Origin of the sequence: Streptomyces sp. cf386, from assembly GCF_900103585.1 — a bacterium.
In the GTDB taxonomy this organism is placed as follows: domain Bacteria; phylum Actinomycetota; class Actinomycetes; order Streptomycetales; family Streptomycetaceae; genus Streptomyces.
Map to the genome: position 1 here is coordinate 1 of NZ_FNHV01000032.1, position 57671 is coordinate 57671.

Sequence of the window (57671 nt, forward strand, 5' to 3'; positions counted from 1 at the left end):
ACTCCCACCCACTTGATGGGGTAAGGCTCCCAGTAGACGACTGGGTTGATAGGCCGGATCTGGAAGCACAGTAATGTGTGGAGGTGACCGGTACTAATAGGCCGAGGGCTTGTCCTCAGTTGCTCGCGTCCACTGTGTTGGTTCTGAAACCACGAACGGCCCCGCTGTAGTCACAGCAGCGGTGTGGCTTTGTTTGACAGTTTCATAGTGTTTCGGTGGTTATAGCGTGAGGGAAACGCCCGGTTACATTCCGAACCCGGAAGCTAAGCCTTACAGCGCCGATGGTACTGCAGGGGGGACCCTGTGGGAGAGTAGGACGCCGCCGAACTCCTTTTAATAGGGTTGGACCCGGAACTTTGGTTCCGGGTCCAACCCTTTTTTGTTGTGCGTCACCTGAAGTTCACGTTGCGCAACCAACATCCCTCGTATGGGTACTGCTGCAATGCTCAGGGCCGCCGGCGTCGGAGTCGGTGACGAGGTTGTCGTACCGGCCTTCGGGAACGTCGAAGTCGCCGAAGCCGTGATCCTGGCCGGGGCTCTACCGGTGTTCGCCGACATAGACCCGCTGACCTATTGCCTGGACGCGGGCGCCGTCGAGGCGGCTGTCACCCCGCGGACGGCGGCCGTCGTCGCCGTACACCGCTTCGGTCGGTCGGCCGATATCGCACGGTTGCACGAGATCGGGCAGCGTCATGGGCTGTTGGTGTTGGAACAGGGTGAGTCCGAGGCTCCGTACGACGAGATCGCTCAGCGCCGACAGCGGGCCTCGTATCTGGACGCGAAGTTGAAGGGCGTACTCACGCCCGATGGTGGTGACGGGCACACCTACCAGCAATACGTCGTGCGCGTGCCGGGGAACGGGCGGCCGGATCGCGACGCTTTTGCTCGGGCCGTGCGGGCCAGGGGTGTTGAGTGCCGGGTGCCGGTGAAGACACCTGTGCATCGGCTGCCTGAATTCCGGCGGTGTGTGGCCCTGCCGGAGACCGAGCGGGCCGCTGATGAAACGTTGGCTCTGCCTGTTGACGCCGCTCTGACCAAGCGGGACATGCAGCGGATCGTGTCCGCCTGCAACGCGCTCGGAGGACTGCTCCAGCCCGCCTTCTGAGCTGGTTTTGGAGCGCGGGTGTGTTCGGGGTATGATCTATTCCGTTGCCGCGAGGGAAACTTCGCAAAGGGCAGCAGGCCCCTATAGCTCAGTCGGTAGAGCGTCTCCATGGTAAGGAGAAGGTCAACGGTTCGATTCCGTTTGGGGGCTCCACGCAGAAAGGCCCCGCCCAGATGGGCGGGGCCTTTCTCATGCCCTTCTGCCGATTCCGCCCTCAGTCCTTGTGGATGCCCGGGACGCGCATGGCCAGGATCGCCATGTCGTCCGATGGTGCGTCCGAGGCGAAGCGTTCGACGGCGCGCATGATGCGGGCCGCCACCGCGCCGGCCGTCAGGCCCGTGCAGGTGGTGAGGACGTCGGTGAGGCCGTCGTCGCCCAGCATGCGGCTGCCTTCGCGGCGTTCGGTCACGCCGTCCGTGACGCACAGGAGGACGTCGCCCGGGTCGAGGGTGACCGTCTGCTCGTAGAGCTCCAAGTCGTCCATGACACCGAGGAGCGGCTGAGGCTCGGCGGCCGGTTCGACCGTGCCGTCCTGGCGCAGGCGGAGCGGGAGCGGGTGGCCGGCGCAGACCACCTTCAGTTCGGCGCTGCCGTCCTCCTGTGGCCTCAACTCGCCGTAGAGGAGCGTCAGGAAGCGGCTGCGGGCGCCCTCGTCGAGGATCGCCGAGTTCAGGCGCTCCAGTACCGCCGGGCCGCTGAGGCCCTCGCGGGCCAGGAGCCGGAGTGCGTGCCGGGCGAGGCCCGTCACCGCTGCCGCGTTCGGGCCCGTACCGCAGACGTCGCCGATGGCGAAGCCGTAGGCGCCGTCGCTGATCGGGAAGAGGTCGTAGAAGTCGCCGCCGACCTCGTTGCCTTCGCCGGCCGCGCGGTAGATGACCTCGACCTCGACGCCGTCGATCTCGGGGAGCTCGGGCGGCAGGAGGCTGCGCTGGAGGGACTGGCTGATGGCTGTGCGCTCGGAATAGAGGCGGGCGTTGTCCAGGGCCAGGGCGGCCCTTCGGGAGAGGTCTTCCGCCAACTCCAGGATTTCCTGGCGGAAGTGTTCGTCGGTCGGCTTGCCGAGCGTCAACATGCCGATGACTCGATTGCGGGCCACCAGCGGCAGTACGACCGTCTCGCCGCCCACGGCGGATGCCGTGGCGAGGGTGGGGCCGATGCCCGCGCTGATGCGGCCGATCGGCTCGCCCAGGCCCAGGCTGCGCATGGAGGTGCGCAGGGCCGCCTGGTGGGCCGACTGGGCGGGAGCCGACCAGACGCGGGCGCCGGGGGTGGGGACCGGGTCCGGCGGCGCGATCTTCGACAGCAACGACTTGATGCCGTCGATGAGTTCCTCGTCCTCGTGCAGGACGTAGGACAGATACGGCTCCGAGGCCTGGTCGGCGATCGTGTAGACCGCGCACCAAGTCGCCAGGGTCGGGACCGTCATCTGGGCCATCAGAGCCAGGGTCTGGTCGCGGTCCAGGGTGCCGGCGAGCAGGTCGGATGCCTCGACGAGGAAGCTGAGCGAGCCTCGGCGCAGTCGCTCCAGTTCACCCAGACGAGCCGACTCCACGGCCAGCGCGATGCGGTCGGCGGCGAACTGGAGGCGCAGCGCCTCTTCGTTGGAGTATCTGTTGGGCGCCTCGGCGGCGACACCGAGGGAGCCGGTGAGGCGGCCCTCGACCTTCAGGGGGACGGTGACGACCGAGCGCATGCCGGTGCCGCTCAGCAGGGGCACGGCGCCGGGGACCATGGTGAGGTCCTCGTGGACCGACGGCATGCGGGCCGAGCCGTAGCGGCCGGGGCCCGCTTCGACGGGCACGCGCGCGAAGCGCTGGCGTGCGGAGGGCAGGCCGGTGGAGGCGCGGACCTCCAACTCGGTTTCGTCGTCGGTCGCCAGGAGCAGGAACGCGGAGTCGCCGTCGAGCATGTCGCGGGCGCGCTCCACCGTGCGCTGGAGGAGGCCGTCGAGGTCGTCCGGGGCCGGGGAACCGATGAACACCTCGAAGGGGTCGGTGCTCTGGGCCTCGCCGGTCGTGGTGGTGTCGGAGGCCGGGACGCGCAACGGCGTCTGCAGGACGGCGCGTTCGTGGTCGCGGACCAGGAGGCAGACCGTGGACGGTTCGCCGCCCGTGTCGCGGACGCGCAGGTGCGAGGCGTACACCGGTGTGACGCGGCCGTTGGCGCCCCTGATGCCGTAACTGCCCTCCCAGCGGGAGAGCTGGAGCGCCTCCGCGATGCCGGTGCTGGTGCCCGGTGTGTGCGGCCAGGCCGCGAGGTCGGTCAGGGGCTTGCCGGTGACCTGCTCGGCCGCATAGCCGAAGAGGTCCTCCGCGTCCTCGTTCCAGGACGAGACGGCGCCCTTGCGGTCGATCTGGACCACGGCGACACGGACGCGGCCGTCGGCGAGGGGGAGGAGGTCGGAGGGCAGGGACGGGCCTGCGGCGCGGGTGCCCACCGGGCGTTCGGGAAGATCGAGTTGGAACCAGACCTGTTTGTGGGTCGGCGTGTACTCGACGCCCCAGCGGCCGGCCAGGGCCGCGCACAGCTGGAGGCCGCGGCCGCCCTCGCGGTCGGGACTGCCCATGTTGACGGGCGAGCCCTGGAGGGGGATCTCGCGCTCCGGATACCGGTCGGCCACCTCGATCCGTACACCGTCGTCACTGCGCAGACACAGGACGTCCGCGGATGTGCCCGCGTGCACGACGGCGTTGGTCACCAATTCACTGGTGAGGACTACGGCGTCGTCGACGATGTCGGCGAAGCCCCACCCCTGGAGTGTGTCGCGGACGAAGGAGCGGGCGCTCGCGACCGATCGCCCGACGGGATCGAAGCTGGCTGCCGCGCGCGCGGTGATCACAGAACTCCTCGTCCGGTTGTCGACGTGCAGGGCTTCGTGGCCGACAGGGTCGCGCCGCTGGTGCGGCACCTGCGTGCCCGTCGGCCGGTCCGGGGATGGTCCCCCCGGGATCAGTCCGGTGGTCATGTCCGGCTGCCCCTCCGATGCCCGCTCGTGCTCCTCCTGCCACCGCCCAGGCCGGACGGGACCGGCGAGGCTGGACAGCCGCATGCAAGGTTACTTACCTTCGCCGTCCGTGCGGATGCCGGTCTGCAGTGTTTCCGTCCGGAGGGTGTGCGGACGATGTGCGAAGCTGCCGAACTGTTATGGCCGGGTTCAGCCGGGGTGAAACACTGGGCAAGCTTCTTGTGAAGGTCCGGGCAGGCTGAGTGTCATTCGCGTACCGCGGGCAGCAGCACGTGGTGTGGCCTGGTATATCCGGCAGGAATACCCAGCAGTAACGGGTACGCGCAGAAGTACGAGCCAAGCACAGCAGTAACGGTCGACCCCTGCGGGAGGGACACAGTGGAGTCTGGCGCAGCGACGCGGGGCACTAAGACGCGCGCGAAAGGCGGACAGTCCCTGAGGAACGAGCGCAAGACACGTGGCGGGACCACCGCGGTGGATACGGCTGCCCTGAACCGGCTGCTGGCGGCGCTGGTGTCGATGCGTGACGGGAACTTCCGGAAACGGCTCACGGTGTCCGGCGACGGCGTGATGTCCGAGATCGCCGCGGTCTTCAACGAGGTGGCCGACCGCAATCTCCACCTGACGGGTGAGCTGGCGCGGGTGCGGCGCATGGTCGGGCGTGAGGGCAAGCTCACCGAGCGGCTGGAGACGGGCGCCTGTGAGGGCTCCTGGGCGGCCGCCGTCGACAACTCCAACGCCCTGGTCGACGACCTCGTACGGCCCGTCTCCGAGGTCGGCCGGGTGCTGTCCGCGGTGGCCGAGGGTGATCTGTCGCCGCGGATGGAGCTGCGGACGCAGGCGTCGGACGGGACCGGGCATCCCCTGCGGGGTGAGTTCCTCAAGGTCGGACGGACTGTAAACAACCTTGTCGATCAGTTGTCCACGTTCACCGACGAGGTCACGCGTGTGGCCAGCGAGGTGGGCACCGAGGGCAAGCTCGGCGGGCAGGCACGCGTGCGTGGCATGTCGGGTTCGTGGAAGGACCTCACGGATTCCGTCAACACGATGGCGTACCGCCTGACGGCCCAGGTGCGGGACATCGCGCTGGTGACCACGGCGGTCGCCAAGGGTGACTTGTCCCGGAAGGTCACGGTTCATGTGGCCGGCGAGATGCTGGAGCTGAAGAACACCGTCAACACGATGGTGGACCAGCTGTCGTCCTTCTCCTCCGAGGTGACCCGAGTCGCCCGTGAGGTGGGCACCGAGGGTGAGCTCGGCGGGCAGGCGCAGGTGCCGGGTGTGGCCGGTGTGTGGAAGGACCTCACCGATTCGGTGAACCTCATGGCCGGCAACCTGACCGCCCAGGTGCGCGGAATCGCCCAGGTGACGACCGCGGTGGCCAACGGTGATCTGTCGCAGAAGGTGACCGTGTCGGCGCGCGGCGAGGTCGCCCAGCTCGCGGACACGATCAACCAGATGACCGAGACGCTGCGGATCTTCGCGGACGAGGTCACACGCGTGGCCAACGAGGTCGGCGCCGAAGGGCGGCTGGGCGGTCAGGCGAACGTGCCGGGTGCGGCGGGGACGTGGAAGGACCTCACGGATTCCGTCAACACCGTGTTCCGGAACCTGACCATTCAGGTGCGGGACATCGCGGCGGTGACGACGGCGGTGGCCAACGGTGACCTGTCGCAGAAGGTCACCGTCGATGTGGCCGGCGAGATGCTCGAGTTGAAGAACACCGTCAACGGCATGGTCGACCAGCTGTCGTCCTTCGGTGCCGAGGTCACGCGTGTGGCGCGTGAGGTCGGTGTCGAGGGTGAGCTCGGCGGACAGGCGCAGGTGCCGGGAGCCGCGGGGACGTGGAAGGACCTGACGGACTCCGTCAACACGGCGTTCCGGAACCTCACCGGACAGGTGAGGAACATCGCCCAGGTGACGACGGCGGTGGCCAACGGTGACCTGTCGCAGAAGGTCACCGTGGACGTCTCCGGTGAGATGCTCCAGCTGAAGAACACCGTGAACACGATGGTGGACCAGCTGTCGTCCTTCGCCGACCAGGTCACGCGCATGGCCCGGGACGTGGGTACGGAGGGCCGACTGGGCGGTCAGGCCGTCGTACCGGGCGTGGCCGGTACGTGGAAGGAACTCACCGATTCCGTCAACGGAATGGCAGGAAACCTTACGGCCCAGGTGCGCAACATCGCGCAGGTCACCACTGCGGTGGCTCGCGGTGACCTGTCGCAGAAGATCGACGTCGATGCGCGCGGCGAGATCCTGGAGCTGAAGAACACCATCAACACGATGGTCGACCAGCTCTCCGGCTTCGCAGACCAGGTGACCCGGGTGGCCCGCGAGGTGGGCACCGAGGGCCGCCTCGGCGGTCAGGCGCAGGTGCCCGGCGTGGCCGGTGTGTGGCGGGACCTGACCGACTCCGTGAACGGAATGGCAGGAAACCTTACGGCCCAGGTGCGCAACATCGCGCAGGTCGCCACCGCGGTGGCTCGCGGTGACCTGTCGCAGAAGATCACCGTGGATGCGCGCGGCGAGATCCTGGAGCTGAAGAACACGCTCAACACGATGGTGGACCAGCTGTCGTCGTTCGCGGAGGAGGTCACCAGGGTCGCCCGCGAGGTGGGTACGGAGGGTCAGCTCGGCGGACAGGCCGAGGTGCAGGGTGTCTCCGGCACTTGGAAGGACCTCACCCAGTCCGTGAACTTCATGGCGAACAACCTGACCATCCAGGTGCGTCAGATCGCCGAGGTCACCACCGCGGTCGCCAAGGGCGACCTGTCCAAGAAGATCACCGTCGATGCGAAGGGCGAGATCCTCGAGCTCGTCACGACCGTCAACACGATGGTCGACCAGCTGTCCAGCTTCGCCGAGCAGGTGACCCGGGTGGCCCGCGAGGTGGGCACCGAGGGCATCCTGGGCGGCCAGGCGCACGTGCCCGGCATCACGGGCATCTGGAAGGACCTCAGCGGCAACGTCAACCTGATGGCCAAGAACCTGACCATGCAGGTGCGCAACATCTCCCAGGTTGCCGCGGCCGTCGCCAACGGCGACCTGACCCGGACGGTGACCATCGAGGCGCGCGGCGAGGTCGCGCAGCTCGCCGACACCTTCAACACCATGGTGAAGACGCTGAGTTCGTTCGCCGACCAGGTCACCAAGGTGGCCCGTGAGGTGGGCACGGACGGGATCCTCGGTGGTCAGGCGCATGTGCCGGGTGTGGCCGGTACGTGGAAGGACCTCACCGAGTCCGTGAACCAGATGGCGTCCAACCTGACCGGTCAGGTCCGCAACATCGCCATGGTCACCACGGCCATCGCCAAGGGTGACCTGACCAAGAAGATCGACATTGATGCTCGCGGCGAGATCCTCGAGCTCAAGACGACGATCAACACGATGGTCGACCAGCTGTCCAGCTTCGCCGAGGAGGTCACCCGAGTCGCCCGCGAGGTGGGTACGGAGGGCCAGCTCGGCGGTCAGGCACGCGTGCGTGACGTGGACGGCACCTGGCGCGACCTCACCGAGTCCGTGAACGAGATGGCCGGGAACCTCACCCGGCAGGTGCGTGCCATCGCGCGCGTGGCGACCGCGGTGACCCGCGGTGACCTGAACCTGAAGATCGACGTGGACGCGTCCGGCGAGATCCAGGAACTGCAGGACTACATCAACAAGATGATCGCCAACCTGCGCGACACCACGATCGCCAACAAGGAGCAGGACTGGCTCAAGGGCAACCTCGCCCGCATCTCCGCGCTGATGCAGGGCCGCCGCGACATGCAGGACGTGGCCTCGCTGATCATGAGCGAACTGACGCCGGTGGTGACCGCGCAGCACGGCGCATTCTTCGTCGCCATGCCGCTCCTCGACGGCAAGGACCTGGCGGCCGAGAACGACGACCAGTACGAGCTGCGGATGCTCGGGTCGTACGGCTACTCGATGGGTTCCATGCCGACGTCCTTCCGGCCGGGTGAGGCGCTCATCGGTACGGCCGCCGAGGAGAAGCGCACGATCCTCGTGGAGAACGCGCCCAGCGGCTATCTGAAGATCTCCTCCGGGCTCGGCGAGGCGCCTCCCGCGCAAGTGATCGTCCTTCCGGTGCTGTTCGAGGGCAAGGTGCTCGGCGTCATCGAACTGGCTTCCTTCACCCCCTTCACGCAGATCCAGAAGGATTTCCTCAACCAGATCGCCGAGATGATCGCGACCAGCGTCAACACCATCTCGGTCAACACCAAGACCGAGGTGCTGCTGAAGCAGTCGCAGAAGCTGACCGAGCAACTGCGTGAGCGCTCGGCCGAGTTGGAGAACCGGCAGAAGGCCCTCCAGGCGTCCAACGCCGAACTGGAGGAGAAGGCCGAGCTGCTGGCCCAGCAGAACCGCGACATCGAGGTGAAGAACACCGAGATCGAGGAGGCGCGGCAGGTCCTGGAGGAGCGTGCCGAGCAACTCGCGGTCTCCATGCGCTACAAGAGCGAGTTCCTCGCCAACATGTCGCACGAGCTGCGTACGCCGCTCAACTCGCTGCTGATCCTGGCCAAGCTGCTCGCCGACAACGCCGAGGGCAACCTCTCCCCGAAGCAGGTTGAGTTCGCCGAGACCATCCACGGCGCCGGCTCCGACCTGCTCCAGCTGATCAACGACATCCTCGACCTGTCCAAGGTCGAGGCGGGCAAGATGGACGTCTCCCCGACGCGTATCGCGCTCGTCCAGCTCGTCGACTACGTGGAGGCCACTTTCCGTCCGCTGACCGCGGAGAAGGGCCTGGACCTGTCCGTAAGGGTCTCACCGGAGCTGCCGGCCACGCTGCACACCGACGAGCAGCGGCTGCTCCAGGTGCTGCGCAACCTGCTGTCCAACGCGGTGAAGTTCACCGACTCCGGCTCGGTCGAGCTGGTCATCCGGCCCGCCGGGATGGACGTACCGCAGAAGATCCGGGAGCAGCTGCTGGAGGCGGGGTCGCTGACCGAGGCGGACGCGCCGCTGATCGCGTTCTCCGTGACCGACACCGGCATCGGGATCGCGGCCAGCAAGATGCGGGTGATCTTCGAGGCCTTCAAGCAGGCGGACGGCACGACCAGCCGCAAGTACGGCGGTACGGGGCTGGGGCTGTCCATCTCGCGGGAGATCGCGCAGCTGCTCGGCGGTGAGATCCATGCGCAGAGCGAGCCGGGACGCGGCTCGACGTTCACGCTGTATTTGCCGCTGCATCCCAGCGAACTGCCCCCGCACGGCTATCAGCAGCAGTTGCCGCCCCTCGACGCGGGTGACCTGGTGGCCTCCGCGGCCGACCTCGCGGAGCTGGCCGACGTGGAGATCGAGACGCCGGCCGAGGTGAGGTCGTACCGCGAGACACAGAACGGCGCAGCCGCGCTCTTCAGGCGCCGCCGCAGGGCGGCGCACGAGCTGGTGCAGCGGCCCGCGCAGCAGGAGCAGTGGTCGGCGACGGAGCAGAACGCCGTGCCGCAGTCGATGCGGGGCGTCCGCTTCGGCGGCGAGAAGGTGCTCATCGTCGACGACGACATCCGCAACGTCTTCGCACTGACCAGCGTCCTGGAGCAGCACGGCCTGTCCGTGCTGTACGCCGAGAACGGCCGTGAGGGCATCGAGGTCCTGGAGCAGCACGACGACGTGGCGGTCGTCCTGATGGACATCATGATGCCCGAGATGGACGGGTACGCGACGACCACGGCGATCCGCAGGATGCCGCAGTTCGCCGGGCTCCCGATCATCGCGCTGACCGCCAAGGCGATGAAGGGCGACCGGGAGAAGGCGATCGAGTCGGGCGCTTCCGATTACGTGACGAAGCCGGTCGATCCCGATCATCTGCTGACGGTGATGGATCAGTGGATGAGGGACCAGTGACAGGAACCAACAGTGTTCACACGGAGTTGCTGACTCAGTGTGCTCGTAGCCGTGTAGAAGTGCGGTATTCGGGGAACCTTCTGGTCTCCTGCTGCGTTTCTGCTACGTGCACAGTGACATCGCGGTGACAGGGTGTGGCGACAGGCGGGGTGCGGCTACCATGACCGGCACGAGGGCGGGCGGCGTAAGGGAGCCGTCCCCTGGGGCGGAGCCCGGTGCACTGCCGGGGCGAGGAGGGCGGGCCATGGTGCAGAAGGCCAAGATCCTCCTGGTCGATGACCGGCCGGAGAATCTGCTGGCGCTGGAGGCGATCCTCTCTGCGCTCGATCAGACCCTGGTGCGGGCATCGTCCGGGGAGGAAGCGCTCAAGGCACTTCTGACGGACGACTTCGCGGTCATTCTGCTGGACGTTCAGATGCCGGGAATGGACGGTTTCGAAACCGCCGCGCACATCAAGCGGCGGGAACGGACCAGGGACATCCCGATCATCTTCCTCACCGCGATCAACCATGGCCCGCACCACACCTTCCGTGGCTACGCGGCGGGCGCGGTGGACTACATCTCCAAGCCGTTCGACCCGTGGGTGCTGCGGGCGAAGGTCTCCGTGTTCGTCGAGCTGTACATGAAGAACTGCCAGCTGCGCGAGCAGGCGGCGCTGCTGCGGCTCCAGTTGGAGGGCGGCGGCAAGACCACGGGCGCCGACTCGAAGGAGCCGGCGGGCCTGCTCGCCGAGCTGTCGGCCCGGCTGGCCGCGGTCGAGGAGCAGGCCGAGGCGCTCTCCAAGCAGCTGGACGACGAGTCGGCGGACGCTGCCGCGGTGGCCACCGCGGCCCATCTCGAACGCAAACTCACCGGACTGCGACGGGCACTGGACGCGCTGGAGCCGGGCACCGGGAGCACATCCTCGGTGTCCTCGCAGAACTGACGTCGCGATGGCGCCGGTTGGCGGGTGAGCGGCGCCGAATCGTCCTGTGTGTGACGGGTCCGTGAACGGGCGTCAGTTCGCCGCCTCCGCAAGTGCGACACGAACGGGTGAAGCAGTGGGCACACGTGTCCACTGCCTTCTCCACCGGTAACCTCACCTCCATGGCCTCACGTTCCTCCGCAGCCAAGAAGCCGCCCGCGAAGAAGGCGGCCGCTTCCGCGAAGGCTCCGGCGAAGAAGGCCGCCGCCAAGAAAGCCCCCGCCAAGAAGGCGCCGGCCAAGAAGGCCGCGGCGAAGAAAGCCGCGCCCGCACCCAAGCCGGCGCCGAACCCGACCGGGGGCATCTACCGGCTCGTGCGTGCCGTCTGGCTCGGGCTCGCCCATGCTGTCGGCGCGGTGTTCCGCGGCATAGGGCAGGGCGCGAAGAACCTCGACCCCGCCCATCGCAAGGACGGCATCGCGCTGTTGCTCCTCGGCCTCGGGCTGATCGTCGCCGCCGGCACCTGGTCCAACCTGCGCGGTCCCGTCGGTGACCTCGTCGAGATCATCGTGACCGGCGCCTTCGGCCGGCTCGACCTGCTCGTGCCGATCCTGCTCGCGGTCATCGCCGTACGGTTCATCCGGCACCCGGAGAAGCCCGAGGCCAACGGTCGTATCGTCATCGGCCTGTCCGCGCTCGTCATCGGCGTGCTCGGCCAGGTCCACCTCGCCGTCGGCTCGCCCGCCCGCAGCGACGGCATGCAGGCCATAAGGGACGCCGGCGGGCTGATCGGCTGGGGTGCGGCGACTCCGCTGACGTACACCATGGGCGAGGTCCTCGCCGTGCCGCTGCTCGTGCTGCTCACGATCTTCGGCCTGCTGGTGGTCACGGCCACGCCCGTCAACGCCATCCCGCAGCGGCTGCGGCAGTTGGGCGTGAAGCTCGGTGTCCTGCCCGACCCCGACGAGGACGACGAGTTCAGCGAGGACGACCAGCGCTACGACGACCAGTGGCGCGAGTCGCTCCCCGCGGCGCGGGGCCGCAAGCGGGGTCCGGCGCGCGAGGCGTACGACCCCGACGGTGCCGAGCAGGAGGCCCTCTCGCGGCGTCGTGGCCGCCCGAGGCGCTCCGCGGTGCCGCAGCCCGAGATGGACCGTCCCATGGACGCTGTGGACGTCGCCGCGGCGGCCGCCGCCGCGCTCGACGGCGCTGTCCTGCACGGGATGCCGCCCTCGCCGATCGTCGCCGACCTCACCCAGGGCGTGACCGTCGGCGACCGCGCGGAGACCACCCCGGTGCCGACGCCGGTCCCGGCCGCGCGGCCCAAGCAGGAGAAGCTCCCCAAGACCGACGTACCGGATCTCACCAAGTCCGAGGTTCCGGATCTCACCAAGTCCGCGCCCGACGAGATGCGCGATCTGCCTCCGCGCGCGGAACAGCTTCAGCTGTCCGGCGACATCACCTACTCGCTGCCGTCGCTCGACCTCCTGGAGCGGGGCGGCCCGGGCAAGTCGCGCAGCGCCGCCAACGACGCCGTCGTCGAGTCGCTCACCACCGTCTTCTCCGAGTTCAAGGTCGACGCCCGCGTCACCGGCTTCACGCGCGGGCCGACGGTCACGCGCTACGAGGTCGAGCTCGGTCCCGCCGTGAAGGTCGAGCGGATCACCGCACTGACCAAGAACATCGCGTACGCCGTCGCCAGCCCGGACGTCCGGATCATCAGCCCGATCCCCGGCAAGTCCGCGGTCGGCATCGAGATCCCGAACACCGACCGCGAGATGGTCAACCTCGGTGACGTACTGCGCCTCGCGGCCGCCGCCGAGGACGACCATCCGATGCTGGTGGCGCTCGGCAAGGACGTCGAGGGCGGCTATGTGATGGCCAACATCGCGAAGATGCCGCATGTGCTGGTTGCCGGTGCGACCGGTTCCGGTAAGTCGTCGTGCATTAACTGCTTGATCACTTCGGTCATGATGCGGGCGACCCCGGAGGACGTCCGGATGGTGCTGGTCGACCCCAAGCGCGTCGAGCTGACCGCGTACGAGGGCATCCCGCACCTGATCACGCCGATCATCACCAACCCGAAGCGGGCCGCCGAGGCGCTCCAGTGGGTCGTACGAGAGATGGATCTTCGGTACGACGACCTGGCGGCGTACGGATACCGGCACATCGACGACTTCAACGAGGCCGTGCGCAACGGAAAGGTGAAGGCGCCCGAAGGCAGCGAGCGGGTGCTGCAGCCCTATCCGTATCTGCTCGTGATCGTCGACGAGCTCGCCGACCTGATGATGGTTGCCCCGCGCGACGTCGAGGACTCGATCGTGCGCATCACGCAGCTCGCGCGCGCGGCCGGCATTCACCTGGTGCTCGCCACGCAGCGGCCGTCGGTCGACGTCGTCACCGGTCTCATCAAGGCGAACGTCCCCTCAAGGCTCGCGTTCGCCACCTCGTCGCTCGCGGACTCGCGCGTCATCCTCGACCAGCCCGGTGCCGAGAAGCTGATCGGCAAGGGCGACGGGCTGTTCCTGCCGATGGGCGCCAACAAGCCCACGCGTATGCAGGGCGCGTTCGTGACCGAGGAGGAGGTCGCGGTCGTCGTCCAGCACTGCAAGGACCAGATGGCGCCCGTCTTCCGGGACGACGTCACCGTGGGTACCAAGCAGAAGAAGGAGATCGACGAGGAGATCGGCGACGACCTCGACCTGCTGTGCCAGGCGGCCGAACTGGTGGTCTCGACGCAGTTCGGGTCGACGTCCATGCTCCAGCGCAAGCTGCGCGTCGGGTTCGCCAAGGCCGGGCGGCTGATGGACCTCATGGAGTCGCGCGGCGTCGTCGGGCCCAGCGAGGGCTCCAAGGCTCGTGACGTTCTTGTGAAACCTGATGAGCTGGACGGAGTGCTTGCAGTGATCCGCGGGGAGGCTTAAGGGGAGTCCGGGGCGGAAACGGGACACGATGGTCGCCTTGCGGACGGGTGGCTGACGGGCCGATGTCCGATCGTGACTCACCCGTAAGGGATCATTGAGCAACCGTTTCCCGTCGACGTACGTCAAGTTGAGCGAAGCGACAACCTCGTAGCCCACCATCAGCGTGTCCGGCCATTCTGATGGCGTATAAAGTCCCACCGCCCGGTTGCCCCACCCTTTCGTACCCCCCCTAGACTGAACCTCCAGCACAGGTGGCTTAAACGCTCGAAAGGCGCCCCCGTGTCCATCGGCAACTCCCCTGAAGACGAGCGTCCGTTCGAAGACGTGTCCGACGAAGCCCGCCCCTCGATCGGCCATGCCCTGCGGCAGGCACGTATCGACGCCGGGTTGACCGTCGACGACGTCAGTAGCGCCACCCGGGTCCGTATCGCCATCGTGCAGGCCATCGAGACGGACAACTTCGCTCCCTGCGGGGGCGACGTGTACGCCCGAGGCCACATCCGGACCCTGGCCAAGGCCGTCCACCTCGATCCGGCCCCGCTTCTCGCCCAGTACGACGCCTCGCACGGCGGACGACCGGCGCCGACGCCGGCTGCCCCGCTGTTCGAGGCGGAGCGCATCCGTCCCGAGCGGCGAGGGCCGAACTGGACCGCGGCCATGGTCGCCGCGATCGTCGCGGTGATCGGGTTCGTCGGGTTCACCGCGTTCAAGGGCGACGACGGGGGCGGCAAGTCGGCGGTGGCCGAGGGCGGCTCGACGCCCACGGCGGACAAGACCTCGCCCACGCCGAAGACCGACAAGCCCAAGGACCCCGATCCGGAGCCGTCGGACAGCGCCATCGCGGCCGTCCCCCAGGACAAGGTGACCGTCAAGGTCAGCGCCGTCGACGGAAGGAGCTGGGTCGGTGTCAAGGACCACAACGGCCGGCTCCTCTTCGATGACCTGCTCAAGCAGGGTGACTCCAAGACCTTCCAGGACAGCGAGGAGATCAACCTCGTCCTCGGTGACGCGGGCGCGATCGACCTCTACGTCAACGGCAAGAAGATCGAGGACGACTGGCAGCCGGGCGCCGTGGAGCGCCTCACGTACACCAAGGGCGACCCGCAGGCCGGATAAGACCGGCTGAAGGGGTGAGCTGGGGACGGGGTTGGCCAAGATCGGCCAACCCCGTCGACGTGGGCTGTCAGTGAGACAAAGTAGTCTTGAGCCCATGCCTGAACGCCGTACCGTCGCACTCGTCACTCTTGGCTGCGCCCGTAACGAGGTGGACTCGGAGGAGCTCGCAGGCCGTTTGGAGGCGGACGGCTGGGATCTCGTGGAGGACGCCGCGGACGCGGATGTCGCCGTGGTCAACACGTGTGGCTTCGTCGACGCCGCCAAGAAGGATTCCGTCGACGCACTCCTGGAGGCCAATGATCTCAAGGGGCATGGGAGAACCCAGGCCGTCGTGGCGGTGGGCTGTATGGCCGAGCGGTACGGCAAGGACCTCGCCGAGGCCCTTCCCGAGGCCGACGGCGTGCTCGGCTTCGACGACTACACGAACATCTCGGACCGCCTGCAGACCATCCTGAACGGCGGCATCCACGCCGCGCACACCCCGCGCGACCGGCGCAAGCTGCTGCCGATCAGTCCGGCCGAGCGGCAGGAGTCGGCGGCCGGTGTCGCGCTGCCCGGGCACGCGCCCGTCGATCTTCCGGAAGGGCTCGCTCCGGCCTCCGGCCCGCGTGCGCCCCTGCGCCGCCGTCTCGACGGCGCCCCGGTCGCCTCGGTGAAGCTCGCCTCCGGCTGCGACCGGCGCTGCTCCTTCTGCGCCATTCCGTCCTTCCGGGGCTCCTTCATCTCACGCCGCCCGAGCGATGTGCTGAACGAGACGCGGTGGCTGGCCGAACAGGGCGTCAAGGAGATCATGCTGGTCTCCGAGAACAACACGTCGTACGGCAAGGACCTGGGCGACATCCGGCTGCTGGAGTCCCTCCTGCCGGAGCTGTCGGAGGTCGACGGCATCGAGCGGGTCCGGGTGAGCTACCTCCAGCCGGCCGAGATGCGGCCCGGGCTGATCGACGTCCTGACCTCGACGCCGAAGGTCATGCCGTACTTCGACCTGTCCTTCCAGCACTCCGCCCCCGACGTGCTGCGCGCGATGCGCCGCTTCGGTGACACCGACCGCTTCCTGGAACTGCTCGACACCATCCGCAGCAAGGCTCCCCAGGCCGGCGTGCGCTCCAACTTCATCGTGGGCTTCCCCGGGGAGACCGAGGCCGACCTGGCCGAACTGGAGCGGTTCCTGAACGGGGCACGGCTGGACGCCATCGGTGTCTTCGGCTACTCCGACGAGGAGGGCACGGAGGCCGCGACGTACGACAACAAGCTCGACGAGGACGTCGTCGCCGAGCGGCTGGCACGTGTCTCCCGGCTGGCCGAGGAACTCGTCTCGCAGCGGGCCGAGGAGCGCGTCGGGGAGACCGTGCACGTGCTCGTCGAGGGCGTGGACGCCGAGGATTCGGCGGAGGGCGCGTACGGCCGTGGCGCGCACCAGGCGCCGGAGACGGACGGCCAGGTGCTGCTCACGAGCGGCGCGGGGCTGGCCATCGGTCGTATGGTCGAGGCGAAGGTGGTCGGCACGGAAGGTGTCGACCTGGTGGCCGAGCCGCTGCAGGGCACGCTCGCGTGTGGTGAGGAGGCCGGCAGATGACCGGAGTTCCGGCGTCCGCAGCGGGCGGTTCCTCCCCGGCGGGTGCGGTGGGCAAGGTGAGCGCGGTGGGTTCGTCCAAGGCCGGCGGTGCGAAGGCCGGTGCCTCCAAGGGCGGTGCCTCGCAGGCGGGCGGCGCCGAATCCGGTGCGTCGGGCGGTGCCAAGTCCGGGCCACGCGGTGGAAAGATCGCGGCTGCGGCCGTCAACCAGGCCAGCGTCTGGAACATCGCCAACCTCCTGACCATGCTCCGGCTGGTCCTCGTGCCCGCGTTCGTCGCGCTGATGCTGGCCGACGGCGGGTACGACCCGGCGTGGCGCTCGCTCGCCTGGGCGGCCTTCGCCATCGCCATGATCACCGACCTGTTCGACGGTCATCTTGCGCGGACGTACAACCTCGTCACCGACTTCGGGAAGATCGCCGACCCCATCGCCGACAAGGCGATCATGGGGGCGGCGCTGATCTGTCTGTCCGCCCTGGGCGATCTGCCGTGGTGGGTGACGGGCATCATCCTCGGCCGGGAACTCGGGGTCACGCTGCTGCGTTTCATCGTCATCCGGTACGGCGTCATCCCGGCGAGCCGGGGCGGCAAGCTCAAGACCCTCACACAGGGCGTGGCCGTCGGGATGTACATCCTGGCACTGACGGGGTGGCTGGCCACCCTGAGGTGGTGGGTGATGGCTGCGGCGGTCGTCCTGACCGTGGTGACCGGGCTCGACTATGTGAGACAAGCCATTGTGCTGCGCAGGCAGGGAATCGCCGAGCGCAAGGCCGCGTTGGAGGAGACGGAAGCGTGAGTTCCCCGGCCACCGACGTGGTGCGACTACTCACAGTGAGGGGCGAGACGCTCGCTGTCGCCGAGTCGCTCACGGGCGGACTGGTTGCGGCGGAAATCACAGCCACCCCTGGGGCATCCAAGGCGTTCCGCGGTTCGGTGACCGCCTACGCCACCGGGCTCAAGCATGAGCTGCTCGGGGTCGACGCCACTCTGCTGGCTCAGCACGGAGCGGTGAATCCGCAGGTAGCGGCCCAGATGGCGGCAGGAGTGCGGAAGGCTCTGGGGGCCGACTGGGGCGTCGCGACGACAGGTGTCGCGGGGCCCGAGTCACAGGACGGACAGCCCGTGGGGACGGTCTTCGTGGCCGTGGACGGGCCGCTCGGACCCGGTTCCGGTTCCGCCGGTGGCGGAAAAGTGGAGGCCCTGCGGTTGAACGGCGCCCGCGAGGAAATTCGTATGGAGAGTGTACGGAGCGTACTCGCGCTGCTCCTGAAGGAGCTTGCGAGCGAACACACTGGGAATGAGCGGGCACAGGATACGGAACAGAACGGGGGGTTTTGATGTTTGCAGCCCTTAGTGAACACGACATCGCTCCCCGCACGGCCGCGGCGCAAGGCGGTACGGTGGGGCGTGAAGGATGCGGCTACGCGGTCCGAGGAGGGAGCCACCGATGATTCTGCTCCGTCGCCTGCTGGGTGACGTGCTGCGTCGGCAGCGCCAGCGCCAGGGCCGTACTCTGCGCGAAGTCTCCTCGTCCGCCCGAGTTTCACTCGGCTATCTCTCCGAGGTGGAGCGGGGGCAGAAGGAGGCTTCCTCCGAGCTGCTCGCCGCGATCTGCGACGCGCTGGACGTACGGATGTCCGAGCTCATGCGGGAAGTGAGCGACGAACTCGCCCTCGCCGAGCTGGCACAGTCTGCCGCGGCCACACCCAGCGAGCCTGTACCCGCGTCGGTCCGTCCGATGCTGGGTTCCGTGTCGGTGACCGGTGTGCCACCGGAACGGGTGACCATCAAGGCGCCTTCCGAGGCGGTCGACGTGGTCGCCGCGTGACGGTGTCGCCGGTGCGCGTGGGCTGACCACGCGCCGAAGGAGTTGTGTGAGGCCCCGGCCGGGGCTTCTCCAGGGAGATCTGGGGAAGTGCGGTCGGGGTTTCGTGCTGTACGGGGTGCGCCGGGTCCGTTTGCCGCTGCGCGGCGCGGAGGCCATCGTGGAGGGTGTGACGGCGCCCTGACGCACTGTGACGACGTTGGCCCGCGCTGCATCCGTGTGCCGTCGGTGCGCCCTCCCGGCGGGTGAGCGGGCGGCCTAGCCTCGGGCTGGAGGTGGGTGGATGGCACGGCCGATAGCGCGCTTGGGGGTGATCCTCGCGTTCGGGGCGCTGTGGTGGTGGGCCGTGCTGCGGCTCGCGCTCGTGCCGGACACGGGGGCCCTGGAGGCGGCCGTCGCAGCCGGAGGGTGGGGGCTGAGCCTGCTGCCGGTGCGCTGTGTGCCGAAGGCGCGGGCCGTCGGCACCGTCGATCCGCGGCGGTGGGCGGACGCCTGGCGGAGGGGGCGGCCTACCAAGGCATCGCCACACCGCCGTTCGGACGCAGGATCTGCCCCGTCGTGAAGGACGAGGCGTCGGACGCCAGGTGCAGCACGGCGTGCGCAATGTCCTCCGGCTCGCCGACCCGGCCCAGCGGCGACATCCGGGCCATGAACGCCTCGGTCTGTGTCTGCGCCGCGGTGTCGTGGCGGTCGGTCATGGGAGTGCGGATCCAGCCCGGGGCGACCGCGTTGACGCGGATGCCGTGCGGGCCCATCTCCGTGGCCAGCGTCTTCGTCAGCTGCACGACGGCCGCCTTGGCCGCGCCGTAGCAGAGCAGGCCGGGGCCGCCGGTGTCGACGGCGCCCGAGGCCATGGTGATGATGCTGCCCCGGACGTGCTGGGCGAGCATCGCGCGGGCGGCCTCCTGGCAGGCGTGCAGCACACCCTTGAAATTGACGTTCAGCACGCGGTCGAGATCCTCGTCGTGGGTCTCCAGGACCGGGCTGCTGTGCATGATCCCGGCGACCGCGGCCATCACGTCGAGGCGCTCGCAGGTGGCGACGGCCTGGCGGAGCTGTTCGCGGTCGGTGACGTCGAGGTGGTGGGCGCGGGCGGTGCCGCCGCTTGCCTTGATCAGGGTCGTCGTGTCGTGCAGGCCCTGCGCGTCACGGTCGGCGCAGTGCACGGTGGCGCCGGCCTCGGCGAGCAGGACGGCCGAGGCACGGCCGATTCCGCTGGCGGCGCCGGTGAGGAATGCGGTGCGTCCGGTGAGGTCGTACGCCTTCACGCCCATGAAGGGACGGTACGAGGGTTTCTGACGGGTCGTCAATTGGTCGTGCGGGGCAGAGTTCTGCGGCGTGCGGTGGTGGCGGGTGCCTTGCTCGGGGCCGGGCCCGCCTGGCAGTCGGGGCACCAGTAGGTGGGGCGCTCGCGGGAACCGTCGCCCTGGTCGGCCGCGCGGATCGAGGTGCCGCAGCGCAGGCAGGGGCGGTCGGCGCGGCCGTACACGAAGAGGTCCTGGCCGCGGCGGCCCGTCGTGCTGCGGACCGGGCGGTCGCGGTTGGCCTCCAGGAGCTTCTTGGCGAGTACGGGCAGTTGGGCGGTGTGCTCGGCGGGGAGTGCGCCGACGGGGAGCCAGGGGGTGGCGCGGAGCAGGAAGCAGAGCTCGCTCTTGTAGACATTGCCGATGCCGGCGAGGTTGCGCTGGTCCAGGAGGGCTTCGCCGAGGGGGCGGGCGGGGTCTGCGAGGAGGTTGGCGAGGGCGCGGTCGGGGTTCCAGTCCGGGCCCAGCAGGTCGGGGCCCAGGTGGCCGACGGCTCGGTCTTCCTCGGTGGTGCGTAGGAGATCGAGGACGGGGAGGCGGTAGCCGATGGCGGTACGGGCGGGACCGGGGGTGGAAGCGGTGGCGGGGGCGGCGGCGAGGATCACGCGGATCTGGTGGGCGGGGCCGCCCGTCCAGCGCTGCTGGTCGGTGTAGACCTTCCAGGAGCCTTCCATGCCGAGGTGCGAGTGGACCGTCAGGCCGCCCTCGACGCGGGTGAGGAGGTGTTTGCCGCGTGGGGTGACGTCCAGGACGGTTCGGCCTGTGAGGTCGACCGTGGCGTACTTCGGTACCCGGAAGTCGGTGCGGGTCAGCGTCCTGCCCGCGAGCGCGGTGTGCAGTCGCCTCGCGGTCTGCCAGACGGTGTCTCCTTCGGGCATGGGTCCAGGGTGGCATGGGTGGAAGGTAGCGGGGCGGGAAGTGGTGTGCGGCCGTGGGGGAGGAAGGAGGGGGTTGAGGCCTGCGGTTCGGGTCAGGCGCGTAGGCGTAGGCCTCGGGGTGTTGCGATGAAGCCCGCTCCTTCCAGGAGGGTGCCTATGGGGGAGGTCAGGGCTGAGGCGCCGTTCACGCGTTCCACCGTGACCGTGCCGAGGGAGCCCGCGCGGGCGGCCGAGGCCAGGGCTTCCGCGGCTGTGTGCAGGCGGGGGTCGTCGGTGGGTTCGTTGTCGGGGGTCGAGGGCCAGGCCAGCAGTGTCTTGCCGCCGCGCTCCATGTAGAGGGTCAGCTCGCCGTCGACGAGCACCACGAGGGAGCCCGCCTTGCGGCCCGGCTTGTGCCCGGCGCCGGTGGGGGGCTCGGGCCAGGCGAGGGCTGCGCCGTACGCGTTCGCCGGGTCGGCGGCGGCGAGGACGACGGCTCGGGTGTCGGCGGCGGGGCGGCCGTGGCGGGGGGCGAAGCCGGGGCCGGATCCGTACGGTGTGCCGCCGTTGTGCCATGCGGGGCTTTGCGGGGTGCGCCGGCCGGTCTGGGGGGCGAGGTCGCGGGGTGAGACGTAGTCGCCGGGGCCGAGGTGGGCGTCCAGGAAGTCGTGGTCGAGGTCGGGGATGTCGTACGTGGGGGCGGTGTCAGGGGTGCCGTACGAGGTCGCGCTCTCAGGGGTGTTGTACGGAGCGGCGCTGTCAGGGGCGTCGTATCTGAAGGGGTTGCCTTGGTCAGGGGCGGATGGGGTGGAGCCATCGGAGGCGCCGAAGTCGCCGGTGGTGCCAAGGCTGTCGGATCGGTACGAGCCGTGGGATCCGTCAGGGCCGGGAGCGCCGTAGGTGTCGGGGGTGCTCGGGCCGGGCAGGGTGTCGCCGCGTTCGCGAGCGTTGGCGACCGCGCGCAGGCGGTCCACCGCGCCGTCCATCGCGAACTGGGCGGCGCCGAGCCCTTCGACGATATAGCCGCGGCGGGCCTGGCCGCTGTCCTCGAAGGCGGACAGGATGCGATACGTCGCTGAGAAGCCGCCCTCGACGCCCTCCGCGCTGACCGCACCCCGGGTCACGACGCCGTGCCGGTCGAGGAGTGTGCGGGCCAGGGCGTGGGCACGCACGGTCGGGTCGGCTTCGTGTGCCGGGAGCAGGGCCCAGCGGCCGGCGACGGTGGGCGGGCCGGTGCGGGAGGCGGGGCGGGCCGCGGCCGTGAGGGAGCCGTAGCGGCCGCGCGGAACGGTGCGCTTGGCGCGGTGGGCCGTGGAGCCCGCGGTGCGGCCGGAGCCCAGCAGGGAGCGCATGGGTGCGAGCGTGTCGTTCGTCAGGCGGCCCGACCAGGCCAGTTCCCAGAGGGCGTCGGCGAGTTGGGGGTCGGTGGCGTCGGGGTGGGTGGTGGCGCGGATCTGGTCGGCGATCTGACGGAAGAACAGGCCGTATCCGCCGGACAGGGCGTCAAGGACTGACTGGTGCAGCGCCGTCGGCTCCAAGGGGTGGGGTTGCGGCAGGAGCAGGGGTGCCGCGTCCGCCATGTAGAGGGAGACCCAGCCGTCCTTGCCGGGGAGCGAGCCGGCTCCGGCCCAGACGACCTCGCCGGCTGAGGTGAGCTCATCGAGCATGGCGGGGGTGTAGTTCGCGACGCGGGATGGCAGGACCAGCTTCTCCAGGGCGGACGCGGGTACGGACGCGCCCTGCAACTGCTCGATGGCGCGCACGAGTCCGTCGACGCCGCGCAGTCCGTGGCCCTTGCCGATGTGCTGCCACTGCGGCAGGAACTGCGCGAGAGCGGTCGGCGGCACCGGCTCCAGTTCATGACGCAAGGCGGCCAGCGACCGGCGGCGCAGGCGGCGCAGGACGGTCGCGTCGCACCACTCCTGGCCGATGCCGGCCGGGTGGAACTCGCCTTGTACGACCCGCCCGCCCGCCGCCAGACGCTGGAGGGCGCCCTCCGTGACCGCCACGCCCAGACCGAAGCGGGCCGCAGCCGTGGTCGAGGTGAACGGGCCGTGGGTGCGGGCGTAGCGCGCGAGGAGATCGCCGAGCGGGTCCTTAACCGGCTCGGTGAAGGCCTCGGGGATACCGACTGGCAGGGCGGTGCCGAGCGCGTCGCGCAGGCGGCCCGCGTCCTCGATCGCCGCCCAGTGGTCGGTGCCGGCGATACGGACCTTGATGGCGCGGCGAGCGCCGGCCAACTCCTGGGCCCAGTGCGGTTCGGCGCCCCGCTCGGCCAACTCGGCGTCGGTGAGCGGGCCGAGCAGACGGAGGATGTCGGCGACGCCTTCGACGTCCTTGATGCGACGGTCCTCGGTGAGCCACTGGAGTTCTCGCTCCAGCTCGGTCAGCACCTCGGCGTCGAGCAGCTCGCGCAGCTCCGCCTGGCCGAGCAGCTCGGCCAGCAGCCGGGAGTCCAGCGACAGGGCGGCGGCGCGGCGCTCGGCGAGCGGGGAGTCTCCCTCGTACAGGAACTGGGCGACGTAGCCGAAGAGGAGAGAGCGCGCGAAGGGGGACGGCTCGGGGGTGGTGACCTCGACAAGGCGCACCTTGCGGGCCTCCAGGTCTCCCATGAGCTCTGTCAGGCCCGGGACGTCGAAGACGTCCTGGAGACACTCGCGGACCGCCTCCAGGACGATCGGGAACGAGCCGAACTCGCTTGCCACCTGGAGCAGTTGCGCGGCGCGCTGACGCTGCTGCCACAGTGGGGTGCGCTTGCCGGGGTTGCGGCGGGGCAGCAGCAGCGCGCGGGCGGCGCACTCGCGGAAGCGGGACGCGAAGAGGGCCGAGCCGCCGACCTGGTCGGTGACGATCTGGTCGACGTCGCCCTTGTCGAAGACGACGTCCGCCGCGCCGACGGGCGCCTGGTCGGCGTCGTACTCCGCGCCGGCCTTCCTCGGTTCCTGGTCCAGGAGGTCCAGGCCCATGAGGTCGGCGTCGGGCAGGCGCAGCACGATGCCGTCGTCGGCGTGCATGACCTGCGCGTCCATGCCGTACCGCTCGGAGAGCTTCGCGCCGAGGGCGAGGGCCCAGGGGGCGTGGACCTGGGCACCGAAGGGGGAGTGCACGACGACGCGCCAGTCGCCGAGTTCGTCGCGGAAGCGCTCGACGACGATCGTGCGGTCGTCCGGGATGTGTCCGCAGGCCTCGCGCTGCTCGTCCAGGTAGGACAGGACGTTGTCGGCCGCCCATGTGTCCAATCCTGCGGCGAGCAGGCGAAGGCGGGCGTCCTCCTTGGGCAGCGAGCCGACCTCGCGCAGGAACGCGCCCACCGCACGGCCCAGTTCCAGCGGGCGGCCCAGCTGGTCGCCCTTCCAGAAGGGGAGGCGGCCCGGTACGCCTGGGGCGGGGGACACCAGGACGCGGTCGCGTGTGATGTCCTCGATGCGCCAGGAGCTGGTGCCGAGCGTGAACACGTCCCCGACGCGGGACTCGTAGACCATCTCCTCGTCGAGCTCGCCGACCCTGCCGCCGCCCTTCTTGGGGTCGGATCCGGCGAGGAAGACACCGAAGAGGCCGCGGTCCGGGATGGTGCCCCCGGAGGTGACCGCGAGGCGCTGTGCGCCGGGGCGGCCGGTGATCGTGCCGGCTACCCGGTCCCAGACCACGCGTGGGCGAAGTTCCGCGAAGGCGTCGGACGGGTAGCGGCCGGCGAGCATGTCGAGGACCGCTGTGAAGGCGGATTCGGGGAGGGAGGCGAAGGGTGCGGCCCGGCGGACCATGGTGAGGAGGTCGTCGAACTGCCAGGTGTCCATCGCCGTCATGGCGACGAGCTGCTGGGCGAGGACGTCGAGAGGGTTGGCCGGGACCTTGAGGGACTCGATGGAGCCGGTGCGCATCCGTTCGGTGACCACGGCTGCCTGGACGAGGTCGCCGCGGTACTTCGGGAACACCACGCCCGTGGAGACCGCGCCGACCTGGTGTCCCGCGCGGCCGACCCGCTGGAGGCCGGAGGCGACCGAGGGCGGGGATTCGACCTGGACCACGAGGTCCACCGCGCCCATGTCGATGCCCAGCTCGAGGCTCGACGTGGCCACCACCGCGGGGAGGCGGCCCGCCTTGAGGTCCTCCTCGACCAGGGCGCGCTGTTCCTTGGAGACCGAGCCGTGGTGGGCGCGGGCGATGACCGGGGGTGCGCCCTGGGCCGCGCCCGAGCCGCCCATGAGTTCGGCCGGGGCGTGGTGCTCGTCCAGGGGTTCGCCGGTGGCCCGTTCGTAGGCGATCTCGTTGAGGCGGTTGCAGAGGCGCTCCGCGAGGCGGCGGGAGTTGGCGAAGACGATGGTGGAGCGGTGGGACTGGACGAGGTCCGCGATGCGCTCTTCGACGTGCGGCCAGATCGAAGGGCGTTCTGCGCCTTCGCCGCCGTCGGCGACAGGGGAGCCGCCGAGCTCGCCGAGGTCCTCGACCGGGACCACGACCGAGAGGTCGAACTCCTTGCCCGACTTCGGCTGGACGATCTCCACCTTGCGGCGGGGCGAGAGGTAGCGGGCGATCTCGTCGACCGGGCGGACGGTGGCCGACAGGCCGATGCGGCGGGCCGGCTTCGGGAGGAGCTCGTCCAGTCGCTCCAGGGTGAGTGCGAGGTGGGCGCCGCGCTTGGTGCCCGCCACGGCGTGGACCTCGTCCAGGATCACCGTCTCGATGCCGGTCAGGGCGTCGCGGGTGGCCGACGTCAGCATCAGGAAGAGGGACTCGGGGGTGGTGATCAGGATGTCCGGGGGGCGCGTGGACAGGGCTCGGCGCTCTGCGGCGGGGGTGTCGCCCGAGCGGATGCCCACCTTTACTTCGGGTTCGGGCAGGCCGAGGCGTACGGATTCCTGGCGGATGCCGGTCAGAGGGCTGCGGAGGTTGCGTTCCACATCCACGGCCAGTGCCTTGAGCGGGGAGACGTAGAGGACGCGGCAGCGTTTCCTGGGGTCGGCCGGTGGGGGTGTGGAGGCGAGCTGGTCGAGGGCGGCGAGGAAGGCGGCCAGGGTCTTGCCGGAGCCGGTGGGGGCGACCACCAGCACGTCCGAGCCCTCGCGGATGGCCTGCCACGCGCCCGCCTGGGCCGCGGTGGGCGCGGAGAAGGCGCCCGCGAACCAGCCGCGGGTTGCGGGGGAGAAGCCGGCTAGGGCTCGGTGTGCGTTGCTGACCATGCGTCCATCCTGCACCCGGGTACTGACAATGGGGCTGAGCTGGGGAAATGTCTTCGGCCTGGGGGTTTGGTGGGGGTGCGGGCCTGTGGGCCTACAGCCCTCGGCGTCTGGCGGAGAATTGACCCATGGCAGGTTCAGCGGAGCGGGCGCGGCACTGGCAGTACGCCGAGTTGCCCGGTGTCGATCTGCTGCGGGCCCGGTACATCCGGAAGACGTTCGTGCGGCACACCCATGAGAACTTTGTGATCGCCGCCATCGCGGATGGTGTGGAGGTCTTTCACTGTCGGGGCACCGATCAGTACGCGGGGCCGGTGCGCTTGCGTTGGTCAATCCGGATACGGCGCATACGGGGCGGGCGGGGGTTCCTGAGGGGTGGCAGTACGGGGCCGTGTATCCGTCGCCGGAGGTGGTGGCGGAGATCGCGGCCGAGACCACCTCGATCAGCGGGACACCGGGGTTCGTCAGGCCGGTTCTGGATGATCCGTACACCGTGGGTCTGGTGCATCAAGTGCTGCGTGCCGCCGACGAGGGGAACGCGCTGGCTGCCGACACGTTGCTTCGCGTGGCCGTGACGCGGCTGCTGCGGTTGAACGGCGGGGCTCTGCCGCAGCGGGAGGTGCGGACCGCGGGGGCTCGGATCGCGGTACGCGCGCGTGGGGTGTTGGAGGAGCGGATGGCCAAGCCGCCGAGTCTGGAGAGGCTGGCCTCCGATCTCGGTACCGGGCCGTTCGCCTTGCTGCGGGCGTTTCGGGACCTGTACGGGATGCCGCCGCACACCTGGCTCACCGATGCGCGGATACGGCGGGCTCGGCAGCTGTTGGACGCGGGGGGCTCGCCGGCGGAGGCCGCCATCGCCGTGGGGTTCACCGACCAGCCGCATCTGAACCGGCATTTCACCAGGATCGTCGGCGTACCGCCGGGGGCCTATCAGCGGGAGCGCAAGAACGTACAAGACGCCTGGCAGGGGCTTTCGTAGCGTCGCAGGCGTGGCAGAACAGAAAACTCTCGCAGACCTCCGCGCCGCCGGAGGCAAGCCCGACGCGGCTGTCGTACGGGACGCCTTGGGCGTTGGAGTCGCCGTCGGGCTGTCCGGGTTCGCCTTCGGGGTGACGTCGGCGGGCAGTGGCCTCACGCTCTTGCAGACCTGTGCGCTCAGCCTGCTGGTGTTCACGGGAGCGTCGCAGTTCGCGCTCGTGGGGGCGCTCGCGGCAGGCGGCACCCCGTTGACCGCGGCTGCGGGCGCCTTCTTCCTGGGGGTGCGCAACGCGTTCTACGGGCTGCGGTTGTCGCAATTGCTCAGCCTCCCGCGCGCGGTGCGGCCGTTCGCCGCGCAGTGGGTGATCGACGAGACCGCCGCTGTCGCGCTGGCGCAGCCGACGCGGCGCAGTGCGCGCATCGGGTTCGTGGTGACAGGGCTGAGCTTGTACGTGCTGTGGAATCTCACGACGTTGCTCGGGGGGCTGGGCGCCGAGGCCATCGGCGACACCGATGCCTGGGGGCTCGACGCGGCCGGGCCCGCCGTGTTCCTGGCGTTGCTCGCGCCGATGCTGAAGTCCGCGACCGAACGGGCCGTCGCCGGTCTGGCCGTGGTTCTGGGGCTCGGGTTGTTGCCGGTGCTGCCCGCTGGTGTGCCCGTTCTGGTCGCCGCCCTCGCGGCGCCGGTCGTGCTGTGGGCCGAGGGGCGTCGTAGGGGAGACACGCGGGAGGGAGAGCTGTGAGCATCTGGATGGCGATCGGCGTCACCGCTCTCGGTTGTTACGCAGTCAAGCTGGTCGGGCTGCTCGTGCCCGCAGGGGCTCTTGAGAAGCCTCTCGTTCGGCGTCTTGCCGCCCTGTTGCCCGTCGCCCTCCTTGCCGCTCTCACGGCTCAGCAGACGTTCGGCGACGGGCATGCGCTGGTGCTGGACGCGAGGGCGGCCGGAGTCGCTGCGGCTGCCGTGGTGCTCGTTCTGCGGGCCCCGTTCCTGCTTGTCGTCGCGGCGGCCGTGGTGGTGACGGCCGGGGTGCGGGCCATGGGCGGGTGAGGCGGGTCAGCCGATGTGGCGGCCGTATGCCCTGAGGGTGCGCAACGCCTCGATCGTCACCATGGGGCGTGCCTCGAGGGCGGTGCCCGGTGCCCACTGGCGCCAGACGATGGGCCAGCCGCCGTCCTCCTGCTGCTCGCCCGCCAGGTGGTCGAGGGAGCGGTTCATCTCGTCGTCCGTGAACCACGCGCGCGCGAGGGAACGCGGTGTCCTCGCGTAGTGGTGCGGGAAGTGGTGCTCGCCGGGGGCGTAGCCGGCGGGGACGGGGTACGCGTCGAGGTTGTCCGGCTCCAGTACCGCCAGGCACTGCTCGCGCACCAGGCGGCCCAGTCGGTCGGCGGCCGTCTCCGCGCGCGTGCGGTCGGGAGCGGAGTCCAGGAAGGCCACGGCGGCCTCGATCTCGTAGGGATGGGACTTCTCCAGGGACTCGACCGCCTGCCAGCAGAAGTCCGTGGCTCGGAACAGCCAGGCGTGCCACACCTCGTTGCGGTGCAGGACGCCGACCACCGGCCCGGTGGCCAGGAGCGCGCTGGGTGGGTCGTCCACGATCGGCAGGAAAGGAGCCGCGGGGTAGCCGCGCTGGCTGGGGTGGATCGCCGGGAGGGCGCCGTCCGGCGTGGCGACCGAGGTGAGGTAGCGGCACACACGGTCCACGCGCTGTCCGCCGCAGCGTTCGATGGCGTCCAGGATGTGCAGTGCGTGACCGGTGTGCAGCGGCTGGCTGACCGGGCCGCGCAGATCGGGTTCCAGTGCGTGGCCGTACCCGCCGTCCTCGTTGCGGTAGGCGTCCAGCGCGGTCTCCACCGGGTCGGCGGCGCCGTTCAGGAAGTGGTACGCGAAGAGGCGCTGTTCCAGTACGCGCGCGGTGAGCCAGACGAACTGCTCGGCGCGGAAGAGCGGAGAGTGCGCCGGGGGCGTCGGGGGGAGGGGGGCTCCTGTTTCGGCCATGCGACAGACCGTAGGGCGGAAAGCGGTCTCGGCAAGCGGTCCCGGCGCAGGCCCACTCTCAGGGGCGGGATACTGGACGCATGCGGTTGACGGTCTTCTGGGAGCGGATGGCGGCCCACTTCGGTCCGGGGTACGCCGACACCTTCGCGCGCGACCACGTGATGGCGGAGCTCGGCGGGCGCACGGTGCACGAGGCGCTGAACTCCGGTTGGGAGGCCAAGGACGTATGGCGTGTGGTCTGCGCCGTCATGAACGTTCCGGGGGAGAAGCGTTGACCGGTCACGAAGATCGCAGGACGGGAGCCGGTTGTCGGTGGCGTGGGCGAGACTTGCTCCGTGGCACGCACTGACGAGACCGGGCAGCCCGCCCGGCACGAATCCCCGTTCGGCACGACGCCGCCCACCCCGCCGCCGGGCGAAGGCGCCGCCGGGCCGGACGCCCGCATGCCTCGTTGGCTCCCGCGCGCCATGGTGCTCGCGCTGGCGCTCGTCGGTGTGTTCCAGCTGGGCAGCTGGGCCTTTCACCAGCTCACCGGGCTGCTGATCAACATCCTCATCGCGTTCTTCCTGGCCCTGGCCATCGAGCCGGCGGTGAGCTGGATGGCCTCGCGCGGCATGCGCCGAGGCCTGGCCACCGGCATCGTCTTCCTCGCCGTGATCGTGGTGTCCGCCGGGTTCGTGACGCTGCTGGGGTCCATGCTCGCGGGCCAGATCATCAAGATCGTCGAGGACTTTCCGAACTACCTCGACTCCGTCATCAACTGGATCAACGCACACTTCCACACCGAGCTGCGCCGCGTGGACGTCCAGGAGGGCCTGCTCCGCTCCGACTGGCTGCGTAACTATGTGCAGAACAGCGCCACCGGCGTCCTGGACGTGTCCGCCCAGGTCCTCGGCGGACTGTTCCAGCTGCTGACGATCACGCTGTTCTCGTTCTACTTCGCCGCGGACGGCCCGCGACTGCGCCGAGCCCTGTGCTCCGTGCTGCCGCCCGCCCGGCAGGCCGAGGTGCTGCGCGCGTGGGAGATCGCCGTCAACAAGACCGGCGGCTACTTGTACTCGCGCGGTCTGATGGCGCTGATCTCCGGCATAGCCCACTACATCCTGCTGGAGAGCCTGGATGTGCCGTATGCGCCCGTGCTGGCCGTGTGGGTCGGTCTGGTCTCGCAGTTCATCCCAACCATCGGCACCTATCTCGCGGGCGCCCTGCCCATGCTGATCGCGTTCACGGTCGACCCCTGGTACGCGCTGTGGGTGCTGATCTTCGTCGTGGTCTACCAGCAGTTCGAGAACTATGTGCTGCAGCCCAAGCTGACCTCGAAGACCGTGGACATCCACCCGGCGGTCGCCTTCGGTTCGGTCATCGCGGGTACCGCCCTCCTCGGTGCGGTGGGCGCGCTGATCGCCATTCCCGCTGTCGCCACGCTGCAGGCGTTCCTGGGGGCGTATGTGAAGCGGTACGACGTCACGGACGACCCCCGGGTCCACGGGCACCGGGGACGGGGAGCAGGGCGGGGCCTGGTCAAGCGCGTGCGTGCGCTGTGGGACCGGCGGCCCGGATCGGCGAAGCCGAGGTCGGAGTCGGGGAGTTCCGGGGAGAGCTCCACCTGAGGCGAGGCCGACGAAGGCCACGACGATCTTGACGACAACGACGGGCATGACTGGCACGGCGGACAGCCGTGAGAACGGTGTGCAGTCCGACTCGGAGCGGACGGTCGGCCGGGAATCCGGGGCGGTGTCGGGCCCCGAACCCAGTCTCGTAGGTGTCACGTGGTGCGCTTGACACGAAAATCGAACATCCATTCTCATGGAGGCTCCGGCAAGGCTCCCGGCGGGCATTTCGCCACGGTTTCGACTGAGAAGTGCCCGAGTTATCCACAGGCCGGACGGGCGTCGGGGCGCATTGTCAGTGGCAGGCGTTAGCGTCTTTGACGTGAAGCGATCGACTCAAGCAAACCGGGTGGAACCCATGGCAGGAACCGACCGCGAGAAGGCGCTCGACGCCGCGCTCGCACAGATTGAACGGCAATTCGGCAAGGGCGCCGTGATGCGCATGGGCGAGCGGCCGAACGAGCCCATCGAGGTCATCCCCACCGGGTCGACCGCACTCGACGTCGCGCTCGGCGTCGGCGGCCTGCCGCGTGGCCGTGTGGTGGAGGTGTACGGCCCGGAGTCCTCCGGTAAGACGACCCTGACCCTGCACGCGGTGGCGAATGCCCAGAAGGCCGGCGGCCAGGTCGCCTTCGTGGACGCGGAGCACGCCCTCGACCCCGAGTACGCGAAGAAGCTCGGCGTCGACATCGACAACCTGATCCTGTCCCAGCCGGACAACGGCGAGCAGGCGCTGGAGATCGTGGACATGCTGGTCCGCTCCGGCGCCCTCGACCTGATCGTCATCGACTCCGTCGCCGCGCTCGTCCCGCGCGCGGAGATCGAGGGCGAGATGGGCGACAGCCACGTCGGTCTGCAGGCCCGTCTGATGAGCCAGGCCCTGCGGAAGATCACCAGCGCGCTCAACCAGTCCAAGACCACCGCGATCTTCATCAACCAGCTCCGCGAGAAGATCGGCGTGATGTTCGGCTCGCCGGAGACCACGACCGGTGGCCGGGCGCTGAAGTTCTACGCCTCGGTGCGCATCGACATCCGTCGCATCGAGACCCTGAAGGACGGCACCGAGGCGGTCGGTAACCGCACCCGCTGCAAGGTCGTCAAGAACAAGGTCGCGCCGCCCTTCAAGCAGGCCGAGTTCGACATCCTCTACGGCCACGGCATCAGCCGTGAGGGCGGTCTGATCGACATGGGCGTGGAGCACGGCTTCGTCCGCAAGGCCGGCGCCTGGTACACGTACGAGGGCGACCAGCTCGGCCAGGGCAAGGAGAACGCCCGCAACTTCCTGAAGGACAACCCCGACCTGGCCAACGAGATCGAGAAGAAGATCAAGGAGAAGCTGGGCGTCGGTGTGCGTCCGGAGGAGCCGGCCGCCGAGCCGGGCGCGGACGCCGCGGTCTCCGCCACCCCGGACGACGCCGCGAAGACGGTGCCCGCTCCGGCGGCGGCCAAGGCAGCCAAGACCAAGGCCGCGACCGCCAAGAGCTGATCAGTGACACGGCGAACGGACTGGGCCGAATACGGCCTCTACCCGGAGGCTCCGCGTGAGCGGGGGAAAGGCGGCGACGCAGGCTCCTCCGGGACGGGCGGCCACGCCTACGGAGAGGGCGCGGCCCATGACGCGGACGGGGGAAACGACGGCACGAGGCCGTACGGCAGGAGCGCGTCGTACGGGGGATACGGCGACGAGTCGGGCCTGGCGTATGACGGCGGCCCGGGCCTGACGTACGGCGATGAGCCCGGCCAGAGTGCGGTGGACGGCGAGGCGTGGCCGGAGGGCGGCTCGACGCTCGGCGCCGGTGCGCCCCGCGGCGGCTCCCGTCGCGGCCGTGGCGGGGCTCGGGGTTCGGATGGCTCGGGCGGCTCACGCGGGCGCCGACGGCGCGGCCGCACAGAGCCGTCCGGTGAGGACGGAGGCGCCTCTTCCTCGTCGAGGGCCGAGGAGAGGTCGTCCCCAGGGGACCCGGTGGAGCAGGCGCGGGCGATCTGCCTGCGTCTGCTCACCGGGACCCCGCGCACGCGGAAGCAACTCGCGGACGCCCTGCGCAAGCGGGAGATCCCGGACGACGCCGCCGAGGAGGTGCTGTCGCGGTTCGAGGAGGTCGGCCTCATCAACGACAGTGCCTTCGCGGACGCCTGGGTGGAGTCCCGGCATCACGGCCGGGGACTGGCCCGGCGCGCGCTCGCCCAGGAACTGCGGACCAAGGGCGTCGACTCCACGCTGATCGACGAGGCCGTCGCACAGCTCGACTCCGAGCAGGAGGAGGCGACCGCACGCGACCTCGTCGCCCGCAAGCTCCGCTCCACGCGCGGCCTCGACCGTGACAAGCGCCTGCGCCGCCTCGCGGGCATGCTCGCCCGCAAGGGCTACCCCGAGGGGATGGCCCTGCGGGTGGTCCGACGGGCACTGGAGGAAGAGGGCGAGGACACGGAGTTCCTCGGGGACGAGGGGTTCTGATTCCGGTAGCGGGCCTAGGAGTGGGCGAAGGGCCGTGAGCGCAGGATTCCGGCCCTGGACACGATGGACGCGCGGGGGCGCCCATCGCGTTCGGGGCAGGGTTCGGAGTGAAGGGCGGGGCCGGCGGTCAGAGGCTCGGCAGCGACTACGCAAGGGCGTGGCCCGCACAGGCGCCGACGCCACACAACGCGGCCGCTCTCCTGAGCCCTGCTCTGCGGGACGCCGACCTCGGAAGACCTCGGAAGGGCGTCGGGAGACCTCTTCCCGCCAAGCCCGCACTCCCGGCACGGAAGGTCCTAGGCCTCCACCTCTGCCGCGCTCGCCCCGGACGTCACCGGAAGCCCCTCCGACCGCCACGCCTGGAACCCGCCGACGAGATCGGTGGCCCGTTGCAGCCCCAGTCGCCGTAGCGACTCGGCCGCCAGACTCGATGCATAGCCCTCGTTGCAGATCACCACGACTTGCAGATCGTGGCTCGTGGCCTCGGGAGCGCGATGGCTGCCCTGCGGATCGAGGCGCCACTCGAGTTCGTTCCGCTCGACGACGAGGGCGCCCGGGATCAGCCCGTCCCGCTCGCGCAGGGCGGCGTACCGGATGTCGACCAGCAGAGCCTCGCCGTGCTGTGCGGCCTCGTACGCCTCCAGCGGCTCGACCCGCGCGTAGCCGACGCGCACTCGCTCCAGCAACTCGTCGATGCCGAAGGGCTGTTCACCCCCGCCGTTCACGCCGTGAACACCGTTCACACCGCTCATCGTCGACTCACCCCCGCCAACCGACCGTTCGCCCAAACTCTGCCCCGCAGAGCCTCTCCCACAGGCAAGCCCGCCCCCATGGCACTCATTGCCAGTCCTCCGGCCGCTCCACCTGCTCCAGCCGCAGGATCGGCCCGCTTCGGCTGAAGCGGCGGATCTGCGGCAGGGGCGGATAGTAGGCGTGAACCGAGATCGCATGCTGGTCGGCGGTTTCGTTGAGGACCTCGTGCACATGGTGACGGCCGAAGGAGCGGCCCTTGCCGCTCGGCAGCCGGCGTGCACGGTCCACGTCGTCCGCCAGTTCCAGCGTCTTCCAGCCGTCGGCCGGTAGCCGGACGGCGAGTGAGTTCTCCTTGAGCTCGCCGGCGGCCGTCACGAAGGCCCCGACCGACTCGGCGTGGTCGTGCCAGCCGGTGCCGGTCCCGGGCGGCCAGCCGATCAGCCACGCCTCGCTGCCACCGGGGCCTTCGAGCCGTACCCAGGTACGGCCCTCGGGGTCGAGCGGAAGCGAGGCGATCAAGTCGGCGTCGGCGGCGGTACGCCGTACGAAGTCGAGGAGATCCGCCTGCGTAGGAGCGGAAACGGGCGCGGCAGTCGGCGTCAAGACCGGTGAGGCGACCGGCTGAGAAGCGGAAACGGCGGCAGAAGAGACAGACACGGGCACCGTCCTGAAGAGAGTTCGCGAAGAGCGCGCGACAGCAGAGGCGTCAGACAACGGCAGCGACGCGCGCTGGAAGAAAAGGGATGCGAGTTCAGCAGGACGGACGACACACGCAGCCCGCATAGCGGACGAGGTCCATATGGACCCTCCGCCACAGGCGCACACAGGTGTCGGTCATGGTCGGGAGTACACCATGGCGGTGCGAACCGGTCAACTCGCCGTCATCGGATTCTGGCGCAGTCGTCCTGGCGTTCCTCCCAGGGATCAATCGCATCTCTGACGGAAACGGGGAGCGTCGCCGTCTCCGGTCTCTTGGGAGGGGAGCGACCGCAAGACCGTCGTTGGTAGAGCCGCGAGCAAGCGAACTGTGTACCCATGTTCGCTGGTTGTGGTGACTGAGATGCGATGCGGGCACGGGTGTACGCATATCGCACGTACGGTCTCCCCAAGGAATCGGGATGAGTCGGTGAAGCCGTGGGAGGAGGGTGATCGTGCCGGTGCTGAAGGAGGGAGGGCATGCCCGGTACACGTACCGTCTGCGGGTGTCGTCGACTGCCCATACGCAGTTGCTTGCGGAGTGGGACCGCTGTCGTTGGGTGTGGAACGAGTGCGTGGCCAAGTCCAAGGCCGTGCACGCGCACAACAAGGCGCACCCGGAGGACAAGCAGACCTGCGGCCCGGCACAACTCGACAGGATGCTGACTGAGGCCCGGCGGGTGACCCCGTGGCTGCGGGAGGGCGCCAGCGTTCCGCAGCAGCAGATCATCCGGGACTTCGGCACGTCGCGAGCAAAGGCGCACAAGGACATCAAGGAGCGCTTGCCCCTCAGGCCGCGCGCTGGGATGCCCGACTGGAAGAAGAAGTGCGAAGCGGCTCCGACGCTCAACTACACAAAGCGTGGCTTCCGTCTCAAAGACGGCCGCCTACACCTGGCGGGCGGCATCGTCACGACGGTGGTGTGGTCCCGAGAGTTACCCGCCGCCCCGTCTTCAGTGCGTGTGTACCGGGACAGCCTCGGTCACTGGTACGCCTCGTTCGTCGTGTCCGCCGAAGTACAGTTGCTGCCCTCCACCGGCGCAGTGATCGGGATCGACTGGGGTGTGAAGGAGACTGCGACCACCACCTCGAACCCGCACGACCTTCCCCATGCCCAGCACGGGAAGAAGGCGCAGCAGAGGTTGTCGAGGTACGACCGGATGATGGCTCGCCGCAAACCGGCCGAGGGGCAGGCGGCCTCGAAGGGGTACCGCGAGGCGAAGAAGCTGCGTGCAAAGGCCTACCAGAAGGTCGCCCGGCAGCGGCAGGACACCGGTCGCAAGTGGGCGAAGAAGGTCGTGCGCGATCACGACGCCATCGCGGTGGAGGACTTCCGCCCGAAGTTCCTCGCCAAGACGTCAATGGCCCGCAAGGCTGCCGATGCCGCAATCGGCGCAACGAAGAAGGCCCTGCTGGAGATGGGCCGTAAACACGGGCGAGACGTCCGCCTCGTGCACCCCGTGCATACCACCATGGACTGCGCATCGTGCGGAGCGAGAACCAAGCACGCACTTCCTCTGTCGGAACGTATCTACACCTGCATCGCGTGCGGAGCCGCATCCCCCAGGGACAAGAACTCCGCTCGCGTGATGCTCGTCCGGGCTGGTCTGAACCCGGCTGGTGTCGAGGGCGCAAGACCTTCCGGAGCGTCGCTCCGAGAGGCAGCCTGAGCCAGGAATCCCCTCCCCTTCAGGGAGTCGAGCAGTCAAGATCCGGAGTACACCATGGGCTATTGGGTGCGGCCGCAGCGCGAGCCGGTCAACTAACCGCCATGTCAGCGTGAGCCTGCGCCTGCCCCGGCTTCCGCTCCCGCTTTGACCGGTCCGCCCAGCGCCGCCTCGGCCGCCGCGTACAGATCGGCCGGCCGCACCCCGCTCAACGCCGTCACCAGGTGGCCGTCGGGCCGCACCAGCAGGACCGAATGCGCCGCCGCCCCGGGATAGCTCTCCGCGACCAGCAGCTCCGCCGGATGGGGCAGTGCCGTCACCGCCGCCACCAGCCGGGGCATGATCCCCGCGGTCACCCAGTGCCTGCGCTCCCACACACCCGTGCCCGGTGCGATCAGCAGGACCAGCAGAGCGTTGCGACCGAGCCGGTCCCGTAGCCGTACGAAGGAGCCGTCCTCGGCAGTGACCTGGACGTCCATGACCTGCGCACCGCGCGGCGTGTCCACGGGGACCTCACCCTCCAGGTGCTGGGGCGTGAGCGGTGAGCCGGCGTACGACCCCGGCGCACCGATCGCTCCGTGCCCCAAGTGGCCGTCCATCAGCAGCATGTCATGGCCCCGGGCGGAGCCGGGGACGTACGAGCGCAGCCCGCCTCCGCCGCGCAGCAACGGCAGCGCCTGGTCGGCGGCGCGCAGCCGGGCGGCGACGACAGCGCGCCGCTCCGCCTGGTAGCTGTCGAGCAGCGCCTCATGCGGCCCGTGGTGCCAGGCCGGCGCCAGTTTCCAGGCGAGGTTGTCGGCGTCCCGCAGCCCCTCGTCGAGCCCGTGCGTGCCGAGAGTGCCGAGGCAGTGCGCCGCGTCCCCGGCGAGAAAGACGCGACCCACCCGCCAGCGGCGGGCCAGCCGGTGATGGACCGTGTGAACTCCGGTATCGAGAAGTTCGTACGGCGGTGTCGGTCCGTCGGTCCACCCGGCGAGCGTCTCCCGGACACGAGCAACAAGCACCTCGGGCGTGACCAGGTCCTTGCCCGGCGGCAGCAGCCAGTCCAGGCGCCACACCCCGTCCGGAAGCGGCCGTCCGGTGACCTCCCCGCCCGAGGGTCCGGACGTCCGCCACGGCGGCATCCGATGGAGCAACGCCTCGCCGTCCCACGGAAGTTCCGCCCGCAGCGCGGCCACGGCGTGTCGTTCCACCGCCGTACGGCCGGGGAAACGGATGTCCTGGAGCTTGCGGACCGTCGAGCGTGGGCCGTCGCAGCCGACCAGGTAGCTGCCGCGCCACCAGGTGCCCTTGGGCCCGCGGGTGTGGGCGGTGACGCCCGAGGCCTCCTGCTCGATGGCGTCCAGGCGGCTGTCCACGGCGACCTTGATGAGCGGTTCGCCGCCGACGGCGGCGCGCAGGGCGCCGGTCAGCACGTGCTGGGCGATGTGCAGGGGGGCCGGGTTCGTGCCGCCCTCGGGGCCTTCCGCGGTGTCGTCGAACTTGACCTCGCGCATCACCTGCTTGCGCCGCATCGCCCGCCATCCGGCCCAGCGGGCCCCGGCCTCGGCGAGCGGTACGCCTGTCAGGCGCTCCATGAGGGCGGCGGTGTCCTCGCGCAGGACGACGGTGCGCGCGAGACGGGGCTCGTCCTTGCCGGGCCCCTCGTCGAGAACGACGGACGGCACTTCCTGACGCGCCAGCGCCAGGGCGAGCGTGAGCCCGACGGGCCCCGCTCCGACGATGATCACCGGGTCCACGGCGCGGTGCCCCCTGCCCGCAGCGGTGTCCCGAGGGACGCAAGTGAACAGAAAGTTGGAGCAGGGTGCACGATCACAGAACGTATGCAACCCATTGCCGGTGCTTGCGTCAAGTGACGGAGGGCAGTGGCGATCATGCCACTGCCCTCCGTGTCGATCATGTCACTTGACGGCGCGTCAGATGCCCCCGCCTCCGGCACCGGTCCCGTAGGTGCCACCCGTTGCCGCCGGGTTCAGCTCCTCCATGTCCTCGGCGCTGAGTACGGCGCCCGTGCTCTTCTTGCTGCGCCGCAGCCTCTTCTCCAGCCAGCTCGCGAAGCTGGTGAGGATGAAGTTGAGCACGATGTAGATGATCGCCACCACGACGAAGCTGGCGATGGGGTTGGCGTAGGCGGCCGCCAGGGTGGCGCGCGTGCTGAGCAGCTCGGTGAACCCGATCATCACGCCGCCCAGGGCGGTGTCCTTCACGATGACCACGAGCTGGCTGACGATGGCCGGCAGCATGGCGGTGACGGCCTGCGGCAGCAGGATGATCCGCATCGTCTGGCCCTTGCGCAGGCCGATCGCCTTGGCCGCCTCCGACTGCCCCTTGGGCAGGGCGAGGATGCCGGCCCGGACGACCTCGGCGAGGACGGACGCGTTGTAGAGCACCAGGCCGGTGACGACCGCGTAGAGCTGCCGCTGCTCAGTGGTGAGGTTCGCCCAGCGGTCGTAGGCCTCGTTGGCGAACAGCATCAGCAGCAGGACCGGGATGGCCCGGAAGAACTCGACCACCCAGGCGGCCGGAAGCCGCACCCACAGATGGTCGGAGAGGCGCGAGATGCCGAAGACCGCGCCGAGCGGAAGGGCGATCACCATGGCCAGCGCTGCGGCCTTGAGCGTGTCGGCCAGACCCGGCAGCAGGTAGGTCGTCCAGGCCTGGGACTCGGTGAACGGCTTCCACAGGGCCCACTCCAGCTGGTTCTTCTCGTTCATGGCGCCATAGACGAACCACACGAGGAGGGCCAGCAGGGCGAAGAAGACCACCGAGATGAACACATTGCGCCGCTTGGCGCGGGGGCCTGGTGCGTCGTAGAGAACGGAGCTCATCGCTTCACCGCCAGTCGCTTGCTCAGCCAGCCGAGGATGAGGCCCGTGGGCAGGGTCAGTACCACGAAACCGAAGGCGAAGACCGCGCCGATGAGCAGCGTCTGAGCCTCGTTCTCGATCATTTGCTTCATCAGGTAGGCGGCTTCGGCCACGCCGATCGCGGCCGCCACCGTGGTGTTCTTGGTCAGGGCGATCAACACGTTGGCCAGCGGGCCGATGACCGCGCGGAAGGCCTGCGGCAGGATGATGAGCCGCAGGGTCTGACTGAAAGTCAGCCCGATGGCGCGGGCCGCCTCGGCCTGGCCCAGCGGCACGGTGTTGATGCCGGAACGAATCGCCTCGCAGACGAAGGCCGCGGTGTAGGCGACGAGACCGAGGATCGCCAGTCGGAAGCCCCGGACCTGGAAGTCGGAGGCGCCCATCGTCACGCCGAAGACATCGGCGAGGCCGAGCGAGGTGAAGATGATGATGACCGTCAGGGGAATGTTCCGGACGATGTTCACATAGGCCGTGCCGAACCCACGCATGAGCGGGACCGGGCTGACCCGCATCGCGGCCAGAAGGGTGCCCCAGATCAGGGAACCGAGGCCGGAGAAGACGGTGAGCTTCACCGTCGTCCAGAAGGCACCCAACAGGGTTGGGTTGTCATAGTCAGAAAGAAAGTCGAACACGATCTCCCGCGCTTCCGGGTGGGTGGCGTATGTGGATAGCGCGGCGCGCCGCCGCCCTGATCGCGGTGGACGGCGGCGCGCCGGTGGATCCTTGCGCTACTGGACGATGACGCCGATCTTCGGCGCGGGCTCGTTCTTGTACTTGGCCGGACCGAAGTTGTCCTTGACCGCCTTGTCCCAGGCCTTCGAGCTGACCATCTTCTCGAGGGCGGCGTTGATCTTGTTCAGGGTCTCGGTGTCACCCTTCTTCACACCGATGCCGTAGTTCTCGTTGCTCAGCTTGAGGCCGGCGAGCTTGAACTGGCCCTTGTACTGCTCCTGCGCGGCGAAGCCGGCGAGGATCGAGTCGTCCGTGGTCAGGGCGTCCACGGTGCCGCTCTGCAGCGAGGAGATGCACTCCGAGTAGCCGCTGTTCTCCTTGAGGTTGGCCTTCGGGGCGAAGTCGTTCTTGACGTTCTGCGCCGAGGTGGAGCCGGTCACCGAGCACAGGTTCTTGCCGTTGAGGTCGGTGGCCTCGGTGATGTCGGAGTCGGCCTTGACCAGAAGGTCCTGGTGGGCCAGCAGGTACGGGCCGGCGAAGTCGACCTTCTGCTTGCGCTCGTCGGTGATCGAGTAGGTTGCCGCGATGAACTTCACGTCGCCACGGGCGAGCGCGTTCTCGCGGTCGGCACTCTTGGTCTCGACGAACTCGATCTGGTCGGCGTCGTAGCCCAGCTCCTTCGCCACGTACGTCGCCACATCGACGTCGAAGCCGGAGAAGGTGCCGTCCGGCTCCTTGAGGCCCAGACCCGGCTGGTCGTACTTGATGCCGATCTTGATCTTGCCACCACCGGAGGAGCCCGAGTCGCCCTCGTTGTCACCGTCGCCGCCACCGCAGGCGGTGGCAGTGAGGGAAAGGACGAGTGCAGCGGCGGCCGCGGCGGAGGCCTTGCGGAGCTTCATGGTGAACATCCTTTGCGTGATGAAGAGATGCGTCCCCTCCGAGGGTCGTCCCCTCGGAGGGTTGGATGACGCAGGTCGTCGGGTGCGTGAAGCGGTCCGTCAGTGGTGCAGGATCTTGGACAGGAAGTCCTTCGCACGGTCGCTGCGCGGGTTGCTGAAGAACTGGTCCGGCACGGCTTCTTCGACGATCTTCCCGTCTGCCATGAATACCACTCGGTTGGCGGCAGAGCGGGCGAAGCCCATCTCATGAGTGACGACGATCATGGTCATGCCATCGCGGGCGAGCTGCTGCATGACCTCGAGGACCTCGTTGATCATCTCCGGGTCGAGAGCCGACGTCGGCTCGTCGAAGAGCATGACCTTGGGGTCCATGGCCAGCGCCCGGGCGATGGCCACACGCTGCTGCTGGCCGCCGGAGAGCTGGGCGGGGTACTTGTCCGCCTGGTTGGCCACGCCCACCCGGTCGAGCAGGGAGCGGGCCTTCTCCTCGGCCTTCTTCTTGTCCGCCTTGCGGACCTTGATCTGGCCCAGCATCACGTTCTCGAGCACGGTCTTGTGCGCGAAAAGGTTGAAGGACTGGAAGACCATGCCGACGTCGGCACGTAGCTTGGCGAGCGCCTTGCCCTCCGCGGGCAGGGGCTTGCCGTCGATGGCGATCGCGCCGGAGTCGATCGTCTCGAGGCGGTTGATGGCGCGGCACAGGGTGGACTTCCCGGACCCGGAGGGTCCGATGACCACGACGACCTCGCCGCGGGCGATCGTCAGATCGATGTCCTGGAGCACGTGCAACGCGCCGAAGTGCTTGTTCACGTTCTTCAGGACGACCAGCTCGCCGGTCGCGGCCACGTCTTCCTTGGCCACCGATACTTCGGTCATCGCTCTCAGGCTCCGTCCTCCTCGGTTTCGGAGGACAGTAATAACCGTATCCGACCTGCGTCATTAGTTCTGAGGGGAATCTGAGCATCACGATCCGATAGCAATCGGACACGTGTCGTAGCACTTGACAGCTGGGCGCGTACCGGCTGGGTAACGGAAGCCGCCCGCAACCGGAACCCACTTGACGGCGTCCTCGTCCATCAGCGTGACTTCCATGGTGCACGCGCGCGTGTGCACGCACTGTGTACCTAGCTGAATCGTACGGCCAATGAACCGAAGGAGGCCGGGGTGAGACTGCTCCTTGTCGAGGACGACAACCATGTCGCCGCCGCGCTGTCCGCGGTACTGGCGCGGCACGGTTTCGACGTCACGCACGCGCGTAGCGGCGAGGAGGCCCTGCAGGCGCTCGTTCCGGAGGGCAACGGCTTCGGTGTCGTCCTTCTCGACCTCGGCCTGCCCGACCAGGACGGTTACGAGGTCTGCGGCAAGATCCGCAAGCGCACCAGCACCCCGGTGATCATGGTCACCGCGCGCTCCGACGTCCGCTCCCGCATCCACGGCCTCAATCTCGGGGCAGATGACTATGTGGTGAAGCCGTACGACACCGGAGAGCTGCTCGCCCGGATCCACGCCGTCAGCCGGCGCAACGTGCAGGAGGACGCCGGGACGGGCGGTGAGGGAGTGCTGCGTCTGGGCACGGTCCACATCGAACTGCCCACCCGCCAGGTCAGCGTCGACGGTTCGGTTGTCCAACTGACCCGCAAGGAGTTCGATCTGCTCGCCCTGCTCGCGCAGCGCCCCGGAGTGGTCTTCCGCCGGGAGCAGATCATCAGCGAGGTGTGGCGCACGAGTTGGGAGGGGACCGGGCGCACTCTTGAGGTGCATGTGGCGTCCCTGCGCGCCAAGTTGCGCATGCCGGCCCTGATCGAGACCGTACGCGGCGTCGGCTACCGACTCGTCGCCCCGGCGTCGTAGCGGGCAAGGGTGCGCACTCGTCTCCTCCCCCTGCTCATCGTCCTGATGGCGGCCGTACTGCTCGCACTCGGCGTACCGCTCGCCGTCAGCCTGGCCTCGGCCCAGCAGCAGAAGGTGGTCGTCGACCGGATCGACGACACGGCGTACTTCGCGGCCATAGCGCGCCCGGCCGCCGACACGACCACCGGATCCCGCGACGAACTGCGCATCCTGAGCCGAGAACTCGAGAGCTACCACGATGTCTACGGCATTCAGGTCGGCGTCTTCCTGCCCACCGACACGCCCCTGGCCAACGGGCCGACGACCTGGTTCCTGCCCGAGTCCGGCGAGGTGCGTGAGGCCTTCGAGGAGTCGCTGCTCAGCCGGCGCAGCCACGACCCGAAACAGGTGTGGCCGTGGCAGCGGGGCCACCTCGTCGTGGCCTCGCCGGTCATCCGGGACGGTGACGTCGTCGCGGTCGTCGTCACCGATTCGCCCACCGGGCAGATGCGTTCGCGGATCCTGGAGGGCTGGCTGATCATCGGCGCGGGTCTGACGGCCGCGATGCTGGTGGCCGTCGGGGCCGCGCTCAGGCTGACCGGCTGGGTGCTCAGGCCGGTGCGCGTGCTGGACACCACCACGCACGCGATCGCGAGCGGCCGCCTGAAGTCACGGGTCGCGGTCGCCAGCGGTCCGCCGGAACTCCGGCGGCTGGCCCGGTCGTTCAACGAGATGGCGGACAACGTCGAGGACGTGCTGGAGCAGCAGCGCGCCTTCGTCGCCGACGCCTCGCACCAGTTGCGCAACCCGCTCGCGGCGCTGCTGCTGCGCATCGAACTGCTTGCTTTCGAACTTCCGGAGGGCAATGCGGAGATCGCCTCGGTCCAGACCGAGGGCAAGCGCCTGGCCGAGGTCCTGGACGACCTGCTCGACCTGGCCCTGGCCGAGCACACCGAGGCCGACCTGAGGCTCACCGACATCGGCGCGTTGACCGCCGAGCGTGTCGCGGCCTGGGCGCCGACCGCCAAGGCCAAGGGCGTACAGCTGGTGGCGGACTGCCCGGCCACCACCGCGTGGGCCGACCCGGTGGCGTTGTCCAGCGCGCTGGACGCCGTGATCGACAACGCCGTCAAGTTCACTCCGAAGGGTGAGCGCGTCGAGGTGACCGTCATGTCCAACGGCAGTGCATCGACGATCGTGGTGGCCGACCACGGTCCCGGCCTCACCGACGAGGAACTCGCCCGCATCGGCGACCGCTTCTGGCGCAGCGGCCGGCACCAGAACATCAAGGGCTCGGGCCTGGGCCTGTCGATCTCCCGGGCGCTGCTCGCGGCGGGCGGGGGCTCCGTCTCCTACGGCAGCAATGAACCGCACGGCCTGCGGGTGACGGTGACGGTGCCCAGGACGGCGCCGACGCAGTAGCGGGCAGGCACCGTGGCCGGCCGGGCCTGCGCCACCGGGTTTCCCCGGGCTCCTGCGGCGGGCCCGTGTCGCCAGGTTCCTACGGCTTGACCGAGCGGTAGTAGTTCCGGGCGCCGTCGTGCAGGGTCAGGGGATCCGTGTAGATCGCCGTGCGCAGGTCGACCAGTTGCGCGGAGTGGACGTGGGCGCCGATGCCGTCACGGCTCTTGATCACCGTACGGGTCAGCCATTCCGTGAGCCGGGGATCCATGTCCTTGCGGGTGATCAGTAGGTTGGAGACGGCGATCGTAGGCACCGTGTCGCCGTTCTGGATGGTGGGGTACGCCGACTCCGGCATGTTGGTCGCGCGGTAGAAGTGGGCCGTGTCCCCACCGGCGTGCACCTTGGCGACGAGGTTGGCGTCGATCGGCACGAACCGGAACGAGGAGGTCTCGGCGATCTCCTCCAGCCCGTCCGTGGGCACCCCGCTCGACCAGAAGAACGCGTCGAGCTCGTGCCCCAGACGCTTGGGCCCGGTGTCGATGCCGTCCGACCGTGGCGTGATGTCCTTCTCCGGGTCGATCTCGGCGGCCTCCAGCACCCGGGTGGCGATCAGCCGCACGCCGGAGTTCGCCCGCCCTATGGCCACCCGCTTGCCCTTCAGGTCCGCGACGGAGCGGATGTCGGAGTCCGGCGGGACGACCAGCTGGACATAGTCGTCGTAGAGACGGGCGACACCGCGCAGCCGGTCGGTGACGGGCTTGCCGCCGATCTTGAACGTGTCCACCGCGTCGGCGGCGGCGATCGTGAAGTCGGCCTGTCCGGTGGCCACGCGCTCGACGTTCTCCTGCGAGCCGTCACTCGTCAGCAGCCGCACCTTCAGCTGCGGCATGTCCTTGGCGAGCTCCTTGCGCAGAAGCGCGCCGTACTCCTGGTAGACACCCGCGCGCGTGCCGGTACTGAACGTGATCGTCCCGCTCGGCGGCTCCTCGCCCAGGGGCAGCAGCCACCACAGCAGCAACCCCAAGGCGACGAACCCGGCGGCCGTGCCCTGCAGAGCCCGGCTCCTGGTGATGCGGGTGAGTGCCTTGGACATGGCCGAGATCCTGCCAGCTGGTACGCGGTGCTGACCAGGGCAGGGGTCACAGGGGAGGGCGCGAGGGCGGCCTCGTGAGCTGGACGCCTTCGCGACAGGGACTGTCAGACCCGGCCGCTACAGTCGGCGCATGAGTTCCTCGCCCGCCGACCTGGTCCGTGAATTCCACCGCGCCTTCGGGCTCGACGCCCGTAGTACGCCCACCGAGGTCGCCCCGGACCTCGCCGCGCACCGCGGGGAACTGCTCGCGGAGGAGGCCGCGGAGGTCGCCGAGGTCTGTGTCACCGGCCCGCTCGACAAGCTCGCGCACGAGCTGGCGGACGTCGTCTACGTCGCGTACGGCACGGCGTTGGTGCACGGCATCGACCTCGACGCCGTACTCGCCGAGATCCACCGCTCCAACATGACCAAGCTGGGCCCCGACGGCCAGGTCGCCCGCCGGGCCGACGGCAAGGTGCTCAAGGGGGAGCACTACGAGGCGCCGGACGTGTCGGGTGTGCTGCGCCGTCAGGGGTGGGGGACCGGCGGGGCGTAGGGCTGTCGCCGGATGCCTGAATGTCCCGGTCTACCCTGAGCCGCGACTCTTCTCCGGTCAGTGCTGAGCGCGACTCTTCCCGGTCAGCCCTGAGTGGGCTCGTCCCAGGCGACGATCAGTTCGTTGCGGCGGCCAAAGCGTTCGAGGTGGCTGCCCACGACCTCCTGGATGGTGGTGAGTGTGGGTGCGTCGGGTGCGGTGACCCGGATCAGTAGGTGGTCGTCCTGTGGTTCGAGGACGACGTCGGTGTTCTGGAAGGTGAGGCGGTGCCCGCCGGCCGGTGTGTCCTCGACGGGGATCTTCCGGCCGAAGTGCGAGGCGAGCTGCTTGGCGTAGCGCGGGGCGGCGTCGGTGGCGACGTGGGAGAGGGAGGAAGGCATGCGAGTACTCCTTCGAGGGCTGGACGAGCTTCGAGGGCTGGACGAGCCGGCCGCTTCAAATTTGAACCTCGACGGGTCGACGATAACGCGGGGTTTCAAGTTTGAACAACCCTCCCTGTAGCGTGGATCCATGGCCGCACCGCGATGGTTGAACGAGGACGAACTCCGCGCCTGGCACGCCTTCCTGGCCGCCGGCGCGCTCGTCAATCGCCGCCTGGATCAGCAGCTCAAGGACGACGTCGGGATCACGCACCTCCAGTACGAGATCCTCGCGCGCCTCAACGCCGCCCCGGACCGGGAGATGCGCATGAGCGGCCTCGCCGACGCACTGCTCAACTCCAAGAGCGGCCTGACCTACCAGGTCACACAGCTGGAGAAGGCGGGCCTGGTGACCCGGCGCTCCTGCCCCGGCGATGTGCGCGCGGTCTACGCCGTCCTCACCGACGCGGGCAGGCGCATGCTGGAGCAGGCGGCCCCGGGCCATGTCGCGCTCGTCCGCAGGCTGCTCATCGACGTCCTCACCCCACACCAGCTCGCGACCCTCGCCGACGGTCTGACCGAGGTCACCCACCGCATCCAGGACGGCGAGACCAATGCCGTGAGGTAGGCCCCGCCCGCCCCCTCCTGCCACCTCGGTCCGGGGCAGGGCCGTTCTCCCGACCGCATACCCTTGTCCCATGAGCAGCAGCGACCGGAGCCAGGCAGTGGGCGTGAAGACATACGAGGTGCGCACCTACGGGTGCCAGATGAACGTCCACGATTCCGAGCGATTGTCCGGGCTGCTCGAAGACGCCGGATATGTACGCGCGCCCGAGGGCTCGAACGGCGACGCGGACGTCGTCGTCTTCAACACCTGCGCGGTCCGCGAGAACGCCGACAACAAGCTGTACGGCAACCTCGGCCACCTCGCCCCGATGAAGACGAAGCGCCCCGGCATGCAGATCGCCGTCGGCGGCTGCCTCGCGCAGAAGGACCGCGACACCATCGTGAAGCGGGCGCCCTGGGTGGACGTCGTCTTCGGCACGCACAACATCGGCAAGCTGCCCGTCCTGCTGGAACGCGCGCGCGTGCAGGAGGAGGCGCAGGTCGAGATCGCCGAGTCGCTGGAGGCGTTCCCCTCGACGCTGCCGACGCGGCGCGAGAGCGCCTACGCGGCCTGGGTGTCGATCTCCGTCGGCTGCAACAACACCTGCACCTTCTGCATCGTCCCGGCCCTGCGCGGCAAGGAGAAGGACCGCCGCCCCGGCGACATCCTCGCCGAAGTGGAGGCGCTGGTCGCCGAGGGCGTCTCCGAGATCACGCTGCTCGGCCAGAACGTCAACGCGTACGGTTCCGACATCGGCGACCGTGAGGCGTTCAGCAAGCTGTTGCGGGCCTGCGGAAAGATCGAGGGCCTGGAGCGCGTCCGCTTCACCTCCCCGCACCCGCGCGACTTCACCGACGACGTCATCGCCGCCATGGCCGAGACGCCGAACGCGATGCCGCAGCTGCACATGCCGCTGCAGTCCGGCTCGGACACGGTCCTGAAGGCGATGCGCCGCTCCTACCGTCAGGAGCGCTACCTCGGGATCATCGAGAAGGTCCGCGCCGCCATCCCGCATGCCGCGATCAGCACCGACATCATCGTGGGCTTCCCCGGCGAGACCGAGGAGGACTTCGAGCAGACGCTGCACGTGGTGCGTGAGGCCCGCTTCGCGCAGGCGTTCACCTTCCAGTACTCCAAGCGCCCCGGCACGCCCGCGGCCACCATGGAGAACCAGATCCCCAAGCAGGTCGTCCAGGCGCGCTACGAGCGTCTCGTCGCCCTCCAGGAGGAGATCTCCTGGGAGGAGAACAAGAAGCAGGTCGGCCGCACGCTGGAGCTGATGGTCGCCGAGGGCGAGGGCCGCAAGGACGACAGCACCCACCGCCTCTCCGGCCGCGCCCCCGACAACCGCCTGGTCCACTTCACCAAGCCGGACCAGGAGGTCCGCCCCGGCGACGTGGTCACCGTCGAGATCACGTACGCCGCCCCGCACCACCTCCTCGCCGAGGGCCCCGTCCTCGACGTGCGCCGCACGCGCGCGGGTGACGCCTGGGAGAAGCGCAACGCCGCCGAGTCCGCCAAGCCTGCCGGTGTCCTGCTCGGCCTGCCGAAGATCGGCGTCCCCGAGCCGCTGCCGGCGGCGACGGGCGGCTGCACGGCACGCTGAGCGCACGCCGCGAGAGTAGGGGGCGGGGCGGGACGAGCAGGAGAACGGGGGGCGGGACATGGCGCAGTGGGTGGTGGTCGTGCAGTCCGGTCACGGGGATCAGTACCGCTGCGAGGAGGCGGCGCGCTTCCAGGGCACCCTGGAACAGGCCCGCGCCCTCCTCTACGAGGTCGCCTGTACCTACAAGCCCGGTTTCGCGCTGCGCCAGCGGCGCCGTGAGGTGTTCCGGGTCGGTGCCGGGGACGCGTACTACGCGCACATCGAGGGTGCGGTGTCGACCCAGCGCGTCATGTTCCAGCTGGCCGAGCGGGTGTGGAGCACCGACCCGGAGCCCAGCCCCTGGCAGTAGGCTCCCGATCATGCTTGTCGCCGCCGCAGTGTGCCCCTGCCCGCCGCTCCTCGTGCCCGAGCTCGCCGCGGGTGCCGCACCCGAGCTGGACGCCGCGCGTGCCGCCTGCACGGACGGGCTCGGCGTGCTCGCGGCCGCCCGGCCGGACCTGCTCGTCGTCGTCGGAGCCGCCGAGGAGAGCGGGCACGGGGCGTACGCCGAGGGGACGCGGGGGTCGTTCCGGGGTTTCGGCGTGGACATCGACGTACGGCTGGGACGCGCCGCGGACGAGGCGACCGCCCCGGAGCCGTCGCGACGACCGCTCCCCTCCTCGCTCGCCGTCGCCGCCTGGCTGCTGGAGCGGACCGGATGGGCGGACGCCCCGATCGAGGGACTCGCGGTGGGGGAACCTCTGACGCCCGAGCGGTGTACTGAGATGGGGAGGGACATCGCCGCCCGGGCCGAGCGGGTGGCGCTGCTGGTGATGGGCGACGCCAGTGCCTGCCGCACGCTCAAGGCTCCCGGCTACCTCGACGAGCGGGCTGAGCCCTTCGACGCCTCCGTCGCGCATGCGCTGGGCAAGGCGGACGTGACGGCGCTCAAGGCGCTGGACACCGAGCTCGCGCACGAGCTGCAGGCCTCGGGCCGAGCGCCCTGGCAGGTCCTCGCGGGCGCGGCGGAGCAGGCGGGCCTTTCGGGCAGCTTGCTGTACGACGAGGCGCCGTACGGGGTGGGTTACCTGGTCGCGACGTGGTCGTAGGGGCACCGACCGAGACGGTTCGTCGGGCCCGCCGACCAAACGGCGGACGGCCGGGAGCGGTCAAGCTCCGCGGCCGTCCGGCGATGTGCCGTTCAGTTCGTCGGCGGGGGTGAGTCCGGCGGCGTACTGCTGCCGGTCGCCCTGTCGTTGCCCTTGTGCGCGAGTCGGTCCATGGCGCTCTTGGCCTTGTCCGTGCTCGTCTGGATCCTGCCGCTGTACTTGCCCTTGGTCTTCTGGTCGACGACCCTCGAGGCCTTGTCGAGGCCATGCTGGATCTTTCCCTCGTGCTGTTGCGCGAGGCCGGAGACCTTGTCCTTGGCCGGGGCGAGTTTGGCTTTCAAACTATCTATCAGACCCATGCTTCACCTTCCCGCGCAGGGCAGTTACGTGCGGGCGCCCTCTCCGGCCTCGCTGTCGGCCGTCTCGTCGGCGGACTGCTGCTTGGGGATCTCGACGCTGTCGTCGGCGTCGGTCTCGACGGACTCCGCTGCCGTCGACCGGGCTGCCGTCGACTCTGTCGCCTCGTCGGCCTTCGTCTCGGCCGGCTCCTTCGCCTCCGCCGCTGCTGCCGCCTCTTCCGTCACGGGTTCGGCCGTTGGTGTGTCGGCCTGCGCCTCGACGGTTGACGCCTCCTCCGCGGCCTTCGACCTCCGAAGAAGTCGTGCAAAAACGCCCATATCCACTCCATACGTTACTCGTGCGGGCGAAATCCCGCGTCGTCCGGTGCGTCCGGTTGCGCCCCCGGGTCGCCGCCCCCGCGAAACCGGCGGCGAAAACCTCGCAACTGGCAACGACGCCGCGCGCGTGCCGTCACGTAACTCGTTCGAGTCCACCCCGTGGGGTTTGCGAGACTGTGGCGGTGAGTAGTGCACCTTCCGCCCCCCGCGTCATCGCCGTAGTCGGACCCACCGCAGCCGGAAAGTCCGATTTGGGCGTCTTTCTGGCCCGGCAGCTCGGCGGCGAGGTCGTCAACGCCGACTCCATGCAGCTCTATCGCGGGATGGACATCGGCACCGCCAAGCTGACGCCCGAGGAACGCGCCGGTGTCCCGCACCACCTGCTGGACATCTGGGACGTGACGGTCACGGCGTCGGTCGCCGAGTACCAGCGGCTCGCGCGGGAGCGGATCGACGCACTGCTCGCCGAGGGACGCTGGCCGATTCTCGTCGGCGGTTCGGGTCTGTACATCCGCGGCGCCGTCGACAATCTCGAGTTCCCCGGCACCGACCCCGAGGTCAGGGCCCGGCTGGAGGAGGAGCTCGCGCTGCGCGGCTCCGGGGCCCTGCACGCGCGCCTGGCCGCCGCCGACCCCGAGGCCGCGCAGGCGATCCTGCCGAGCAATGGACGTCGTATCGTCCGGGCCCTCGAAGTGATCGAGATCACCGGCAAGCCCTTCACCGCCAACCTGCCGGGTCACGACTCGATCTACGACACGATCCAGATCGGCGTCGACGTGGCCCGCCCCGAACTGGACGAGCGCATCGCGCGCCGGGTCGACCGGATGTGGGACGCCGGGCTCGTCGACGAGGTCCGTGCGCTGGAGGCGCAAGGGTTGCGCGAGGGGCTTACGGCCTCGCGTGCGCTCGGCTACCAGCAGGTGCTGGCGGCGCTCGCCGGGGAGTGCACCATCGAAGAGGCGCGGGCGGAGACCGTACGTGCCACCAAACGCTTCGCGCGCCGGCAGGATTCATGGTTCAGGCGCGACCCACGGGTGCACTGGCTGAGTGGGGCTGCGGCGGATCTCACAGAACTTCCGCAGCTCGCACTGGCGTTGGTCGAACGACCGGTTACAGCCTGATCACGTGATGGCATCGGGACGCTCCGGCCGCCATCCCGGCCTCCGGCGCCATGCCATCATCGAGCTTCGATCGACCAAGTGGAGTCCGAGTTGGGAGGGCGCGTGGCGATGGAGGCCGGCCCTCGCGACACCGCACAAGGCACCGAGAACGTCACCACCGACCGGGGCGAACCGGAGCAGGACGGCGACCGTCTGAGCCCCGACGGGCCGGACGAGACCGAGGACGGCGTCGAGGGTGGCGTCACCGACGACGGCCCCGAGCCCGAGGAGATGTACGCGAGCGGCCCGGAGGTCGAGGTCGAGCTGCGACCGCAGCGCCGACTGCGCATCTGGCAGCTCGCCCCCATCGTGGCCCTGGCCGCGGTCGGCTCCCTGATGTTCGCGTTCCCGCTGGCCTTCGACTTCGGCGACAGCGGGGCCGTGATCGCCATGCTGGGGCTCCTGATCTGCTCCTGCGCGGCCGGCTGGGGCATGATGGCCGCCCGCCGCGTGGGCCACACCTGGCCCGGACTGCCGCAGCGGGGTTCCGGGCGCAGAACGGACTGGCGGGTCGTGCTGGCCTACGCCCTGGTCGTAGCCGCGGTGGTCGTGCTGGCCGTGTGGCGCGTGGCCCGGCTGCGCTGACCTTCACGCGCGCGTGGGCTGTCGTACCGACCCCTTACGATCGAGGAATGAGCACGCGGATCGCCTTCCTCAAGGGTCACGGCACCGAGAACGACTTCGTGATCGTCCCGGACCCCGAGAACGCCATTGACCTGTCCCCGGCCGCCGTCGCCGCCCTGTGCGACCGCCGCGCGGGCATCGGCGGTGACGGGCTGCTGCACGTGGTCCGGTCCGCGGCACATCCCGAGGCCCAGGACATGGCGGCCGAGGCCGAGTGGTTCATGGACTACCGCAACGGCGACGGCTCCGTCGCGGAGATGTGCGGCAACGGCGTGCGGGTGTTCGCGCGCTACCTCCAGCGCGCCGGGTATGTCACCGAGGGTGACCTCGCGGTGGCCACGCGCGGGGGCGTGAAGACCGTGCACATCGCCAAGACTGCATCCAACAGCGGCTCCGCCGCGGGTGACGTCACGGTCGGCATGGGCAAGGCGCGGCTCCCCGAAGGGGACGTCACGGTCGGCGTCGGCGAGCACAGCTGGCCCGCACGCAACGTGAACATGGGCAACCCGCACGCCGTGGCCTTCGTGGACGACCTCGCGCAGGCCGGCGACCTGTACTCCCCGCCGCCGTTCAGCCCCGCCTCGGCCTATCCGGACGGGGTGAATGTCGAGTTCGTGATCGACCGGGGCCCGCGGCACGTCGCCATGCGGGTGCACGAGCGCGGTGCCGGTGAGACCCGTTCGTGCGGCACGGGCGCGTGTGCCGTCGCCGTGGCCGCCGCGCGCCGGGACGGAGCCGACCCGGCGGTCACCGGCACCCCCGCGACGTACACCGTCGATGTACCGGGCGGCACCCTGGTGATCACCGAGGGGACCGACGGCGAGATCGAGATGACCGGCCCCGCGGTGATCGTGGCCGAGGGCGAGATCGACGTGGAGTGGCTGGAAACGCGCGCCCGCTGAACGGCTCTGTGACTTGGTATCAGAGGCTTCGGCAGCTCAGGGCCTGAGAGTGCGGCCTTCGGCGCCCCGGAGCGCGCTTGGAACCATCAACTCCGGTTCGTTGCATGGCGCGAAACCGTAAACCTGTAAACCCTCGCTCGAATGGGTGATCCGTTTCACGCTCGGCGAGAGGCGGTCAGTCGCACGTGATGGGCTCGGTAGCATCAAGCACCGGCCCGGACGGGGGAGAAGTCGCCATCCCCTGTGCCGTGTCCGCCATGGGGCACCCCGTCCGCCGGTCCACGCAGCCGGAGGTGCCCATGAGTGCGGAGGCAACGAACCCCGCGACGCCAGGCCCGGTAGCAGGCCCTGCGACGCCTGCCGTGCCTCGCAGAAAGGCGCGCGCCCGGATCGACCTGCGCCGCCTCGGCCGGGCCGCGCTGCTCGGCCCCGCCGCACGCGGCCGGCTGCCCGACGCGATCAGCCATGTCGTCGACGCCCACCGCGCCCACCACCCCGACGCCGACCTCGAACCGCTGCGCCGCGCCTATGTGCTGGCCGAGTCCTCGCACCGCGGCCAGATGCGCAAGAGCGGTGAGCCGTACATCACCCATCCGCTCGCCGTGACCCTGATCCTCGCCGAACTCGGCGCCGAGACCACGACCTTGACGGCCTCTCTGCTGCACGACACCGTCGAGGACACCGAGGTGACGCTGGATCAGGTGCGGGAGCAGTTCGGCGAGGAGGTCCGCTTCCTCGTCGACGGCGTGACGAAGCTGGAGAAGGTCGACTACGGCGCCGCCGCCGAGCCCGAGACCTTCCGCAAGATGCTCGTCGCCACCGGCAACGACGTCCGCGTGATGTCGATCAAACTCGCCGACCGGCTGCACAACATGCGCACCCTCGGTGTGATGCGCCCCGAGAAACAGGCCCGCATCGCCAAGGTGACCCGCGACGTCCTCATCCCGCTCGCCGAGCGGCTCGGCGTCCAGGCGCTCAAGTCCGAACTGGAAGACCTGGTCTTCGCGATCCTGCACCCCGACGAGTACGAGCACACACGGGAGTTGATCGTCGACAACGCCTCCCGCGCGGACGACCCGCTCGCGGAGATGGCCGACGAGATGCGCAAGGTCCTGCGCGAGGCCGACATCCATGCCGAAGTCCTCATCCGGCCACGGCACTTCGTCTCCGTGCACCGGGTGTCCCGCAAGCGGGGGCGGCTGCGCGGCGCCGACTTCGGACGGCTGCTGGTGCTGGTGAACGAGGACGCCGACTGTTACGGCGTCCTGGGCGAACTGCACACCTGTATGACGCCCGTCGTCTCGGAGTTCAAGGACTTCATCGCCGTCCCCAAGTTCAACCTGTACCAGTCGCTGCACACCGCCGTCGCCCGCGAGGACGGCCAGGTCACCGAGGTCCTCATCCGCACCCACCAGATGCACAAGGTCGCCGAGGCCGGTGTCGTGGCGCTCGGCAATCCCTACGCTCCTCCTTCGGAGGAGCAGGCCGCTTCGAGCGACGGCGAGCGCGCGGACCCCACCCGCCCCGGCTGGCTGTCCCGCCTCCTCGACTGGCAGGAGGGCGCAGCCGACCCGGACACCTTCTGGTCCACCCTGCGCGAGGACCTCGCCCAGGACCGCGAGATCACCGTCTTCCGGCCCGACGGCGGCACCCTGGGCCTGCCCGAGGGCGCGACCTGTGTGGACGCCGCGTACGCGCAGTACGGCGAGGACGCGCACGCGTGCATCGGCGCGCGCGTCAATGGCCGTCTGGCGACCCTCAGTACGGTTCTGCGGGACGGCGACACCGTCCAGCCCCTCATGGGCCAGGACCCGGCCTCGGAGCCCTCCAGGGAGTGGCTGGAGCACGCGCACACGCCCGCCGCCCGCATCGCCATCCAGCGATGGCTGGCCGCCCACCCGCCGCAGGTCGACGCCTTCGGGGGCGAGGGAGCAGGGACGGTGCCGTTCCGGTCCACGGTGGACGGATCGGCGGGCCGGGAGGCTGTCGGGGAGGAAGGGCCGGGTGTCCGCCCGGCTGCCGAGGGGACGCCCGGACGCTCCACCGCCGCCAACGTCCTCGTCGACCGGCCCGGCGCGAGCGTACGCCTCGCCGGCTGCTGCACTCCCGTACCGCCCGACGAGGTCATCGGGTTCTCCGTGCGCGGGGGAGCGGTGACCGTCCACCGCGTGGAGTGCGCCGCGGTGGCGCGGATGAGGAGCGCGGGGCGCGCGGAGGTCGGAGTGCGCTGGGGTGACACCACCGAGTGCCGGGTCACCCTGGTCGCCGAATCGTTCGTTCGCCCGCACCTGCTGGCGGACCTCACGGAGGCCATGGCCCTGGAGGGTGCGGAGATCGTCTCGGCCACGGTCGAGCCGCCCACCCAGCAGCGTGTGCGCCACACCTACACGGTCCAGCTCCCGGACGCGGCGCAGCTCCCGGGGCTGATGCGGGCCATGCGAAATGTGGCGGGCGTGTACGACGTGAGCAGGGCGCAGACGCAGGGGGTGTGAGAGCGGCTTGCGACATCGGCCCCCGTCGGCCGGGCATGCCGGCCGCTCCCCAAACCCTGCACCCACCTGACATACCCGTTCGAGTGTGCCGATCGCGCGTCTTCGACGGCCCGCACACCTGCGCTGATAGCCGTGGTGCATGCTGCTCACCCCCCGCACCGAGGCTCGGCGGCCAGCCCTTGGCGCCCCTCGCTCCCGTCCCCGGTCCACCCGGCGCCTCAGGATGCCCGCGCTGCTCGCCGCGGCCGTCTCCACCTGTCTCCTCGCGGCGAGTGCCCCCGCCACACCCCTGGGTGTCGGCGACCGCCTCTACCCGCACCTGGGCAATCCCGGCTACGACGTGGCGTCGTACGACCTCTCCTTCACGTATCCGGGCACCAACACCAAGCCCCTCCAAGCCGTCACCAGCATCGACGCCTGGACGACCACGGACCTCGACCGCATCAATCTGGACTTCGCCCACGGCAAGGTCGAGTCCGTCGAGGTCGACGGGGAGCCCGCGTCGTTCAGCAGCGTCGGTGAGGACCTCGTGGTGACGCCCGAGAGTCCGCTGCCCGACGGCAGCTTGACGCGGATCACGGTGCGGCACACCAGCGATCCCGTGTACGGGGACAAGCGGGAGGGCGGCTGGGTGCGGACCTCCGACGGCCTCGCGATGGCCAACCAGGCCGATGCCGCCCACGTCGTGTTCCCGAGCAACGACCACCCCTCGGACAAGGCGCTGTTCACCATCCGGGTCACCGCGCCCAACGGCTACACCGCCGTCGCCAACGGCCTGCGGACCGACGTGGACCGCGCGGGCCGGACGACGACATGGACGTACCGGACCGCGCATCCCATGGCCACCGAGCTCGCCCAGATCTCCATCGGCCGCTCCACGGTGCTGCACCGCACCGGCCCGCACGGACTGCCCGTCCGGGACGTGGTGCCCACCGAGCACCGTAAGCAGCTGGAACCGTGGCTGGAGAAGACCCCCGGCCAGATCTCCTGGATGGAGAGCAAGATCGGCCGGTACCCCTTCGAGACGTACGGCCTGCTCATGGCCGACGTCGCCACCGGCTTCGAGCTGGAGACCCAGACCCTCTCCCTCTTCGAGAGAGGGCTCTTCACCGAGTCCGTGTTCCCCAAGTGGTACGTCGAGTCGATCATGGTGCATGAGCTGGCCCACCAGTGGTTCGGCGACAGCGTCAGCCCGCGCACCTGGTCCGACCTGTGGCTCAGCGAGGGACACGCCACCTGGTACGAGGCCCTGTACGCGGCGGAGAAGGCCGACAAGCCGTTGGAGGCACGGATGAAGGCCGCGTACGCCGCCTCCGACCGCTGGCGCGCGGCCGGCGGACCACCCGCGGCCCCCAAGGCGCCCGAGCCCGGCAAGAAGAACGGCATCTTCCGGCCGAACGTCTACGACGGCGCGGCCCTGGTCCTGTACGCCCTGCGCCAGGAGATCGGCCGCCCGGCCTTCGAGAACCTGGAACGCGCGTGGGTGAGCCGTCACCAGGACGCGTCCGCCTCGACCGCGGACTTCATCGAGCTCGCGGAGGAGATCTCCGGACGCCACCTCGACGGGTTCATGCAGTCCTGGCTGTACGGCAAGAAGACCCCGCCGATGCCCGGTCAGCCGGAGTGGAAGGCGGCGGACCCCGAGAAGGAGCCCGCGAAGAGCGGGAAGGCCGCGACGGCTGCGAAGACCGCGAAGACCGGAAAGGCCAAGAAGACCGGGCAGACCGCGAGGAGCACCAGCAACGCGAGGAACGCGAAATAAGACGGTGACGAGACGTCCCGTGCCGTGCGACCATTTTCGGGTCGGCGCGGCACGGGACACGGGAATCTCCCGGGGCACTCGTGCGTTGGGAGCAGTGACGGATCAGCTCCCGGGTGCTACGGAGACCTTCCGAGGCACCGGTGCCACTGCCGCCGTCGGCGCAAACGGATTCCCATAGACGTAAGGACCCAATGACCTCCTCTTCTTCCTTTTCCCAGGACACTCAGCGCCTCGCGCACAGCTATCCCGAAGGTCTTCGGGCCGATGCCCTGATGGAAGAGGACGTCGCCTGGAGCCTCGAGATCGACGGAGAGCGGGACGGCGACCAGTTCGACCGCTCCGAGCGCGCGGCACTGCGCCGTGTGGCGGGCCTCTCCACCGAGCTCGAGGACGTCACCGAGGTCGAGTACCGCCAGCTCCGCCTGGAGCGGGTCGTGCTCGTCGGTGTCTGGACCTCGGGGACCGTGCAGGACGCGGACAACTCCCTCGCGGAGCTCGCCGCCCTCGCGGAGACCGCGGGCGCGCTGGTGCTCGACGGCGTGACGCAGCGCCGCGACAAGCCCGACGCGGCCACCTACATCGGCTCCGGCAAGGCCACCGAGCTCAGGGACATCGTCCTCGAGACCGGCGCCGACACCGTCATCTGCGACGGTGAGCTCAGCCCGGGCCAGCTCATCCACCTCGAAGACGTCGTCAAGGTCAAGGTCATCGACCGTACGGCTCTGATCCTCGACATCTTCGCCCAGCACGCCAAGTCCCGAGAGGGCAAGGCGCAGGTCGCGCTCGCGCAGATGCAGTACATGCTGCCGAGGCTCCGCGGCTGGGGTCAGTCGCTGTCCCGGCAGATGGGCGGCGGCAAGGGCGGCGGCCTCGCCACCCGTGGTCCCGGTGAGACCAAGATCGAGACGGACCGGCGTCGGATCCGCGAGAAGATGGCGAAGATGCGCCGGGAGATCGCGGAGATGAAGACCGGCCGCGACATCCAGCGCCAGGTGCGCCGGCGCAACAAGGTGCCGTCCGTCGCCATCGCGGGCTACACCAACGCCGGCAAGTCGTCCCTGCTCAACCGCCTCACCGGCGCGGGCGTGCTGGTCGAGAACGCCCTGTTCGCGACCCTCGACCCGACCGTGCGCCGGGCCGAGACCCCGGGCGGACGTCAGTACACGCTGGCCGACACGGTCGGCTTCGTACGACACCTGCCGCACCACCTGGTCGAGGCGTTCCGCTCCACCATGGAAGAGGTCGGTGACTCCGACCTGATCCTGCACGTGGTGGACGGTTCGCACCCGAACCCGGAGGAGCAGCTGGCCGCCGTGCGCGAGGTGATCAGGGACG

At 69.6% G+C, this 57671-nt stretch carries 47 protein-coding genes, 1 tRNA gene, 2 rRNA genes and 1 pseudogene (1 of these 51 running past the window's edge); 34 read left to right on the forward strand and 17 right to left on the reverse strand.

The features are described from left to right. The 4 genes from BLU79_RS43740 to BLU79_RS43755 form a co-directional block, all read left to right on the forward strand. A 23S ribosomal RNA gene (locus BLU79_RS43740) occupies nt 1-117 on the forward strand; the annotation flags it as partial. Between the two features lie 94 nt (nt 118-211). After that, nucleotides 212-328: ribosomal RNA gene (gene rrf, locus BLU79_RS43745) — 5S ribosomal RNA — on the forward strand. A 114-nt stretch (nt 329-442) separates the two neighbouring features. Beyond that, nucleotides 443-1105, forward strand: coding sequence for a DegT/DnrJ/EryC1/StrS family aminotransferase (locus BLU79_RS43750; protein ID WP_093911630.1), 663 nt, complete (start codon nt 443-445; stop codon nt 1103-1105). Between the two features lie 77 nt (nt 1106-1182). Further along, nucleotides 1183-1258, forward strand: a tRNA-Thr gene (locus BLU79_RS43755). Between the two features lie 61 nt (nt 1259-1319). Here BLU79_RS43755 and BLU79_RS43760 read toward each other — a convergent pair. After that, nucleotides 1320-4070 (reverse strand): SpoIIE family protein phosphatase, encoded by a 2751-nt coding sequence (locus BLU79_RS43760; RefSeq protein ID WP_093911631.1) that lies wholly within the window; start codon nt 4068-4070, stop codon nt 1320-1322. Nucleotides 4071-4448: 378 nt separating this feature from the next. Here BLU79_RS43760 and BLU79_RS43770 point away from each other — a divergent pair, with 378 nt between their 5' ends. From BLU79_RS43770 to BLU79_RS43810, 9 genes are all read left to right on the forward strand, one after another. Beyond that, on the forward strand, nt 4449-9923 hold the full coding sequence (locus BLU79_RS43770) for a HAMP domain-containing protein (RefSeq protein ID WP_093911632.1): 5475 nt from the start codon (nt 4449-4451) through the stop codon (nt 9921-9923). A gap of 244 nt (nt 9924-10167) precedes the next feature. Further along, entirely contained in the window at nt 10168-10848 is a 681-nt protein-coding gene (locus tag BLU79_RS43775) for a response regulator (RefSeq protein WP_093911633.1), read from the forward strand. 161 nt (nt 10849-11009) lie between these two features. Beyond that, a complete protein-coding gene (locus BLU79_RS43780; protein ID WP_256333712.1) occupies nt 11010-13751 on the forward strand; it encodes a DNA translocase FtsK in 2742 nt (913 codons plus the stop codon). A gap of 279 nt (nt 13752-14030) precedes the next feature. Further along, nucleotides 14031-14867: a helix-turn-helix domain-containing protein gene (locus BLU79_RS43785; RefSeq protein ID WP_093911635.1), complete on the forward strand. Its 837-nt coding sequence runs from the start codon at nt 14031-14033 to the stop codon at nt 14865-14867. Nucleotides 14868-14961: 94 nt separating this feature from the next. Next, nucleotides 14962-16443: a 30S ribosomal protein S12 methylthiotransferase RimO gene (gene rimO / locus BLU79_RS43790; protein ID WP_093911636.1), complete on the forward strand. Its 1482-nt coding sequence runs from the start codon at nt 14962-14964 to the stop codon at nt 16441-16443. Then, nucleotides 16440-17237 (forward strand): CDP-diacylglycerol--glycerol-3-phosphate 3-phosphatidyltransferase, encoded by a 798-nt coding sequence (gene pgsA / locus BLU79_RS43795; protein ID WP_093911637.1) that lies wholly within the window; start codon nt 16440-16442, stop codon nt 17235-17237. Before rimO ends, pgsA begins: the two co-directional genes overlap by 4 nt. Next, nucleotides 17234-17779, forward strand: coding sequence for a CinA family protein (locus BLU79_RS43800; protein ID WP_093911638.1), 546 nt, complete (start codon nt 17234-17236; stop codon nt 17777-17779). Before pgsA ends, BLU79_RS43800 begins: the two co-directional genes overlap by 4 nt. Nucleotides 17780-17888: 109 nt before the next feature. After that, a complete protein-coding gene (locus tag BLU79_RS43805) occupies nt 17889-18269 on the forward strand; it encodes a helix-turn-helix domain-containing protein (protein WP_030046881.1) in 381 nt (126 codons plus the stop codon). A 280-nt stretch (nt 18270-18549) separates the two neighbouring features. Next, complete coding sequence (locus BLU79_RS43810; protein ID WP_093911639.1) at nt 18550-18828, forward strand: hypothetical protein; 279 nt, start codon at nt 18550-18552, stop codon at nt 18826-18828. On the opposite strand, the gene BLU79_RS43815 is transcribed toward BLU79_RS43810, so the two are convergent. The 3 genes from BLU79_RS43815 to BLU79_RS43825 all read right to left on the reverse strand — a co-directional run bounded on the left by BLU79_RS43815 (nt 18776) and on the right by BLU79_RS43825 (nt 25604). Beyond that, nucleotides 18776-19540, reverse strand: a complete 765-nt coding sequence (locus BLU79_RS43815; RefSeq protein WP_093911640.1) for an SDR family NAD(P)-dependent oxidoreductase — start codon at nt 19538-19540, stop codon at nt 18776-18778. The genes BLU79_RS43810 and BLU79_RS43815 overlap by 53 nt on opposite strands. Before the next feature lie 32 nt (nt 19541-19572). Then, complete coding sequence (locus tag BLU79_RS43820) at nt 19573-20448, reverse strand: Fpg/Nei family DNA glycosylase (RefSeq protein ID WP_093911641.1); 876 nt, start codon at nt 20446-20448, stop codon at nt 19573-19575. A 92-nt stretch (nt 20449-20540) separates the two neighbouring features. Continuing rightward, on the reverse strand, nt 20541-25604 hold the full coding sequence (locus BLU79_RS43825; protein WP_093911642.1) for an ATP-dependent helicase: 5064 nt from the start codon (nt 25602-25604) through the stop codon (nt 20541-20543). A gap of 125 nt (nt 25605-25729) precedes the next feature. Here BLU79_RS43825 and BLU79_RS43830 point away from each other — a divergent pair. The 3 genes and pseudogenes from BLU79_RS43830 to BLU79_RS43840 all read left to right on the forward strand — a co-directional run. Continuing rightward, nucleotides 25730-26562, forward strand: a pseudogene (locus tag BLU79_RS43830) (AraC family transcriptional regulator); the annotation flags it as partial. Nucleotides 26563-26590: 28 nt separating this feature from the next. Then, nucleotides 26591-27322, forward strand: coding sequence for an AzlC family ABC transporter permease (locus BLU79_RS43835; RefSeq protein ID WP_093911643.1), 732 nt, complete (start codon nt 26591-26593; stop codon nt 27320-27322). Further along, nucleotides 27319-27627 (forward strand): AzlD domain-containing protein, encoded by a 309-nt coding sequence (locus BLU79_RS43840; protein WP_093911644.1) that lies wholly within the window; start codon nt 27319-27321, stop codon nt 27625-27627. Before BLU79_RS43835 ends, BLU79_RS43840 begins: the two co-directional genes overlap by 4 nt. Nucleotides 27628-27633: 6 nt before the next feature. On the opposite strand, the gene BLU79_RS43845 is transcribed toward BLU79_RS43840, so the two are convergent. Then, nucleotides 27634-28575 carry a hypothetical protein gene (locus BLU79_RS43845; protein ID WP_093911645.1) on the reverse strand — a complete coding sequence of 314 codons (942 nt, stop codon included), beginning with the start codon at nt 28573-28575 and terminating at the stop codon, nt 27634-27636. Between the two features lie 80 nt (nt 28576-28655). Between BLU79_RS43845 and BLU79_RS43850 the strand changes: the two genes are divergently transcribed. The 4 genes from BLU79_RS43850 (at nt 28656) to recX (ending at nt 32640) form a co-directional block, all read left to right on the forward strand. Then, nucleotides 28656-28850, forward strand: a complete 195-nt coding sequence (locus tag BLU79_RS43850; protein WP_093911646.1) for a DUF3046 domain-containing protein — start codon at nt 28656-28658, stop codon at nt 28848-28850. Nucleotides 28851-28910: 60 nt separating this feature from the next. Continuing rightward, nucleotides 28911-30185: an AI-2E family transporter gene (locus BLU79_RS43855; protein ID WP_093911647.1), complete on the forward strand. Its 1275-nt coding sequence runs from the start codon at nt 28911-28913 to the stop codon at nt 30183-30185. Between the two features lie 358 nt (nt 30186-30543). Further along, complete coding sequence (recA, locus tag BLU79_RS43860) at nt 30544-31671, forward strand: recombinase RecA (RefSeq protein WP_093911648.1); 1128 nt, start codon at nt 30544-30546, stop codon at nt 31669-31671. A 3-nt stretch (nt 31672-31674) separates the two neighbouring features. Next, complete coding sequence (gene recX / locus BLU79_RS43865) at nt 31675-32640, forward strand: recombination regulator RecX (RefSeq protein ID WP_177001421.1); 966 nt, start codon at nt 31675-31677, stop codon at nt 32638-32640. A 296-nt stretch (nt 32641-32936) separates the two neighbouring features. Here the strand turns inward: recX and BLU79_RS43870 are convergent, their stop codons facing one another. From BLU79_RS43870 to BLU79_RS50195, 3 genes are all read right to left on the reverse strand, one after another. After that, nucleotides 32937-33392: a rhodanese-like domain-containing protein gene (locus tag BLU79_RS43870; RefSeq protein ID WP_093911649.1), complete on the reverse strand. Its 456-nt coding sequence runs from the start codon at nt 33390-33392 to the stop codon at nt 32937-32939. 85 nt (nt 33393-33477) lie between these two features. Further along, entirely contained in the window at nt 33478-33996 is a 519-nt protein-coding gene (locus BLU79_RS43875; protein ID WP_093911650.1) for a cupin domain-containing protein, read from the reverse strand. Nucleotides 33997-34144: 148 nt separating this feature from the next. Continuing rightward, a complete protein-coding gene (locus tag BLU79_RS50195) occupies nt 34145-34480 on the reverse strand; it encodes a putative leader peptide (RefSeq protein WP_371132064.1) in 336 nt (111 codons plus the stop codon). A gap of 64 nt (nt 34481-34544) precedes the next feature. On the opposite strand from BLU79_RS50195, the gene BLU79_RS43880 reads away from it, so the two are divergent. Beyond that, entirely contained in the window at nt 34545-35759 is a 1215-nt protein-coding gene (locus tag BLU79_RS43880) for an RNA-guided endonuclease InsQ/TnpB family protein (RefSeq protein WP_371132065.1), read from the forward strand. 104 nt (nt 35760-35863) lie between these two features. Here BLU79_RS43880 and BLU79_RS43885 read toward each other — a convergent pair whose 3' ends face one another. From BLU79_RS43885 to BLU79_RS43905, 5 genes are all read right to left on the reverse strand, one after another. Continuing rightward, nucleotides 35864-37495: an FAD-dependent monooxygenase gene (locus tag BLU79_RS43885; protein ID WP_093911652.1), complete on the reverse strand. Its 1632-nt coding sequence runs from the start codon at nt 37493-37495 to the stop codon at nt 35864-35866. Nucleotides 37496-37672: 177 nt separating this feature from the next. Beyond that, nucleotides 37673-38584 (reverse strand): amino acid ABC transporter permease, encoded by a 912-nt coding sequence (locus BLU79_RS43890; RefSeq protein ID WP_093911653.1) that lies wholly within the window; start codon nt 38582-38584, stop codon nt 37673-37675. After that, on the reverse strand, nt 38581-39255 hold the full coding sequence (locus tag BLU79_RS43895; protein ID WP_093911654.1) for an amino acid ABC transporter permease: 675 nt from the start codon (nt 39253-39255) through the stop codon (nt 38581-38583). The genes BLU79_RS43890 and BLU79_RS43895 overlap by 4 nt, the downstream gene beginning before the upstream one ends. A 96-nt stretch (nt 39256-39351) precedes the next feature. Next, entirely contained in the window at nt 39352-40197 is an 846-nt protein-coding gene (locus tag BLU79_RS43900; RefSeq protein ID WP_177001422.1) for a glutamate ABC transporter substrate-binding protein, read from the reverse strand. 99 nt (nt 40198-40296) lie between these two features. Beyond that, nucleotides 40297-41073, reverse strand: a complete 777-nt coding sequence (locus BLU79_RS43905; RefSeq protein ID WP_093911656.1) for an amino acid ABC transporter ATP-binding protein — start codon at nt 41071-41073, stop codon at nt 40297-40299. Nucleotides 41074-41361: 288 nt separating this feature from the next. Here BLU79_RS43905 and BLU79_RS43910 point away from each other — a divergent pair, with 288 nt between their 5' ends. Beyond that, a complete protein-coding gene (locus BLU79_RS43910) occupies nt 41362-42048 on the forward strand; it encodes a response regulator transcription factor (protein WP_093911657.1) in 687 nt (228 codons plus the stop codon). A gap of 9 nt (nt 42049-42057) precedes the next feature. Next, nucleotides 42058-43449 carry a sensor histidine kinase gene (locus tag BLU79_RS43915; protein WP_093911658.1) on the forward strand — a complete coding sequence of 464 codons (1392 nt, stop codon included), beginning with the start codon at nt 42058-42060 and terminating at the stop codon, nt 43447-43449. Between the two features lie 79 nt (nt 43450-43528). Here the strand turns inward: BLU79_RS43915 and BLU79_RS43920 are convergent, their stop codons facing one another. Beyond that, the gene (locus BLU79_RS43920) at nt 43529-44524 is read right to left on the reverse strand and encodes a TAXI family TRAP transporter solute-binding subunit (protein WP_093911659.1); all 996 of its coding nucleotides are present in this window, start codon (nt 44522-44524) and stop codon (nt 43529-43531) included. Nucleotides 44525-44654: 130 nt separating this feature from the next. Between BLU79_RS43920 and BLU79_RS43925 the strand changes: the two genes are divergently transcribed. After that, nucleotides 44655-45059 (forward strand): pyrophosphohydrolase domain-containing protein, encoded by a 405-nt coding sequence (locus tag BLU79_RS43925; protein ID WP_093911660.1) that lies wholly within the window; start codon nt 44655-44657, stop codon nt 45057-45059. An 83-nt stretch (nt 45060-45142) separates the two neighbouring features. Here BLU79_RS43925 and BLU79_RS43930 read toward each other — a convergent pair whose 3' ends face one another. Next, nucleotides 45143-45439, reverse strand: coding sequence for a DUF2218 domain-containing protein (locus tag BLU79_RS43930; RefSeq protein ID WP_093911661.1), 297 nt, complete (start codon nt 45437-45439; stop codon nt 45143-45145). A 130-nt stretch (nt 45440-45569) separates the two neighbouring features. Between BLU79_RS43930 and BLU79_RS43935 the strand changes: the two genes are divergently transcribed. The 4 genes from BLU79_RS43935 to BLU79_RS43950 all read left to right on the forward strand — a co-directional run bounded on the left by BLU79_RS43935 (nt 45570) and on the right by BLU79_RS43950 (nt 48719). Next, nucleotides 45570-46046: a MarR family winged helix-turn-helix transcriptional regulator gene (locus tag BLU79_RS43935; protein WP_093911662.1), complete on the forward strand. Its 477-nt coding sequence runs from the start codon at nt 45570-45572 to the stop codon at nt 46044-46046. A 70-nt stretch (nt 46047-46116) separates the two neighbouring features. Further along, nucleotides 46117-47631, forward strand: a complete 1515-nt coding sequence (gene miaB / locus BLU79_RS43940) for a tRNA (N6-isopentenyl adenosine(37)-C2)-methylthiotransferase MiaB (RefSeq protein WP_093911663.1) — start codon at nt 46117-46119, stop codon at nt 47629-47631. 58 nt (nt 47632-47689) lie between these two features. Continuing rightward, nucleotides 47690-47980 (forward strand): hypothetical protein, encoded by a 291-nt coding sequence (locus BLU79_RS43945; RefSeq protein WP_093911664.1) that lies wholly within the window; start codon nt 47690-47692, stop codon nt 47978-47980. Nucleotides 47981-47990: 10 nt separating this feature from the next. After that, the gene (locus BLU79_RS43950) at nt 47991-48719 is read left to right on the forward strand and encodes a class III extradiol dioxygenase subunit B-like domain-containing protein (protein ID WP_093911665.1); all 729 of its coding nucleotides are present in this window, start codon (nt 47991-47993) and stop codon (nt 48717-48719) included. A gap of 92 nt (nt 48720-48811) precedes the next feature. On the opposite strand, the gene BLU79_RS43955 is transcribed toward BLU79_RS43950, so the two are convergent. Together BLU79_RS43955 and BLU79_RS43960 are read right to left on the reverse strand one after the other, a co-directional pair. After that, nucleotides 48812-49078: an antitoxin gene (locus tag BLU79_RS43955; protein ID WP_093911666.1), complete on the reverse strand. Its 267-nt coding sequence runs from the start codon at nt 49076-49078 to the stop codon at nt 48812-48814. Between the two features lie 24 nt (nt 49079-49102). Beyond that, a complete protein-coding gene (locus BLU79_RS43960; protein WP_093911667.1) occupies nt 49103-49396 on the reverse strand; it encodes a hypothetical protein in 294 nt (97 codons plus the stop codon). Nucleotides 49397-49578: 182 nt separating this feature from the next. Here BLU79_RS43960 and miaA point away from each other — a divergent pair, with 182 nt between their 5' ends. From miaA to hflX, 6 genes are all read left to right on the forward strand, one after another. Beyond that, the gene (miaA, locus tag BLU79_RS43965; RefSeq protein WP_093911668.1) at nt 49579-50517 is read left to right on the forward strand and encodes a tRNA (adenosine(37)-N6)-dimethylallyltransferase MiaA; all 939 of its coding nucleotides are present in this window, start codon (nt 49579-49581) and stop codon (nt 50515-50517) included. Between the two features lie 108 nt (nt 50518-50625). Next, the gene (locus tag BLU79_RS43970; RefSeq protein WP_093911669.1) at nt 50626-51141 is read left to right on the forward strand and encodes a hypothetical protein; all 516 of its coding nucleotides are present in this window, start codon (nt 50626-50628) and stop codon (nt 51139-51141) included. Between the two features lie 47 nt (nt 51142-51188). Continuing rightward, nucleotides 51189-52082 (forward strand): diaminopimelate epimerase, encoded by an 894-nt coding sequence (dapF, locus tag BLU79_RS43975; protein WP_093911670.1) that lies wholly within the window; start codon nt 51189-51191, stop codon nt 52080-52082. A gap of 299 nt (nt 52083-52381) precedes the next feature. Then, nucleotides 52382-54574, forward strand: coding sequence for a RelA/SpoT family protein (locus tag BLU79_RS43980; RefSeq protein ID WP_093911671.1), 2193 nt, complete (start codon nt 52382-52384; stop codon nt 54572-54574). A gap of 139 nt (nt 54575-54713) precedes the next feature. Next, nucleotides 54714-56336: a M1 family metallopeptidase gene (locus BLU79_RS43985; RefSeq protein ID WP_093911672.1), complete on the forward strand. Its 1623-nt coding sequence runs from the start codon at nt 54714-54716 to the stop codon at nt 56334-56336. Nucleotides 56337-56527: 191 nt separating this feature from the next. Then, on the forward strand, nt 56528-57671 hold the 5' portion of the coding sequence (gene hflX, locus BLU79_RS43990) for a GTPase HflX (protein ID WP_093911673.1). It continues 350 nt past the right edge of the window; 1144 of the gene's 1494 nt are visible here — the first part of the coding sequence; it begins with the start codon at nt 56528-56530; the stop codon falls past the right edge of the window.

Coding starts and splice junctions, on each gene's coding strand:
- BLU79_RS43750 (WP_093911630.1), top strand. CDS start 443: ATGCTCAGGGCCGCCGGCGTCGGAGTCGGTGACGAGGTTGTCGTACCG.
- BLU79_RS43760 (WP_093911631.1), bottom strand. CDS start 4,070: ATGACCACCGGACTGATCCCGGGGGGACCATCCCCGGACCGGCCGACG.
- BLU79_RS43775 (WP_093911633.1), top strand. CDS start 10,168: ATGGTGCAGAAGGCCAAGATCCTCCTGGTCGATGACCGGCCGGAGAAT.
- BLU79_RS43780 (WP_256333712.1), top strand. CDS start 11,010: ATGGCCTCACGTTCCTCCGCAGCCAAGAAGCCGCCCGCGAAGAAGGCG.
- rimO (WP_093911636.1), top strand. CDS start 14,962: ATGCCTGAACGCCGTACCGTCGCACTCGTCACTCTTGGCTGCGCCCGT.
- pgsA (WP_093911637.1), top strand. CDS start 16,440: ATGACCGGAGTTCCGGCGTCCGCAGCGGGCGGTTCCTCCCCGGCGGGT.
- BLU79_RS43805 (WP_030046881.1), top strand. CDS start 17,889: ATGATTCTGCTCCGTCGCCTGCTGGGTGACGTGCTGCGTCGGCAGCGC.
- BLU79_RS43810 (WP_093911639.1), top strand. CDS start 18,550: ATGGCACGGCCGATAGCGCGCTTGGGGGTGATCCTCGCGTTCGGGGCG.
- BLU79_RS43815 (WP_093911640.1), bottom strand. CDS start 19,540: ATGGGCGTGAAGGCGTACGACCTCACCGGACGCACCGCATTCCTCACC.
- BLU79_RS43820 (WP_093911641.1), bottom strand. CDS start 20,448: ATGCCCGAAGGAGACACCGTCTGGCAGACCGCGAGGCGACTGCACACC.
- BLU79_RS43825 (WP_093911642.1), bottom strand. CDS start 25,604: ATGGTCAGCAACGCACACCGAGCCCTAGCCGGCTTCTCCCCCGCAACC.
- BLU79_RS43845 (WP_093911645.1), bottom strand. CDS start 28,575: ATGGCCGAAACAGGAGCCCCCCTCCCCCCGACGCCCCCGGCGCACTCT.
- BLU79_RS43850 (WP_093911646.1), top strand. CDS start 28,656: ATGCGGTTGACGGTCTTCTGGGAGCGGATGGCGGCCCACTTCGGTCCG.
- recA (WP_093911648.1), top strand. CDS start 30,544: ATGGCAGGAACCGACCGCGAGAAGGCGCTCGACGCCGCGCTCGCACAG.
- BLU79_RS43870 (WP_093911649.1), bottom strand. CDS start 33,392: ATGAGCGGTGTGAACGGTGTTCACGGCGTGAACGGCGGGGGTGAACAG.
- BLU79_RS50195 (WP_371132064.1), bottom strand. CDS start 34,480: ATGCGTACACCCGTGCCCGCATCGCATCTCAGTCACCACAACCAGCGA.
- BLU79_RS43890 (WP_093911653.1), bottom strand. CDS start 38,584: ATGAGCTCCGTTCTCTACGACGCACCAGGCCCCCGCGCCAAGCGGCGC.
- BLU79_RS43900 (WP_177001422.1), bottom strand. CDS start 40,197: ATGAAGCTCCGCAAGGCCTCCGCCGCGGCCGCCGCTGCACTCGTCCTT.
- BLU79_RS43905 (WP_093911656.1), bottom strand. CDS start 41,073: ATGACCGAAGTATCGGTGGCCAAGGAAGACGTGGCCGCGACCGGCGAG.
- BLU79_RS43920 (WP_093911659.1), bottom strand. CDS start 44,524: ATGTCCAAGGCACTCACCCGCATCACCAGGAGCCGGGCTCTGCAGGGC.
- BLU79_RS43925 (WP_093911660.1), top strand. CDS start 44,655: ATGAGTTCCTCGCCCGCCGACCTGGTCCGTGAATTCCACCGCGCCTTC.
- BLU79_RS43930 (WP_093911661.1), bottom strand. CDS start 45,439: ATGCCTTCCTCCCTCTCCCACGTCGCCACCGACGCCGCCCCGCGCTAC.
- BLU79_RS43935 (WP_093911662.1), top strand. CDS start 45,570: ATGGCCGCACCGCGATGGTTGAACGAGGACGAACTCCGCGCCTGGCAC.
- miaB (WP_093911663.1), top strand. CDS start 46,117: ATGAGCAGCAGCGACCGGAGCCAGGCAGTGGGCGTGAAGACATACGAG.
- BLU79_RS43945 (WP_093911664.1), top strand. CDS start 47,690: ATGGCGCAGTGGGTGGTGGTCGTGCAGTCCGGTCACGGGGATCAGTAC.
- BLU79_RS43950 (WP_093911665.1), top strand. CDS start 47,991: ATGCTTGTCGCCGCCGCAGTGTGCCCCTGCCCGCCGCTCCTCGTGCCC.
- BLU79_RS43955 (WP_093911666.1), bottom strand. CDS start 49,078: ATGGGTCTGATAGATAGTTTGAAAGCCAAACTCGCCCCGGCCAAGGAC.
- BLU79_RS43960 (WP_093911667.1), bottom strand. CDS start 49,396: ATGGGCGTTTTTGCACGACTTCTTCGGAGGTCGAAGGCCGCGGAGGAG.
- BLU79_RS43970 (WP_093911669.1), top strand. CDS start 50,626: ATGGAGGCCGGCCCTCGCGACACCGCACAAGGCACCGAGAACGTCACC.
- dapF (WP_093911670.1), top strand. CDS start 51,189: ATGAGCACGCGGATCGCCTTCCTCAAGGGTCACGGCACCGAGAACGAC.
- BLU79_RS43980 (WP_093911671.1), top strand. CDS start 52,382: ATGAGTGCGGAGGCAACGAACCCCGCGACGCCAGGCCCGGTAGCAGGC.
- BLU79_RS43985 (WP_093911672.1), top strand. CDS start 54,714: ATGCTGCTCACCCCCCGCACCGAGGCTCGGCGGCCAGCCCTTGGCGCC.